Source organism: Dactylosporangium sp. NPDC051087 (assembly GCF_055586325.1).
This window is the reverse complement of record NZ_JBVJIJ010000015.1, coordinates 227,733-283,031: the sequence shown is the minus strand read 5'-3', so window position 1 is coordinate 283,031 and position 55,299 is coordinate 227,733. Positions and strand designations below refer to the sequence as shown.

Genomic DNA, 55,299 nt, shown 5'->3' with positions numbered 1-55,299 from the left:
GACACCTTCAAGGACGACCGGATCTGCGGCCACCCGGAGATCGAGACGGCCCTCGTGGAGCTGTTCCGGGTCACCGGCGAGCAGCGTTACCTCGACCAGGCCGCCCGGTTCGTGGCCCGGCGGGGGCAGCGCAGCCTCCCCGAGCACGAGTTCGGGTGGCGGTACTTCCAGGACGCCGTGCCCGTGCGGGACGCCGAGGTCTTCCACGGGCACGCGGTCCGGGCGCTGTACCTCGCCGCGGGCGCCGCCGACGTCGCCGTCGAGACCGGGGACGACGCGCTGCTCGCCGCGGTCGTCCGGCAGTTCGACCGGACCCTCGCGCGCCGCACGTACATCACCGGCGGCATGGGGTCGAGGCACCTCGACGAGTCGTTCGGCGACGACTTCGTGCTGCCGCCGGACCGCGCCTACTCCGAGACGTGTGCCGGCGTCGCCACCGTCATGCTCGCGCACCGGCTGCTGCTGGCCACCGGCGACCCGCGCTACGGCGACATCGTCGACCGGGTCCTGCACAACGTGATCGCCACGGCGGTCGCCGACGACGGGCGGGCGTTCTTCTACGCCAACACCCTGCACCAGCGGACCCTCACCGAGGCGGTGCCGCCGGACCGCGAGCAGCTGCGCTTCGGCGGCGGGCCCAGGGCGCCGTGGTTCGAGGTGTCCTGCTGCCTCAACAACGTCGCCCGGCTCGTGGCGTCCCTGGGCACCTACCTGGTGACCGAGGACGACGGGGGCGTGCAGGTGCACCACTACGCGCCGATGACCGTCGACGGGGACGGGACGCCGCTCACCGTCGAGACCGACTACCCCGAAGGCGGCAGCGTCACCGTCACCACCGACCGGCCGGTCACCGTGCGGGTGCCGGCCTGGGCGGACGGCGTGACGCCGACCCGCGACGGCGACCAGGTCCGCCTGGACCTGCCGGTGAAGCCCCGCTGGACGTTCCCCGACCCGCGCGTCGACGCCGTCCGCGGCTGCGCCGCCGTCGAGGTCGGCCCGGTCGTCATGTGCGCCGAGTCCGTCGACCAGGAGGACGGCGTCACCCTCGACGACGTCCAGGTCGACACGTCCGTCGCCCCCGAGGCCACCGCCGTCAAGGGCCGGCTGCGCAGGCCCGTCGAGCGCGACTGGCCGTACCGCGGCGGCATCGAACAACCCGAAAGCGCCGACCCGATCGTGGTCACCCTCGTCCCCTACCACCGATGGGCCCGGCGTGGCCCGTCCACGATGCGGATCTGGCTCCCCACCGCCACCTCATAGCCACCCCACCCGAAGAAGGAGGTGACGCGATGCCACACCCCCGCTGGAAGTTCAGGCTGGCAATCGCGTTGACGACCGCCCTGACCGGCTCCGTCGGTGCCGCGATCCTGACCGCCCATCCGGCCGTCGCGGCCCAGACCATCGGCTACCCCACGTTCGGTGGGCCGGCCGTGCCCGCGCCGCCGGTCGCGATGAGCACCGGCAACACGATGCAGGCCATCTTCGACGCGGAGAGCGGCGGCACCGACTACTGGATGGACCGGCTCCTCGCCCGGCCCGGAAACGACCCCGCCGGCACCTGGCTGATGACCCGCGGCCGGGGCGTGTTCATGAAGACGCACACCCCGTCCACCCTCGGTTTCGGCGGCGACGTCGCGTACTGGGAGAGCATCAACGGCCAGGGCGCGTTCACCGTCACGGCCGGCACCGGCACCTGGAGCGAGCAGGTCTCGCAGCGGTGGCAGGCGCCGAGCCACTGGAAGAGCGTGCACACCAACGGATCCCTGCGGATCAACCAGACGAAGTTCATCACCCAGAACAACGTCGCGGTCGACAACCTCGCCATCACCAACACCGGCACCGCCTCGCAGACGATCGCGCTCCGGGTGACCTCGCCGTACGCCACCTCCGGCAGCGGCAACGAGCTCACCGGCCAGGTCGGGGTGAAGAACGCGCTCACCACGCTCTACCCGCGGCTGTCCGCCGACGGGTTCACCGCGACCAGCGGCGGGCTCAACCGGTCGGTGACGATCGCGGCCGGCGCCACCGTCACGACGAAGGTGCTGCTCGGTTTCGTCGCCAACGAGATCCCCGACTCGCTGACGGAGTACAACGCCTACAAGGGCTACAGCGCGGCGACCGCGTTCTCCACCCACGTGCGGGAGTACAACCGCTGGTGGGCCGTCAACGTGCCGTACCTTGACGTGCCGGAGCCGGCCATCAAGAAGAACATCTACTACCGCTGGTGGCTGATGCGCTTCAACTATCTCGACGTTGACATCCCCGGGCAGGACTTCCAGTTCCCCGTGTCGGTCGAGGGCGCGCTGGGCTACAACAACGCGATCGCGCTGACCCAGCCGATGCACATCGACGACCTCAAGTACCTGCGCAACGCCGCCTACTCCTACGGCCCGTGGCTGTCGGTCGGGCAGACGTCCAAGGGCGGCAGGTTCATGGACAACCCCGGCGACCCGGAGAACTGGTCCAACAGCTACACGCAGTACATCGCCGAGGCCGCCTGGCGCAGCTACCAGATCCACGGCGGGCAGCCCGCGATCGCCGGCAACCTCGCGAAGTACGCCGAAGGCGACGTGAAGGGCCAGCTGTCGTACTACGACCACAACAACAACGGCCTCATCGAGTACGACTGGGGCGCGCTCACCGGCAACGACGCCGACGCCGTCTCCTTCCACTGGCGGTCGGGCAACATGGACCGGGCCGAGTCCGCGTACGTCTACAGTGGAGCGCTCGCCGCGGTCCAGGCGTACACGGCGATCGGCAACACCACGAAGGCCGCGGAGATGCAGGCGATCGCCGACCGCATCCGCAACGCGATCGTGTCGACGCTGTGGGACTCGACCAACAAGCTCATCGAGCACCGGCACGTCTCCACCAACGCCCTCGTGCCGTGGAAGGAGATCAACAACTACTACCCGTACTCGGTGGGCGCGATGCCGAACACGGACGAGTACAAGCAGGCGCTGCGACTGTTCGCCGACCCCGCCGAATACCCGGTCTTCCCGTTCTTCACCGCCAACCAGAAGGACAAGGCGGCCGCCGCGGCGGCGGGCCAGCCGGGCAGCAACAACTTCTCCACCATCAACTCCACGGTGCAGTTCCGGCTGTACTCCTCGGTGCTGCGCAACTACCCGAACCAGTGGATGTCCACCGACGACTACAAGAAGCTGCTGTACTGGAACGCCTGGGCGCAGTACATCGGCGGCAACACGCAGTGGCCGGACGCCAACGAGTTCTGGGCCGACTGGAACGCCTCGACCAAGAACATCGACTACCGGTCGTGGATTCACCACAACATCCTCGGCAGCAGCAACTGGACCGTCATCGAGGACGTGATGGGCCTGCGGCCGCGCAACGACAACCAGGTCGAGCTGAGCCCGCTGAACATCGGCTGGCCCAACTTCGCGGCCAACAACCTGCGCTACCGCAACGCCGACCTCAGCGTCGTATGGGACGACCCGGCCGACGGCGTCGTCAAGTACAGCGGCATCCCGCAGGGCTACTCCATCTTCGTCAACGGCACCCGCGTGGCGACGGTGGACAAGCTGGTCCGCCTGGTCTGGAACCCCAGCACCGGCGCGGTCACCTTCCCGGCCGGCGGCGGCGCGACCGTCAACTTCAGCGCGGCGTATTCGGGCCTGCAGTCACCGTCGCAGGTGAGCCAGAGCAGCGCGCAGCTGGTCGACATGTTCAACAAGGCCGGCGTCGACCTGACCTCGACCCTGCCGAACTACGCCCAGGGCGTGGCCACCTCCGCGTCCTACACGGCGAGCGGCACGGCCGGCGCGAACGCGGTCGACGGGTTCCCCATCAACGAACCGCTGTGGGGCACCTACGGCTCGCCGAACGCCACCGACTGGCTGGAGCTCAACCTCGGACAGGCACGCTCCGTCGACGAGGTGCGGCTGTGGTTCCGCAACGACCGGGCCACCAACCGGTACCGGCAGCCCAGCTCCTACCAGATCCAGTACTACAACGGCAGCGCCTGGGTGAACGTGGCGAACGCGGTGAAGACGCCGGGCACGCCACGGGCGAACTACAACGTCGTCAACTTCACCGGGGTCAACACCACCAGGCTGCGGGTGCAGGTCACCCACGCGTCGGGCTTCAAGACCGGCCTGACCGAGGTGAAGGTCTACAACCGGGGCGGCACGGTGCCACCACCGACCGGCGGCAACCTCGCCACGAGCGCCACGCCGACCGCGTCGTACACCTCGGCCTGGGAGAGCGTCGCCGCGCTCAACGACGGGATCGACCCGCCGAGCTCCAACGACACCGTCAACCCGCGCTGGGGCACCTGGCCCAACACCGGGGAACAGTGGGGCCTGCTGACCTGGGGCTCCGCCCAGACGATCAACTCCGCGGACGTCTACTTCTTCGACGACAACGGCGGGGTGCGGCTGCCCGCCTCGTGGAAGCTGCAGTACTGGAACGGCACCGCCTACGTGGACGTCGCCGGCGCCTCGGGCTACCCGCTCGGGATCAACCAGTACAACCACGTGACGTTCACGGCGGTGAGCACCACGCGGCTGCGGGTGCTGCTGCAGAGCGGCACGGCGTCGGTCGGCCTCCTCGAAGTCAAAGCATTCGGTCCGTAGGTCATGCACTCCGTTCGAAGGCCCCCGGCGATGCGGGACGTTGCCCACCTCGCCGGGGTGTCCCACCAGACCGTGTCCCGGGTGGTCAACGACCACCCGAGCGTCCGGTCGGAGACCCGCGCCAGGGTCCTCGCCGCGATGCGGGCGCTGGACTACCAGCCCAACGTCGCGGCCAGGACCCTGGCCACCAACCGGTCCCAGACCGTCGGCCTGGTCACCTTCGACACCACGCTGTTCGGGCCGTCGTTCATGGTCCACGCCATCGAACGCGCGGCCCGGGAAGCGGGCTACTTCGTCAGCATCGCCAGCGCCCGGGAGCTCAATGTGCCCTCCGTGTCCGAAGCGATCCGCCGGCTGCGCGAACAGGCGGTCGAGGGGATCATCACCCTCGCCCCGGTCGCCGCGGCCTGGACGGCGCTCGGCCGCTCCCTGCTCGACGTACCGGCGCACGTGCCGATCGTCGGCATGGGCATCGACGTCGCCGCGATGCCTGAGGTGCCGATGGTCGCCGTCGACAACGCGGCGGGTGCCGGGCTCGCCACCCGGCACCTGATCGCGCTCGGCCACCGCTTCGTCCACCACGTGGCCGGCCCGCCCGAATGGCCGGAGGCCCGCGAGCGGCTGACCGGCTGGCAGGCGGCGCTGGAGGACGCCGGGCTGCCGGTGCCGACCCCGCTGCCGGGCGACTGGAGCGCCCGGTCCGGCTACGCGGCCGGCCGGGCGCTCGCCGCCGACCCGTCGGTGACCGCGGTGTTCTGCGGCAACGACCAGATGGCGATCGGCGTCCTGCGCGCCATGCACGAGGCCGGCCGCGCCGTCCCCGGCGAGGTCAGCGTCGTCGGGTTCGACGACATGCCGGAGGCGCCCTACCTGCAGCCCCCGCTCACCACCGTCCGGCAGGACTTCGCCGAGCTCGGCCGGCGCAGCATGCACCTGCTCGTCACCCAGATCGCGGCGGGCGTGCGGCAGACCGGTCAGCACCGGTCCGCTCCCGACCTCGTCGTGCGCGACAGCACTTCCGCTCTTGCAATTTGATAGCGCTCACAAACAATGTGTCCAGGAGGAAGACCTTGAAGCGTTTACTGTGCGGCACCGTCGCCGCCACCCTGCTGCTGGCGCTCGCCGCCTGCGGCTCCGAGGAGTCGCCGGCGGCGACGGGTGAGGCCGCCGACAGCGGTGCCAAGCTCACCCTGTGGACCCGGGCCGCCACCGAGTCCGTGTCCAAGGCCTACGCCGCCGCGTACAACGCCACCCACAAGAACCAGGTCGAGGTCACCGCATACCCGAACGAGGAGTACCCGGCGAAGCTCGCCTCGGCCGCCGGCGCCAAGGCACTGCCGGACCTGTTCGCCTCGGACGTGGTGTTCGCGCCGCAGTACGCGTCCCAGGGGCTGTGGCAGGACATCACGGACAAGTTCAACGCCCTGCCGGTCAAGGACAAGGTCGCCCCCGCGCACGTGCGCAACGGCACCTGGAAGGGCAAGAACTACGCGGTCCCGCACACCATCGACATGTCCGTCATGCTGTACAACAAGGACCTGTTCACCAAGGCCGGCCTCGACCCGGAGAAGCCGCCGACGTCGCTGACCGAGTTCGCCGCGGCCGCCCGCGCCGTCGACAAGCTCGGCGGGGACATCAACGGCACCTACTTCGGCGGCAACTGCGGCGGCTGCAACGTCTTCACCCTGTGGCCGTCGGTGTGGGCCGCGGGCGGCGACGTGATGAACGCCGAGGGCACCGCCTCGACCATCGACTCCAAGGAGATGGCGGACGTCTTCGCCCTCTACCGCAAGCTCTACGACGAGGGCGTCGCCGCGCCCGCGTCCAAGGACGAGGCCGGCCCGACCTGGCTCGGCGCGCTGCAGAGCGGCAAGATCGGCATCGCCCCGGCGCCGTCGGCGTGGCTCGGCATCATCGAGGAGAAGGCGACCTTCAAGGTCGGCATCGCACCGATCAGCGGCATCAACGGGGGAGAGTCGACGTTCGTCGGCGGCGACTCGATCGGCATCGGCGCCACCAGCAAGAACGCCGCGCAGGCCTGGGACTTCCTGGCCTGGACCCTCGGCGACGAGGCGCAGGTCGAGGTCGTGGCGAAGGGCAAGGGCGTGCCGACCCGCACCGACCTGGCCTCGAACAAGTACTCCTCGGCCGACCCGCGGATCGTCACCATCAACAACCTGATGGGCAAGGGCAAGACGCCGTACGCGAAGAACTTCAACGCCACGTACAACGACCCGCAGAGCCCGTGGAACACCGCGTACCGCGGCGCGCTGTTCGGCGACGCGCAGAAGTCCCTCGGCGACGGCGCCACCGCGCTCACCGCGTCCCTGAAGAAGTAGCCGAAGAAGTAACTTTCACCGGGCCCGCCCTCGCGAGGGGGCGGGCACCCCGTCCCGGAGAAGATGATGACGTTGCTGGCGCCAGCGCGACCGACGGTCCTGCCGTCGGCGCCGCCGCGAAGGAAACGCAACAAGCAGTGGATCGGCGCCCTGTATGCCGCGCCGACCGCGTTCGTGGTGGGCATGTTCTTCGTCGTGCCGCTCGGGCTGGTCGTGTGGATGTCCCTGCACCACTGGCCGCTGCTCGGCGCGCCGACGATCAACGCGCCCGAGAACTACGCCGGCCTCGCCGACGACGAGCTGCTGCGCTCCGCCGTCTGGTTCACCCTGAAGTACACGGTCGTCGTCACCGTGCTGCTGTTCGTGCTGTCGTTCGGCTTGGCGCTCATGGTGCAGCACCGCGGGCGCGGGGTCGGGCTGCTGCGCACCGCGTTCTTCCTGCCCGCCGCGGTCGGCTTCGCCAGCGCGTCGCTGCTGTTCCTCGGCCTGCTCAGCGACGAGATCGGCCCGGTCAACGACCTGCTCATGGGCGACACCTACGTGTCCTGGACCAGCGGCAGCCCGGACACCGCCCTCGGCTCGGCGGTCGTGCTGGTGCTGTGGCGCTTCGCCGGGTTCAACATGCTCATCCTGCTCACCGGCCTGCAGGCGATCCCCCTGGACGTCTACGAGGCGGCCCGGCTGGACGGCGCGACCCGCTGGCAGATCTTCCGGCGGATCACCGTACCGCTGATGCGGCCGACCATCGCGCTGGTGCTGACCCTCATGATCACCGGCTCGCTGCTGGCCTTCGACCAGTTCTGGATCCTCACCCGCGGCGGCCCCGACAACAGCACCACGTCGCTGGTGATGGTCATCTACCGGGAGGCGTTCATCGAGCTGGACCTCGGCTCGGCCGCGGCGATCTCGGTGGTCCTGCTCGGCGTGCTCATCGTGTTCAACGCCATCCAGCTCGGCGTGCTGCGCCGCCGATCGCAGTAGGAGCCGTCCTGATGTCGCGCAAGATCAGTGCCGCCGCGCTCGCCGTCCTGTTCCTCTTCCCGCTGCTGTGGAGCGCCTGGGCGTCGGTGCGCACCCCCACCGGCTTCGGGCTGGAGAACTACCGCCGGCTGTTCACGTCCGACAACGGCATCCGCGTCGAGCACGTCGTCAACAGCCTCACCGTGTGCGCGCTCACCGTCGGCGGCACGCTGCTGGTGGCGACCCTCGGCGGCTACGCCTTCGGCCGCTTCACCTTCCCCGGCAAGAACGCGTTGTTCCTGCTCACCCTCGCGATCCTGATGGTGCCGTACGCGACGATCCTCATCGCCCTGTACGTGCTGCTGGAGTGGATAGGCCTGCAGGACTCCCTGATCGGGCTGAGCCTGGTGCTCATCATGTTCCAGCTGCCGTTCTCGATCTTCATGATGCGCAACGCGTTCGAGGCGATCCCGAAGGAGCTGGAGGAGTCCGCGCTCATCGACGGGTGCACCAGCTTCGGCGCGCTCACCCGCGTCATGCTCCACGCGGTGCGGCCCGGCCTGATCACCGTCGGGCTGTTCGCGTTCCTCACCTCGTGGAGCGAGTTCTTCGCCCCGCTCATCCTGCTCAACTCCACGAACAAGTTCACCGTCATGCTCGCCGTGGTCAACATGCGCACCGCCTCGTTCGGCGCCATCGACTACGCCGCGCTGGAGGCCGGCGTCACGTTCATGGCGGTGCCCTGCCTGCTGCTGTTCCTCGTCCTGCAACGCAGCTACGTCCGGGGCTTCATGTCCGGCGCGCTGCGCGGATAACGCACGGCTTCACATCAGCGGACCGTCCACCAGGGACGGTCCGCCGACACCCCATACCCTCGGGAGGAATCGATGTCCTCACCACCGGTGAGCCGCCGCAGCGTGCTGCGGACCACCGCCGTCGCCGGCGCCGCCACCGCCGTCGCACCACTGCTGCTGTCCGGTGAAGCCGCCGCGGCGAGACCCGACACCGGCGTCTCCGCCTACGCGTTCCCGCTCACCGCGGTGCAGCTGCTCAGCAGCCCGTTCACCGCCGCCGCCGGGCGCATCCACTCCTACCTGCTGTTCCTGGACAACGACCGGCTGCTGCACACGTTCCGCCTCAACGTGGGCCTCTCCTCGTCCGCCACCCCTTGCGGCGGCTGGGAGTCACCGACCACCGAGCTGCGCGGGCACTCCACCGGGCACATCCTGTCCGCCCTCGCCCAGGCGTACGCCAGCACCGGCAACACCGCGTTCAAGACCAAGGGCGACCAGCTCGTCACCGTCCTCGCCCAGTGCCAGTCCCGCGCCGCGACCGCCGGCTACAACACCGGCTACCTCAGCGCGTTCCCGGAAAGTTTCATCGACCGGGTCGAGGCGCGGCAGTCCGTCTGGGCGCCCTACTACACGCTGCACAAGCTCTTCGCCGGGCTGCTGGACATGCACCTGCTGGCCGGCAACGCCCAGGCGCTGACCGTCCTCACCGGCATGGCGGCGTGGGTCAAGTTCCGCAACGACCGGCTGACCCAGACCCAACGGCAGAACATGCTGGACACCGAGTTCGGCGGCATGAACGAGGTCCTCACCAACCTCTACCAGCTGACCGGCAACGCCGCGCACCTCGCCGCGGCCCAGCAGTTCGACCACGCCGAGATCTTCGACCCCCTCGCCGCCGGCACCGACGCCCTGAACAACTACCACGCCAACACCCAGATCCCGAAGGTCATCGGCGCGATCCGGGAGTACCACGCGACCGGGACCGTTCGCTACCGCACGATCGCGGTCAACTTCTGGGACATCGTGACCCGCCGGCACAGCTACGCGATCGGCGGAAACTCCAACGGCGAATACTTCAAGGCGCCCGACCGCATCGCCAGCGAGCTGTCCGACACGACCGCCGAGTGCTGCAACACCCACAACATGCTCAAGCTCACCCGGCAGCTGTTCTTCACCGACCCGTCCAGGGTGGACTACCTCGACTACTACGAGAAGGCCCTCTACAACCACATCCTGGCCTCGCAGGACCCGAACTCCGCGCACGGCTTCCAGTGCTACTACGTGCCGCTGCGCGCCGGGGGCATCAAGACCTACAGCAACGACTACAACAGCTTCGTCTGCTGCCACGGCACCGGGATGGAGAGCAACACCAAGTACGGCGACAGCATCTACTTCCACGACGGTACGAGCACGCTGTACGTCAGCCTGTTCATCCCGTCGGTACTGACGTGGTCGGCGCGGGGCGTCACGGTCCGCCAGGAGACCGGCTTCCCGGAGACGCCGTCGACCCGGCTGACGGTGACCGGCTCCGGCACGTTCACCATGAAGGTCCGCATCCCCTCGTGGGCGAACGGTGCGACGGTCCGCGTCAACGGGACGGCGCAGCCCGCGCCGGCGCCCGGCACGTTCGCCACGATCAGCCGCACCTGGGCGTCCGGCGACGTCGTCGAGGTGAGCCTGCCGATGGCGCTGACCCGTGAGGCCACGAACGACAACAGCAGCGTCCAGGCGGTGAAGGTCGGCCCGATCGTCCTCGGCGGGCTGTTCGGCACCAGCAACCTCTCGGCGCTGCCGGTGCTCAACCCCGCCACGCTGACCGCGACGGCGACCCCGTTGCAGTACACCGCCGGCGGGGTCACCCTCCAGCCGTTCTACAAGGTGCACGGCCAGCGCTACAGCGTGTACTGGTCGGTCAACACCAACCCGCCGCTGCCGCAGTTCGTCGCGCACTACCAGTTCGACGGCAACGGCAACGACGCCACCGGCGGCGGGCGCACCGCCACGGTCGTCAACGCCGGCTACGTGACGGGCCGCACCGGCAGTGCCGTGAGCCTCAACGGCACCAACGGGTACGTGGCGCTGCCGTCGGGCATCCTGGCCGGCGCCACGAACTTCTCCGTCGCCCTGTGGGTGCGGGTCGACGCGCTCGCCAACTGGGCCCGCGTCTTCGACTTCGGCAGCGGTACCGGCGTCAACATGTTCCTGGTCGCCCGCTCCGGCTCCGGCACGGCCCGCTTCGCCATCACCGCCACGGGTGCCGGCGGCGAGCAGCGCATCGACGCGCCCGCCGCGCTGCCGGCCGGGGCCTGGACGCACGTCGCGGTCACCCGCAACGGGAACCTCGGCGTGCTCTACGTCAACGGTGCCGAGGTCGCCCGCAACACCGGGATGACGCTCAGCCCCGCCGACCTCGGCTCCACCACGCAGAACTGGGTCGGGCGGTCGCAGTACGCCGACCCGTACCTCACCGGCGCCGTCGACAGCCTCCGTATCTACAGCCGTGCGCTGACCGACGCCGAGGTGTCCGGCTTCGCCTCTTCCGGCACGTGACCTAGGAGTGTCCATGTTGTACAGACCTCTCGTGCTCGCCGTGTTCGCGGCGGTGACCGTGTCCGTCCTCCCCGGTGCCGCCTCGGCGGCGCCGGTCACCTTCACCAGCACCGTCGTCAGCCAGCCCGCCGGCCAGTGCGCGAACGTGCCGAACGGCGCGCCGACCAACGTCCTGCAGCTGGTACTGGCCGGCTGCAACGGCGCCACGAGCCAGAACTTCACGTTCGTCCCGGTGGCGAACACGACCGGCACCTACACCATCAGCACGCTGACCTCCGGCTCGTGCGTCGACGTGACCGGGCGGTCCACCGCCGACAACGCGACGATCATCCAGTACACCTGCAACGGCCAGACCAACCAGCAGTTCCGGCTGCAGGCGGTCACCGTCTCCGGCGCCACCAACACGTTCAACCTCGTCGCCGTCGAGTCCGGCAAGTGCGTCACCCCGGCGTCCGCCGGTCTCGTGCAGCTGACCTGCTCGACCGACGCCTCGCGGGTGTGGCGGCTGCCGTCGTACAACGGCGGCACGAGCACGACGCGGACGTTCGCCAACCCGCTCGACCCGCAGGGCCCCGACCCGTGGCTCACCTACTACAGCGGCTACTACTACCTGGCGTCCACGACGTGGAACCGCACCATCACGATGCGCAAGAGCCGGACCCTCGGCGGTCTGGCCACCGCGCCCGAGACGGTCATCTTCAACCTGACCCGGCCCAACGGCGCGGGCACCATGTGGGCGCCGGAGTTCCACCTGCTCAACGGCCCGAACGGGCAGCGGTGGTACTTCTACTACACGGCCGGCGCCGAACCGTACAACCTGGGCACCCAGCGCATCCACGTGCTGGAGAGCGCCGGGCTCGACCCGATGGGCCCCTACACGTTCAAGGCCGACCTGCTCGACCCGACCCAGGACAACACGTGGGAGCTCGACCCGAGCATCCTGCAGCTCAACGGCCAGCTGTACCTGCTCGGCACGTTCTACAACGGCTCGCAGCCGATGTTCATCCGGCCGCTGAGCAACCCGTGGACGGCCAGCGGCACCCGCCGCATCCTGTCCACGCCCACCTACAGCTGGGAGACGGTCGGCGGCGCCGTCAACGAGGGCGCCGAGGTCCTCACCCGCAACGGCAAGACGTTCATCATCTACTCGGCCAGCCACTGCTCGACCCCGGACTACAAGCTCGGCATGCTCACCTACAACGGCGGCGACCCGCTGAGCTCCTCGTCGTGGGTGAAGTCCCCGAACCCGGTGTTCCAGCGCTCCAGCGCCAACTCGGTCTACGCCCCCGGCCACAACGGCTTCTTCAAGTCGCCCGACGGCACCGAGGACTGGATCGTCTATCACGCCAACAGCTCCGCCGGCGGCGGCTGCGACATGAACCGCAGCACCCGCGCCCAGAAGTTCACCTGGAACGCCGACGGCACCCCCAACTTCGGCGTCCCGGTCGCCCTCGGCGCGCAGATCGCCGTCCCGTCGGGCGAACCCGCGTCCTGACGTCCCCGCCCCGGCGCCCGACCCTCGGGCGCCGGGGCCTTCCGTCAGACCGGCAGGGCCTTGTTCCCGAGCCCTTTGATGGAGGCCCGGACGTGCTTGCCCGGGTAGAACAGCGCGAAGCAGCGCCGGTGCCGGTCGCCGGAGTTCCAGCGGTCCTGGTCCATGACGTCCCAGACGACCCCGATGTCGCCGCGGTCCTCGAACCGGTCGGCGGTGATGCCCATGTGCTCGGCGATGCGCGCGTTGCACCGGTCGACCGACCAGTCCTCCAGCACGTCGTCGGCGGGGAGGGTACCGCCGGCGGCGAGCTGGACGGTGCCGGCGAACTCTGCCTCGTGCGGCCTCGCACAGTCGATCTGCGTCAGCGCGTAGACCCGGTCCCACCAGCCGTCGGTGGCCTTGGTGCCGTTGACGGCGAGGCAGCGGATCGCCTGCGGCGCCTTCCCGGCCAGCGAACCCTTCAGCGACCCGGACGTCAGGGACATCACGCCCATCGCGTTGCTCGACGCGAAGACCGTGCAGACGTAGACCCGGCGGCCTTCCCGCCATTGGTCGCGGTTCGGCACCTGCACGTCGATGCCGAGCATCCCGGTGTGCCAGTCGCCGCCCACGTAGTCGCTGACCGCCGTGCCGCACGCGGCGTACGCGTCCTGGAACGCCTCGCTGCCCGCCGCCGACGGCTCGGCCGCCTGCGCGGCACCACCGGCTACGGTGCCGACCAGCACCACCTCGAGCGCGTGCCCGCGCTCGCACTCGATCGGGGTGGCCTGCGCGAATCCCGGATCGAACGGCGTCCTCGTCGGGCTGTCCAGGCACATCCCGACGGCCGGCACGGCCGACCCGGGTGTCGCCGTGCCCGGCGCGGCCAGCGGTTGTCACCCGTCGAAGAGGTCACCGTCGGTGCCGGGGGCGTTCCGGCCACACCCGGACATCCCGAGCACCGCGACGGCGAGGACGGCGGCGACCACCGCCCCGGCACGCGTCATCATCGTCTGTCTCCCCGTGTACCCCACCGAGCAGTGGGAGATCATGACTGTGTTCGCCCTGCCCCACGTTGTCAACACCCGTTCGGCCGGTGCCGCGCCCGCCACGCTCAGGGCGCGTTGTCGCGGTCGCGGTGCGTGGTTGCGGTCACGGTGCGTCGTCGCGGTCTTCGCGGCGGGGGAGCGGGACCGGGCTGATGTCGTAGCCGAGGTCGACGATGGCCCGGAGCAGGTAGGCGCCGATGCGGCGGAGAATGTCCACGCCAGACAGCGTGACGGTGGTCGATGCAGTGCCGGTACGGCCGTGGCTGGCGGGGTTCTCCAGCGGGACTGTAGCGAAGCTGGAGTGAAACTGTGCGGAAGATCCACCCGGCTCGATCACGCTGGGCGACATCGCTGATGTCGACGACAGGACCTTCCGATATGAGACAGCTCCGCACCACGGCGGCCGCCGCCACCGCACTCGTACTGTTAGCCGTCGTCGGGTGCGGGTCGGCACCCGCGGCCGGGGAAGGGACGAAGGACGAGGGGACGCCCGTCAGCGGCGGGACGTTCAACTATGCGATCGACTCCGAGCCCAGCTGCCTCGACCCGCACGTGAGCCTGGCCGACGCGACCGCGTTCATCACCCGCGGGGTCGTGGACTCGCTCGTCGTGCAGGACGCCGACGGCAGCTTCAAGCCGTGGCTCGCCAAGTCGTGGAAGGTGTCCGACGACCTGAGGACGTACACGTTCGACCTGCGCACGGACGTGACGTTCCACGACGGGACGAAGTTCGACGCGGCCGCGGTGAAGGCGAACTTCGACCGGATCGTGGCCAAGGAGACCAAGTCGCAGTACGCCAGCACGCTGATCGGGCCGTACACCGGCACCACCGTCGTCGACGAGCACACGGCCGAGGTGCGGTTCAGCGCGCCGTTCCAGCCGTTCCTGCAGGCGGCCAGCACCGCGTACCTCGGGATCCAGTCACCGAAGGCGTTCACCGACTACGCGGGGCGTTGTGCGAGCACGTCGTCGGGTCCGGCCCGTTCGTGTTCGCCGGCCACACCCGGCAGCAGAACGTGACGCTGACCCGCAACCCCGGCTACACGTCGGCGCCGCCGAACGCGAAGCACGCCGGGCCCGCGCACCTGGAGAAGGTCGTCATCCGGTTCCTGTCGGAGAGCGCGACCCGGCTCGGCACGCTCACCAGCGGCGAGGTGCAGGGGATCAGCGCCGTGCCGGTGCCCAACGTCGCCGCCGTCCAGGCGAACCCGGGCCTGCAACTGATCCGCACCGACGCGCAGGGCGCGGTCTACACCTTGTTCCCGAACACGTCGCGGGCGCCGTTCGACGACGAGAAGGTGCGGCTGGCGTTCCAGCGGGCGCTGGACGTCGACACGCTCGTCAAGAGCGTCTACTTCGGACAGTACAAGCGGGCGTGGAGCTTCCTGTCGCCGAACACGAAGTACTACGAGCCGTCACTGGAGCAGAAGACGAAGTACGACGAGGCCGCCGCGAACACGCTCCTCGACGAGGCCGGCTGGACCGCCCGCGACGCCGACGGCTACCGGACGAAGAACGGCAAGCGGCTCGCCGTGGTCTGGCCGTACACCCAGCAGCAGGCCGCCGTGCAGCAGCGGGGCACGTTCGCCCAGGCGGTGCAGGCGGCGCAGAAGAAGGTCGGGATCGAGGTCGTGCGGACCAGCGTGCAGACCGCGGAACTGTTCGGGCTCGTCGCGAAGGCGCAGTACGACATCTTCGACGAGAGCTGGACCCGCGCCGACCCTGACCTGCTGCGCGTCTTCTACGCCTCCACCAGCAAGCCGCTCACCGGGCAGAACATCTCGTGGGTCAACAACGCCGAGGTCGACGGGTGGGTCAACGGCGCCGCCGCGACCGCCGACGACGCCAAGCGCAAGGACGCCTACAGCAGGACCCAGGCGTGGGTGCAGGAGCACGCCGTCGCGTTCCCCGTCTACGTGCCCGCATACCTCCTCGCGGCGTCGACGAAGGTGCACGGGCTGCGCTCGGACCCGGCGTCGTTCCCGCTGCTCTACGATGCCTGGCTGAGCAAATGACGCAGGTGCGGTGGCTGCTGCGCCGGCTCGCCGGCGGGGCCGGCGTGCTCGTCGGCGCCGCCACCGTCACCTTCCTCGCGATGGAGCTCATCCCCGGTGACCCGGCGCGCGCCCTGGTGGGCAGCGCGCCGGCCACGCCGCAGACGATGGACCTGATCCGCCACGAGATGGGCCTCGACCTGCCGCTGCCGGTGCGGTACGCGCACTACCTGGGCCGGCTCGCCACCGGGGATCTCGGCCGGTCGTACCAGCTGCAGCAGCCGGTCAGCACGATCATCGGGGAGCAGGTGTGGCCGACGGTGCAGCTGGCGCTGGCCGCGACGGTCCTCGCGTTCGCCGGGGCGGTGCTCGTCGCCACCCTCACCGCCGGCCGGTGGCGGGCCGCCCGCGGGATCGCGCAGGCGGTCGAGCTGGTCGCGGTGTCCACGCCGGGCTTCTGGCTCGGGCTGCTGCTGTCGGTGTTCGCGTTCCGGCTGCGGCTCGTGCCCGTCGGGGTCGACCAGGGCCCGGCGGCGCTAATCCTGCCCGCCGTGACCCTGGCGGTGCCCGTCGGCGCGATCCTCACCCAGGTGCTGCGCGACGGGATGGAGGGCGCGCTGCGGCAGCCGTTCGTGGTGTCGGTACGAGCCAGGGGCGTCACCGAGTTCCGGTTGCGGGCCCGGCACGTGCTGCGGCACGGGCTGAGCCCGGCGGTCACGCTGTCCGGCTGGCTCGTCGGGCACCTGCTCGGCGGCGCGGTTCTCGTCGAGACCGTCTTCGCCCGGCCCGGCCTCGGCCGGGTCACCCTCGCGGCGATCAGCAGCCGCGAATTTCCCGTCGTCATCGCCATGGTGCTGTTCGTCGCGGCGGTGTTCGTCGCGGTCAGCACGGCGGTCGACGGCCTGTACCGCGTCATCGACCCACGCCTGCGGGGAGCGAATCCGTGACCATCGTGGACACGACGAGACGGGTCCCGAGGGTGCCGGCCGCGGGGGTCGCCGCCGCCGGGATCGTCCTGGCCCTGCTGCTCCTCGCCGTCCTCGCCCCCGGCCTGCTCACCCGCACCGGACCGGACGAGGTCGACGCGGTCATCGCCCTGCGCGCCCCCGACGGCACCCACTGGTTCGGCACCGACCAGCTCGGCCGTGACGTGTTCACCCGCATCGTGCACGGCGCCCGGATCTCGCTCGTCACCGGCGTCGCCGCGACGCTCCTCGCCGTCGTCGCGGGCACCGTGCTCGGCCTGCTGTCCGCGCTCGGCGGGCGGATCGTCGACGAGGTCCTCATGCGCGCCGTCGACGTGCTCCTCGCCCTGCCGGGAATTCTGCTGGCCCTGCTGGTCATCGCGGTGCTCGGGCCCGGGCCGGTCAGCGAGCTCGTCGCGATCGCGTTCGCGGCCGTCCCCGGCTACGCCAGGATGATCCGCGGGCAGGCGCTGTCGGTGCGCCGGGCCGACTACGTCACCAGCGCCGTCGCCATCGGCGTCCGCCCCGCCGGTCTCGTCTGGCGGCACGTGCTGCCCAACTCGCTCGGCCCGGTGCTGGTCCTCGCGACGCTCGGCACCGGCAGCGCCATCATCATCGGCTCGTCGCTGAGCTTCCTCGGCCTCGGCCCGCGCCAGCCGACCCCCGAGTGGGGCGCGATGCTCGCCGACGGCCGCGACTTCCTGTCCACCGCCTGGTGGGTCGGCGTCTTTCCGGGCCTGGCCATCACGGTCACCGTGGTCGCCGTCACCGTGCTCGGCCGCCGCTGGCAACGACGATTCGAGGGCGTGCGATGACACTGCTGCGCGTGGACGACCTCCACGTCACGTTCCACAGTGGACGGGGCCGGGTCGAGGCCGTCCGCGGCGTCTCGTTCGACGTCGGGGCGGGGGAGTGTCTCGCGGTCGTCGGGGAGTCCGGGTCCGGCAAGAGCGTCACCGCCCGCACCCTCGTCGGTCTCACCGGGGCGGGCAGCCGGGTCGAGGCCGGCCGCCTGGAGTTCGCCGGGCGCGACCTGCGCAGCCTCGGCCCCCGGGGCTGGCGGGCGGTCCGCGGCCGGCAGATCGGCCTCGTGCTGCAGGACGCGCTCGTCTCGCTCGACCCGCTGCGCACCGTCGGCGCCGAGATCGCCGAAGCCCTGGGCGATCACCCCGACCCCCGCGCCAGGGTCCTGGAACTGCTCGCGGAGGTCGGGGTGCCCGAGCCCGAGCAGCGGGCGCGCCAGCATCCGCACGAGCTGTCCGGCGGGCTGCGGCAGCGCGCCCTCATCGCCTCGGCGATCGCGGCCGGGCCGGCGCTGCTGATCGCCGACGAGCCGACCACCGCCCTCGACGTCACCGTCCAGGCGCAGATTCTCGCGCTGCTCGCCCAGCGCAAGGCGGCCGGCACGGCGCTGCTGCTGATCAGCCACGACCTGGCCGTCGTCGCCGGGCTCGCGGACCGCACGGCGGTGATGCGTGACGGGGTCGTCGTCGAGGCCGGTCCGACCGCGCAGGTCCTCGGCGACCCGCAGCACCCGTACACCCGCCGGCTGCTCGCCGCGGTCCCCGGCGCGCACCCCCGGGGCACCCGGCTGTCAGGAGGTCAGGCCCCTCAGGTCACGGTCGCGGCGCCGGTACCGCCGAGGCCGGTGCTCGAAGCGCGCGGCCTCACGAAACGGTTCGGCTCCCGCGTGGCGGTGCGGGACGTGTCGCTGACCTTGCACACCGGCGAGATTCTCGGCCTGGTCGGCGAGTCCGGGTCGGGCAAGAGCACGGTCGCCCGGGTCGCGCTCGGGCTGCTCGCCCCGGACGGCGGCGACGTGCTCCTGGAGGGCCGGCCGTGGAGCGCCCTGCGGGAGCGTGACCGCCGGCCGCTACGGCGCAGGATCGGCGTCGTCTTCCAGGATCCGCTGAGCTCCTTCGACCCTCGGCACCCGGTGGAACGCATCGTCGCCGAGCCGCTCGGTGTCATCGGCCACCCGCGCCGGGACCGGCGCCGCCGCGTGCTGCGGCTCCTGGACCAGGTCGGGCTCGGTGCCGCGGTGCTCGACCGGCGGCCGATCGAGCTGTCCGGCGGCCAGCGGCAGCGGGTCGCGATCGCCCGCGCGCTGGCGCCCGGCCCGGCGCTGCTGGTCTGCGACGAGCCCGTGTCTGCCCTCGACGTGTCGATCCAGGCGCAGGTCCTGGATCTGCTGACCGATCTGCGGGCGGAGCTCGGCGTGGCGATGCTGTTCATCTCGCACGATCTCGGGGTGGTGCATCATCTCTGCGACCGGGTCGCCGTCATGCGCGACGGCGTCGTCGTGGAGCACGGGCCGGTCGGGCCGGTGTTCGCCGCGCCCGCCCACCCCTACACCAAGGAGCTGCTCGCCGCCGTCCCGCGGCTGGACGCCGTCACACCCGGCACGGCTCGCTGAGCACCCGGCGGGTGCGGCCCAGGTCCAGGTCGATGGAGAACCGGGACGGCACGTGCACCGGCGGCGCGTCGAGGGCCGGGTCGAAGGAGAGCACGGCCTGGTGCAGGCGGCGCAGCGCCGGCGACGGCTCCAGGCCCAGCTCGTCGGACAGGACCGTCCGCAGGCGGGTGAAGACCTCCAGTGCGTGCACCTGCCGGCCGGAGCGGTAGAGCGCCAGCATCAGGTGCGCGTGCAGGTTCTCGTGGACCGGGTGCCGCTCGACCGGCGCGCTGAGCTCGCCGATGAGCTCCTGGTGCCGGCCGAGCCGCAGGTCGACCTCGATGCGGCGCTCGATGGTGGACAGCCGGCTCTCCTCGAGGCTGGCCAGCCACGTGCGCAGCACCGGCCCGGGCTGCACGTCGACGAGCGCCGGGCCGCGCCACACGGCGAGGGCGTCGCGTAACGCCGCCGCGGCGGCCGGGTCGTCGCCGTCGCTGAGTGCCTGGCGGCTCTGGCGGAGCCGGTCCTCGAACGCGTCAACGTCCAGCTCGCCCTGCCGGGACACGAACAGGTAGCCGCGGTCGCGGGTGACGAGCCGCCCGGCGCAGCCGGTGCCGTTCCTGGGCTCGCTGTCGTGGCCGAGGCGCAGCGCGCGGCGCAGCTGCATGATGTACGTGTGCAGCGTCGACACAGCGCTCGCGGGTGGGTTGTATTCCCACAGCTCCTCGATGCACTGGCTCACCGGCACCACCTGGTTGGCGTTGAGCAGCAGCAGCGCGAGCAGCTGACGTTGTTTCGGTGCGGTCGGCACCTGGATCGCCCCGTCAGCGCACAACAGCAGCGGGCCGAGCACTCCCAGCTTCACGATGTCGCCTATCGGATTAATAGGATTTTGGTCCGAATTCGCCGCTTGCTTCTTTGCAGGATTAGGCGCGGTCGTTGGTTGGGCGTTACCGCTTGTATTGAAGCCTATCGCAGGCAAATACTACGGTCAAGGTAGGAAATTAGACGCTATTGACGGCCTTTGGCACGTGCTTGAGCAGGGGAAACGAGGTAGGCGCGGAGAAAAAGATCGGTCGCGTCCGCGCAGATCTCGTCGATTTCCCAAGGGGACAGCTGGAGCGTGCCATATTTGGATCGCTGCTGTCCCTCATAGGTGAGCTGGGACACGAAATGCGCCGCCGCGCGGTCCGGCCGGTCGGCGCTCAGCACGCCCTGGGCGGTCAGCACGGCGACCCGCTGGATCAGCCAGCCGAGCAGCTTCGGGCCCGACTGCGGCTCGTCCGCGCCGCAGGAGCGGTGCAGCTGCGGGTGGTGCGACACCTCGGCGATGATGAGCCGGCGCAGCGCCGACACCTCGGGGTCGAGGGTCGCGGCGAGGAACTGCCGGCCGAGCCGCACCAGGTCCTCCGCCAGTGCGGCCGGGTCGGTCAGCAGCGACTCGTCGAGCTCGGTGTCCCGGTCGGCGCCGGTGCGTGCCTCGTCGACCACCGCGACGAACAGCCGCTCCTTGTCGCCGAAGTGGTTGTAGATGGTCTGCTTCGACACGCCCGCCTCGGCCGCGATCGTGTCGAGATTGGCGCGCTCATAGCCGGCGGTGATGAAGATCCGGGTCGCCGCCCGCATGATGGCGGTGCGCTTGCCGGGCAGCCCTCTCGGCGCGCTTTCGGGCAGTGTGGCCTGCGCCGCCGTCGTCGTGCCAGCCACGCGCATCACCCTCCCCGTCCCGCCGATCATACTAGACGGTACAGTCCAGATCGCTACCAGTCCAGACCGCCGTGCACGTCCACGACGCTGCCGTTGACATAGCCGGCCGCCGCCCCGGCCAGGAACACCGCGACCGCGGCGACCTCCTCGCCGCTGCCCGGCCGGCCCGAGGCGAGCCGGGGACCGTATTTCGCCCACACCGCCGCGTTGCCGATGAGCTGCTCGCCCATGCCCTCGGCGATGATCCCGGGCGACAGGCAGTTGACCGTGATCCCGTGCGGCGCCAGTTCCACCGCCGCCGTGCGGGTCAGCGCCTCGACGGCCGCCTTCGACGCGCTGTAGGCCGCCGCGCCCGGCGTCGCCCGCGTCGCAAGGGCCGAGGACAGCGTCAGGATCCGCCCGCCACCGGCCCGTCGCAGCGCCGGGACCGCGGCCTGCACGGTGTGGAACGTGCCCGCCACGTTCGTGGTGAGCACGTCCGCGAACGCGTCCGGCGCCAGCCCGGCGACCGGCCCGGGCCGGCTCACCCCGGCGTTGGCGACGACCACGTCGACGCGGCCCAGCCGGGCCTCGACGCGGTCGAACAGCTCCCGCACCGAGTGCGGGTCGGTCACGTCCACCTTCTCGTCCGGCGGCTCCGCGGACCGCGCCGCGACCACCACCGTCGCGCCGTGCGCGGCGAACGCCGCCGCGATCGTCCTGCCGATGCCCCGGGTCCCCCCGGTCACCACGGCCACCCGTCCTGACAGACTCATACCGCCACGCCACCTCCGCCTCGCCGCGGCGCCGGCCCGGGCAGGCCGCCTGTGATCCGCTCGTTGCCGACAGCCTCCGCACGGGTGCTACACAACACCTGGAGCCCCCCTCCAGCCCGTTCGTGGGCGCGGCTCCATCGAGCACTGTCAGCGTCGAGACATGGCAGATGCGAGGCGAGACCGGCGCCGGGTGGCGATCACCGGCATCGGGGTGGTCGCTCCCGGCGGGGTCGGCACGAAGGCGTTCTGGGCGCTGCTCACCAGCGGGCGGACCGCGACCCGGACCATCACCGCGTTCGACGCGAGCGCGTTCCGCTCCAGGGTCGCCGCGGAGTGCGACTTCGACCCGGCGGCCGCCGGGCTGACCCAGCAGGAGATCCGGCGGATGGACCGGGCGGCGCAGTTCGCCGTCGTCGCGGCCCGCGAGGCGCTCGCCGACAGCGGCCTCGACTTCGGGTCCGAAGCGCAGGCCCGCGACCCGGGCCGGATCGCGACCGTCATCGGCAGCGCCGTCGGCGCGACCACCAGCCTGGAGCGCGAATACGCGGTCGTCAGCGACGCCGGCCGGCACTGGCACGTCGACCCGCGCTACGCGGTGCCGCACCTCTACGACTACCTGGTGCCGAGCTCCCTCGCGGCCGAGGTCGCCTGGGCCGCCGGCGCGGAAGGGCCCGCCGCGGTCGTGTCGACCGGGTGCACGTCCGGCCTCGACGCCCTCGGGCACGCCGCCGACCTGATCCGCGAGGGCTCCGCGGACGTCGTCGTGGCCGGCGCCACCGACGCGCCGATCTCACCGATCACGGTCGCCTGCTTCGACGCGATCAAGGCCACCACCGCCCGCAACGACGACCCCGAGCACGCCTCGCGGCCGTTCGACCGCAGCCGTGACGGCTTCGTCCTCGGCGAGGGCTCGGCGGTGTTCGTCCTGGAGGAGCTCACCGCCGCACGGGCCCGTGGCGCCCGGGTCTACGCCGAGATCGCGGGGTTCGCCGGGCGCGCCAACGCGTTCCACATGACCGGGCTGCGCCCCGACGGGGTGGAGATGGCCGAGGCGATCCGGGTCGCGCTCGACGAGGCCCGCCTCGACCCGACCGCCGTGGACTACATCAACGCCCACGGCTCCGGCACGAAGCAGAACGACCGGCACGAGACCGCAGCGGCGAAGCTGAGCCTCGGCGCGCACGCGTACCGGACCCCGGTCAGCTCGATCAAGTCGATGGTCGGGCACTCGCTCGGCGCGATCGGCTCCATCGAGATCGCCGCGAGCGCCCTCGCGATCGAGCACGGCGTCATCCCGCCGACGGCGAACCTGCACGAACCCGACCCCGAATGCGACCTGGACTACGTGCCGCTGCACGCCCGGGAACAGCGCACCGACACCGTCCTGTCCGTCGGCAGCGGCTTCGGCGGCTTCCAGAGCGCCATGGTGCTGGTGCGGCCATGACCGCCGTCATCACGGGCATCGGTGTCGTCGCGCCCAACGGCTTCGGGACCGGGGAGTACTGGCAGGCCACCCTCGAGGGTCGCGGCGGCATCGGCCGGATCACCCGGTTCGACCCCGAACGGTATCCGGCCCGCCTGGCCGGGGAGGTCCGCGGGTTCGAGCCGCGCCGGCACCTGCCCAGCCGGCTGCTGCCGCAGACCGACCACATGACCCGTCTCGCGCTCGTCGCCGCAGACCTCGCCCTCACCGACGCCGGCCTCGACCCGGCGGCCCTGCCCGCGTACAGCGCCGGGGTCGTCACCGCCAGCGCCTCCGGCGGCTTCGAGTTCGGCCAGCGGGAGCTGGAGAAGCTGTGGAGCCTCGGCGGCGAGCACGTCAGCGCCTACCAGTCCTTCGCCTGGTTCTACGCGGTGAACACCGGGCAGATCTCGATCCGGCACGGCCTGCGCGGCCCGAGCGGCGTCCTCGTCACTGAACAGGCCGGCGGCCTCGACGCCCTCGCCCAGGCCCGCCGGCACATCCGCAAAGGCATCCCGGTCGTGCTGTCCGGCGGCGTCGACAGCGCCCTGTGCCCGTGGGGCTGGATCGCGCAGGTCGCCAACGGGCGGGTCGCCACCGGCGAGGACCCCGCGACCGCGTACCGGCCGTTCCACCGCGACGCCGCCGGCTACGTTCCCGGCGAGGGCGGCGCGATCCTCGTCGTCGAGGACCCGGCGGCGGCGGCCGCCCGCGGTGCCGTGCCGGTCGCGGTCGTCGCCGGGTACGCCGCGACGTTCGACCCGCCGCAGGGCACCGACCGGCCCGGCACGCTGCGCAGGGCGATCGAGATCGCGCTGGCGGACGCCGGTACCGGCGCCGCCGACATCGACGTGGTCTTCGCCGACGCGGCAGGGGTGCCTGCCCTGGACCGCGCCGAGGCCGACGCGCTCACCGCCGTGTTCGGCGCGCGCGGGGTGCCGGTGACCGCGCCGAAGACGATGACCGGCCGGCTCGCGTCCGGCGGCGCCGCGCTCGACGTCGCCACCGCGGCCCTGGCGCTGCGCGACGGCGTGGTCCCGCCGACCGTCAACGTCGGCGTCCCCGCGCACGACCTGGACCTGGTCACCGAGGCCCGGCCGGCCCGGCTGCGCACGGCCCTGGTCCTCGCCCGCGGCTACGGCGGCTTCAACGCGGCCGTCGTCCTGCACCACCCGACAGCAGCAGCACACAGACAAGGAGCAGCAGTATGAGCGGCAACGACCTGACCGTCGACGGGGTCCGTGAGCTTCTGCGCGAGGTCGCCGGCGAGGACGAGACCGGCAGCCTCGACGGCGACATCGGCGCGGTGCCGTTCGAGGACCTCGGCTACGACTCCCTCGCGCTGCTGGAGCTCGCCGGCCGGGTCGAGCGCGACTACCGGGTCCGGCTCGCCGACGACACCGTCGTGCAGGCCCGCACCCCCGACGAGTTCGTCGGGCTGGTCAACCGGGCCAGGGTCGGTGCCCGGTGAGTTTCACCCTCTGCGCCGGCTGCCGGATCCCTTTGTACGGGCCGAGACTGGCCCGCAACCTGGGCGTGTGCCCCGAGTGCGGGCACCACCACCGGCTGACCGCCCACGAACGCGTCGCCCAGCTCCTCGACCCGGGCAGCGCGCGGCCGCTCGACACGACCGCCGTGGACGCCGACCCGCTGGAGTTCGACGCCTACGGCGCGAAGGTCGAGCGGGCCCGCGCCACGACCGGGCTCGCCGAGGCCGTCGTCTGCGTGCGCGGCAGCATCGGCGGCGTCGCCGTCGTCGCGGCCGTCATGGACTTCCGGTTCCTCGGCGGCAGCCTCGGCTCCGCCGTCGGTGAGCTCGTCACCCGCGCCGCGGAGACCGCGCTCGCGCAACGCTGCCCGCTGCTGCTCGTCCCCGCGTCCGGCGGGGCACGGATGCAGGAGGGCGCCGTCGCGCTCATGCAGATGGCGAAGACCAGCCAGGCGATCGGTCAGCTCGACGAGGCCGGCATCCTCACCGTCGCGCTCATCACCGACCCCACGTACGGCGGCGTCGCGGCCTCCTACGCCTCCCTGTGCGACGTGACGATCGCCGAACCCGGCGCCCGGCTCGGGTTCGCCGGGCCGCGGGTCATCGAGCAGACCATCGGCCGGCGGCTGCCCGCCGGCTTCCAGACCGCCGAGTTCCTCCTCGAACACGGCCTCGTCGACGCGGTCCGGCCCCGGGCGGTGCTGCGGGACACGCTGGCGCGGATCGTCGCCGTCGGCAGCCGCCGCGAGGCGGCCCCGCACCCGGTGCCCGCCGAGGACGTCGTCATCCGTGACCCGGACGGCCTGGAGGACCGTGACGCGTGGGAGACGGTGCGGCTCGCCCGCGACATCGGCCGGCCCAGCACCGCCGACCACCTCGAACGCGTCTTCACCGACGTCGAGCGGCTGCACGGCGACCGGATCTCCGGCGAGTGCCCGGCCGTCATCGGCGCCCTCGCCCGGCTCGACGGCATCCCCGTCGTCGTCATCGGCCACCAGAAGGGACACACCGCCAAGGAGCTCGCCCGCAGCCGGTACGGGATGCCGACACCCGCCGGATACCGCAAGGCGGCCCGGCTGATGCGCCTCGCCGCGAAGCTCGGCCTGCCGGTGATCACGCTCGTCGACACCCCCGGCGCGTACCCGGGACCCGAGGCCGAGGAGCAGGGGCAGGCGGTCGCCATCGCCGAGAACCTGCGGCTCATGGCCGGCCTGCCTGTGCCCGTCGTCGCCGTCGTCACCGGCGAGGGCGGCAGCGGCGGGGCCCTGGCTTTGGCCCTCGCGAACCGGGTCCTCGTCCTGGCCAACGGCGTCTACTCCGTCATCAGCCCCGAGGGGTGCGCGGCGATCCTGTGGAACGACCCGGCGCAGGCGCCGCGGGCCGCCCGGTCGCTGCGGCTGCGCCCCGCCGACCTGCTGCGCCTCGGCGTCGTCGACGGGGTCGTGCCCGAGCCGCCCGGCGGCGCGGCGACCGACCACGCCGAGGCGGCCCGGCTGCTGCGCGCCGCGCTCGTCACCGAGCTGCGCGCCCTGCTCCCGCTCAACGCGCCACGGCTCATCGTCGGCCGGCACGCCCGCTTCCGCCGCTTCGGCGCCCCCGTCGACCAGGTGGCGGCATGACCACCGTCGCGGAGCCGGACGCGGCCGGGGTCCTCGACGCCGTCCGCCGCACAGTGCTGCTGCTCGCCACCGAGGCGGGCGCCCGGCCGGACCTGGTCCGGGTGACCGCCGGCGACGTGACCGTCGAGGTCTCCTTCGCCGCGGGCGGGGCGACGGCGGTGCGGGCGCCGGTCGTACCGGCACCGCCGCCGACGCACCGGGAGACGCTGACGTCCCCGGCGGTCGGGGTGTTCTACCGGGCACCGGAGCCCGGCACGGCGCCGTTCGTCGCGGTCGGTGACGTGGTCTCGGTGGGGCAGCAGATCGGCATCGTCGAGGCGATGAAGCTGATGATCCCGATCCACGCCGAACGGGCCGGCCGCATCGCCGAGGCCCTCGCCGGCGACGGCGCGCCCGTCGAGTACGGCGAGCCGCTCTTCGCCCTCGACGGCGGGTGACGGCGGTGTTCGGGACCGTCCTGATCGCCAACCGCGGCGAGATCGCGCTGCGGGTCGCCCACACCTGCCGGGAGCTCGGCATCCGCGTCGCCGCCGTGCACTCCACAGTGGACCGGGAGTCGGCGGTGGTGCGCTACGCCGACGAGACCGTCCAGATCGGACCGCCACCGGCGAAGCGGAGCTACCTCGACTACGCCGCCGTGCTCGCCGCCGCCGAACGGGTCGGCGCCGACGCGATCCACCCCGGCTACGGCTTCCTGTCCGAGGATCCGGAGTTCGCGGAGGCGTGCGCGGCGGCCGGGTTCGTGTTCATCGGCCCGCCGCCGAAGGTGATCGCCGCGCTCGGCGACAAGACCGCTGCCCGCGCGCTGATGGCCGACGCCGGGCTGCCGCTCCTGCCGGGCAGCCGCGAGCCGGTCACCACCGCCGCGCGGGCCAGGTCGATCGCCGACGGCGTCGGCTACCCGGTCATCGTGAAGGCCGCGGCCGGCGGTGGCGGGCGCGGCATGCGGGTCGTGGACCGCGCCGCCGACCTCGCCGACACCTACCTGCGCACCCGCGCCGAGGCGCAGGCGCTGTTCGGCGACGACCGGGTCTACGTCGAGCGGTACCTGCCACGCGGCCGGCACGTCGAGATCCAGGTCCTCGCCGACGCCCACGGCGCCGCGGTGCACCTCGGCGAGCGCGACTGCTCCGTGCAGCGCCGGCACCAGAAGCTCATCGAGGAGACCCCGGCACCCGGCGTACCGCGCGACGTCGTCGCCCGCATGGGGGAGGCCAGCGTCCGCGGCGCCCTGGCCGCCGGGTACGTCGGCGCCGGCACCTTCGAGTACCTGCTCGACGACGCCGGCGGCTTCTTCTTCCTGGAGGTGAACTGCCGCATCCAGGTCGAGCACCCGGTCACCGAGGCGGTCACCGGCCTCGACCTGGTCGCCGAGCAGCTGCGGATCGCCGCGGGCGAGCCGCTCGGCTACACCCAGGCCGACGTCACCGCACGCGGTGTGGCGATCGAGTGCCGGGTCAACGCCGAGGACCCGGCCCGCGACTTCGCACCCGCGCCCGGCCGCCTGGAGGAGTTCGTGGCGCCCGGCGGCCCGTTCGTGCGGGTCGACACGCACGCCTACCCGGGCTACAGCGTCCCGTCGGCGTACGACCCGCTGCTGGCGAAGCTCGTCGTGTGGGCGCCGGACCGGGCCACCGCCATCGCCCGCAGCCGCCGCGCCCTTGCCGACTTCCGGGTCGCCGGGCCGGGCGTGCACACCACCGCCGGCTTCCTGCGCGACGTCCTCGCCGACGCGTCGTTCCGCGCCGGCACCCACGACACCGGGCTCGTCGCCCGGCTGCAAGCCCTGAAGGAGGAGCAATGACCGAGACCCCCCGGCACGCGCTGGTCACCGGGGCCACCAGCGGGATCGGCCTGGCCGTCGCCCGCACGCTCGCCGGCGCCGGCCTGGCCGTCTACCTGTGCGCCAGGGACGCCGACGCCGTCGCCCTGACCGTGAAGGAGCTGCGCGACGAGGGCCTGGACGTCGACGGGCAGGCCGCCGACGTCCGCGACACCGGCCAGATCCGCACCCTCGTCGCCGGCGCCGTGCGACGCTTCGGCCCGGTCGGCGTGCTCGTCAACAACGCCGGCCGCAGCGGCGGCGGGGTCACCTCGACCATCGGCGACGAGCTGTGGGACGACGTCATAGCCACCAACCTCACCGCCGTGTTCCACGTGACCCGGGAGGTGCTCACCGCCGGCGGCCTCGACGGGCGCCCCGGCGGGCGGATCATCAACATCGCCTCCACCGGCGGCAAGCAGGGTGTGGTGCTCGGCGCGCCGTACTCCGCGTCCAAGCACGGCGTCATCGGCTTCACCAAGGCCCTCGGGCTGGAGCTGGCCCGCACCGGCGTCACCGTCAACGCGGTCTGCCCCGGCTACGTCGAGACCCCGATGGCGCAACGGGTCCGGGCCGGCTACGCCGCCGCGTGGCAGACCACCGACGACGACGTGCTCGACAGGTTCCAGGCGAAGATCCCGCTCGGCCGGTACTCCACGCCCGAGGAGGTCGCCGCCCTCGTCGGCTACCTCGTCACGCCCGCCGCCGCCCCCATCACCGCCCAGGCACTGAATGTCTGCGGCGGGCTCGGCAACTACTAGGATTCGAGGACTGACGATGGCTTCGCAGGAAGCGGTACACGAGATCACCGTCGCCGCGCCGCCCGACCGGGTCTACGCGCTGCTCGCCGACGCCGCCGGGTGGCCGGCGCTCTTCCCGCCGACCGTGCACGCCGTGGTCTCCGCCGTCGCGCCGCACCGTGAGCGGCTGCAGCTGTGGGCGACCGCGAACGGCGCGGTGAAGGCGTGGACGTCGCTGCGCACCCTCGACCCCACGACCCACAGGATCACGTTCCGGCAGGAGGTGTCCACACCGCCGGTCGCCGGGATGGGCGGCGAATGGCACGTGCAGGAGACCGGTGGCGGGCACAGCAGGGTGCGGCTCACCCACACGTACAGCGCGATCGGCGACGACCCGGCGGGGCTGGCCTGGATCGAGGAGGCGATCGAACGCAACAGCGGCGCCGAGCTCGCCGCGCTGCGCGCCGGGGCCGAACGCACCGACCCGGACCTCGACCTCACCTTCGAGGATTCGGTGGAGTTCGCCGGTACCGCCGCCGACGCGCACGCCTTCATCTGGGCCGCGCGGGAGTGGCCGGCGCGGCTGCCGCACGTGGTCGGCGTCGAGCTGGCCGAGGAGCCGGCCGGGGTGCAGCGGCTCAGGATGGAGACGCTCGCCAAGGACGGCTCCAGCCACACCACCGAGTCGATCCGGGTCGGCCTGCCGGACCTGAGCGTCGTGTACAAGCAGACCCAGCCGCCCGCGCTGCTGAGCGTCCACACGGGACGGTGGACGTTCGAGGAACGCGACGGGGTGGTGAAGGCGACGTCCCAGCACCGGGTCGTGCTGCGCCCCGACGCGGTCGAGCGGGTCCTCGGCGCCGGCAGGACGATAGCCGACGCGCGGACCTTCGTGCGCGAGGCGCTCGGCGCCAACAGCCTCGCGACCCTGCGCCACGTCGGTGGGGTGGTCGCGTGACGACCGCCGTCGACACCGGGCTCTACCAGCGGGTACAGCAGTTCTACGCGGTGCAGATGCGGCTGCTCGACGAGGGCCGCGCCGAGGAGTGGGCGGACACGTTCACCGAGGACGGCGAGTTCGGCCAGGACCGCCGGCCCGAGCCGCGCCGGGGCCGGGCCGAGATCGGCGGCCGCCTGCGCAAGGCCGCGGACGCGCTCGCCGCCCGCGGCGTGCTCCGCCGGCACTGGCTCGGCATGCTCGCCGTCGACCCGCGACCCGATGGCACGGTGGCGACCCGGTACTACGCGCTGGTCATCGAGACCCCCGCGGGCGGACCGTCGGCGCTGCACCTGAGCACCGCCGCCGACGACGTCCTGGTCCCGTCCGGCGACACGTTCCTGGTCCGCCGCCGCTACGTCGTGCACGACGGCTGGACCCCGTGACACCGGAGCCGTTCTACGTGCGGCAGCTGCACCTGCTGGACGCCGGTGAGGTGGACGCGTGGGCGGCCACCTTCACCGGCGACGCGGTCTTCACCCAGGTCGCCCCGACCGGCCGCACGTTCGCCGGCGGGGCGCCCGCGCAGCGCCGCGGCCGGGCGGCGATCGCCGACGCGCTGCGGGCCGCGGTGGCCAAGCGCGCCGGGTCCGCCGTCGTCCGCCGGTACTGGCTGGGCATGCTCACCGCCGACCCGCTGCCGGACGGCTCGCTGCGGACCCGGTTCGCCGCCTTCAACGTGGAGACCCCGCCCGGCGGGCGCCCGGTCGTCCACAACAGCACCACCGGCGAGGACCTGCTGGTCCCGGCCCCGGCCGGCGGCTGGCTCGTCGCCACCCGCCGCATCACCCACGACGCCGCCCGGTGATCAGACGGGGAGCGCCTTCTTGCCGAGGCCCTTGATCGAGGCGCGGACCTTCTTGCCCGGGTCGAGCAGGGCGACGCAGCGCTGGGTGCGGTCGCCGAGGTCCCACGCCTCCTTGTCGAAGCCGTCCCAGCCGATCCCGATGTCATCTCGGGAGCTCAGCTGGGACTCGGTGAGGCCGAGGTACTTCGCCGCCATGGGCCAGCAGCGTTCGCTCGTCCACTTCCTCAGCTGCTCATCGTCGGGGAGGTCGCCGCTGACGCCCACGCCGACCTGGACGGTGCCGACGAACTCGGCCTCGTGCGGCTGTGCGCAGTCGATCGCGGTCATCGCGTTGACGTTGCTCCACCAGCCGTCGGAGCCCTTGTCGCCGTTGACGTCGAGGCAGCGGGCGGCCTTCGGCGCGGCGCCGGTCAGGGAGTCCTTGAGCGACCCGGTGGTCATCGAGATCCGGCCGTAGAGGTCGCTGAGCGCGTTGACCGAGCAGAGGAACGAGCGCAGGCCGCCCTCCCACGCCGCCCGTCCGGGCATCTGCACGTTGATGCCGAGCAGGCCGGTGTGCCAGTCGGCGCCGGCGTACGCGTCGACGGCGGCGCCGCACGTCTTGTACGCCGCCCGCAGCGCCTCGCGGCCCGCCTCGGTGTCCATCTGCGGCGGCACGGGCCGCTGGGCGGCGCTGCCCTCGACGGTGCCGACCAGGACCACCTCGTACGTGTGCTCGCGGTCGCACGGGATCGTGCCGCCGCGCACCGTCAGCGGGTTGAACGTCGTCGTCGCCGCGGTGCCGTCCAGGCACGCACCGGCGACCGGCAGGTCGAACTTCGGCGCGGCGAGGGGCTGCCAGTCGTCGGCGAGGTCGCCGTCGGTGCCGGTGGGGCGCAGGGCGCAGCCGGACACGGCGAGCAGCAGCCCGGCGAGCACGGCGGCGATCGCCGCCCGGGCGGTCGTCGTCATACCGGCAGTCCTTTCGTGCCGAGGCCGCGCATCGACGCGCGGACCTGTTTGCCGGGGCGGACCAGGGCGAAGCAGCGCAGGTGCCGGTCGCCGGCGGCCCATTGGAACGCGTCCATGAGGTCCCAGGACATGGCGATGTCGTCGCGCCGGTCGAGTTCGGCCTCGGTGACGCCGACGAACTTGGCCACGATCGTCCAGCAGCGGTCGCCGGCCCACTTGTCCAGCAGTGCCGTGGTGGGCAGCGTGCCGCCGGCGCCGGTGCCGATCTGCATGGTCCCGGCGAACTCGCCCTCGTGCGGGGTGGCGCAGTCGGCCGGTCGAAGCGCGTCGAGCCGGTCCCACCAGCCGTCCGCCCCCGCGGCGCCGGTGAGCTTGAAGCAGCGCATGGCGTGCGGGGCGGCGCCGGCGAGCGCTCCCTTGAGGGTGCCGGTGGTGTACTGGGTCTCACCGTAGGCGTCGCTCAGCGAGAGCACCGAGCAGATGTAGGAGCGCAGCCCGCCCTGCCACGTCCGGCTGTTGGGCTGCCGCACGTCGATGGTGAGCATGCCGGTGTGCCACTCGGCGCCGACATATTCGGTGACCGCCTTGCCGCAGGCCGTGTACGCCGCCTGGAACGCCTCGCTGCCGGGGGCCGGCGGCTGGGACGCCTGTGCGGCGACACCCTCGACGGTGCCGATCAGCACGACCTCGAGGGTGTGGGACCGGTCGCAGTCGATCGGTGTGGCCACGGTGTATTCCGGGTCGAACGGCCCCTTGGGCGTGGCGGTCAGGCACGCGCCGACGGCGGGCAGTTCGACCTTCGGCGGTGCGAGGGCCTGCCAGTCGTCGAGCAGGTCGGCGTCGGTGCCGGACGGGCGCAGGGCGCAGCCGGACACGGCGAGCAGCAGCCCGGCGAGCACGGCGGCGGTCGGCGTGCGGGCAGGCGTCTTCATGCGTTCGTGTCTCCCCCGTGAGACCCACCAGATGGTGGAGGACCTGACTGTCGGCGTCAGGCGCCCACGATGTCAACGGCCGTCCGGGCGGATCCCGCTGGCTAAGCGGCGCAGGGGAGTGGACCGCCGTTCCACGCGACCATGTCGGCGAAGACCGGGGCGGACGGCAGGTAGGTGCCGGGCGGTGCGCCGGTCCGTTCGGCGTAGGCGCGGTGCAGGTTGGCGACGAGGCGCTCCGGCTCGCCCCACCCGGCGAAGTCGCCGAGGTCGGTGTCCAGCGCCGTCTGCAGGGGGGTCAGCCCGGCGGCGAGGCCACGGCCGGCGAGGTCGTCGAGCCAGTGCAGGTAGGCGGTTGCGGCGTGCAGCGCCTCCGGGCCGGCGACCGGGCCGTGCCCGCCGACGACCACCGCCGGGTCCAGCGCGGCGAGGGCGGCGATCGCGTGCAGGCTGCCGTGGACGGAGCCCATCAGGACGAACGGCGTGTGTCCCGGCATGACCACGTCGCCGGTGAACAGGACCCGTTGCTCGGGCAGCCACGCCACGACGTCGCCGGTGGTGTGTGCCGGGCCGGGATGCCACAGCCGCACCTCGGTCCGTCCGATGTGGAGGGTGAGCCGGTCGGTGAACGTGAGCCCCGGCAGCACGAGGGGCTGTGCGCCCCAGTCGACGGCCGGCCAGACCTGGCGCAGCGCGGTGCCCCGGGCGGCCATGTCGTGGCGGGTGGCGGTGTGGGCGACGACCGTGGCGGGCGGGGCGAAGACGGCGTTGCCGAGGGTGTGGTCGCCGTGGTGGTGGGTGTTGACGACGACGCCGGGTGGCGCCGGGGCGAGCCGCCGGACCGCGTCGCGCAGGGCCAGGGCCCGGGACTCGGTGGCGGCGGTGTCGACGAGCAGCGCGGCGCCGCCGTCGTGGACGACCCCGGCGTTGTTGACGCACCAGCCGCCGTCCGCCTGCACGTACGCGTGAACACCGTCCGCGACCTCATGGAGGCTCACGAGGGTCCGGTGCCGACGGACACGACCTCGCAGACGTGCGGGTCGCCGGTGGAGACGGTGGAGACGCGCAGCGCGGTGCGGAAGGCCTCCTGCGACGTGGCGGTGCGGAAGGCGGCGAGGTCGCGCCACTCGGCGATGTTGACGTAGACGCCGGGGTCGGTGGTGGAGCGCACGAGCTGGTAGCGGACCAGGCCCGGCTGGGCGCGGAAGAACGTGGCGACGTCGGCGTAGATCCGTTCGAGGTCCTCGGCCGGGCCGGTGAGCCGCAACGTGTTGACGAACACGACGGTGGTCATGTCCCGAGGTTGGACCGCCCGGGTACAGCACGGCCCCAGCCGTCCTGGAGCCACGCTGTACCCGTACTTGCCCTACTAGACTCGTAGGTCTAACGTAATAGACTCGCAAGTCCAAAACCGGAACACAGGGAGTGATCATGGCAAGCACCGAGGCCCCAACGGGGGAGACCGGGCGCCGGGGACCCGACTGGGCCGTGCTGTCGCTGCTCTGCCTCGGGCAGGTGATGGTGGTGCTGGACGTCTCGATCGTCAACGTCGCGCTGCCCGCCATCCGGGCCGACCTCGGCTTCACCGACTCCGGCCTGCAATGGGTCGTCAACGCCTACACGCTGACCTTCGCCGGCTTCCTGCTGCTCGGCGGCCGCGCCGCCGACCTCTTCGGCCGGCGCCGCATGTTCATCACCGGCCTGGTGCTCTTCACCGCCGCCAGCCTCGTCGGCGGCCTCGCCCAGGACGAGCTCACCCTCATCGTCGCCCGCGGCGCCCAGGGCCTCGGCGGCGCGATCCTCTCCCCGGCCACCCTCACCCTGCTCACCACCACCTTCGTCGAGGCGCCGAAGCGGGCCAGGGCGATGGCCGCCTGGAGCGCGGTCTCCGGCGGCGGCGCCGCCATCGGCTCCCTTCTCGGCGGCGTGCTCACCGACCTCATCAACTGGCGCTGGATCCTCTTCGTCAACGTCCCGATCGGCCTGGCCGCGATCGTCGCCGCGCTGCGCGTGCTGCCCCTGGGCCGCCCCGAGCCGGCCGCCGGCCCGCGCCGTCTCGACCTGCTCGGCTCGCTGCTGGTCACGGCCGGTCTCGTCGCCGTCGTGTACGGCACCGTCAACAGCCAGGGCCACGGCTGGGTGGACCCGGTCACCTACGGCCCGCTCGGCGCCGGCGTGGTGCTGCTCGCATGGTTCGTCCTGCACGAGGCGAAGGTCGCCGAGGCGCCCGTCGTGCCGCTGCGCCTGTTCGCCTCACGCGGCATCACCGTGGCCAACCTCGTCATGTTCTGGCTCGGCTGCGCCGTCATCGCGCACTTCTTCTTCCTGTCGCTGTACATGCAGAACGTCCTCGCCTACGACGCCCTCGCCGCGGGGCTCGCCTTCCTGCCGGGCGCGATCGCGATGACCGCCGGCGCCTACGCCGGCCCGGTCCTGCTCAAGCGCGTCGGCGTCCGCCCGCTGCTGATCGGCGGCCCGCTGCTGTCCGGCGCCGGCCTCGCCTGGCTGTCGGTGATCCCGGTCCGCGGCTCCTACGCCGCCGACCTGCTGGTGCCGATGATCCTGGTGACCCTCGGCGCCGGCATCGCGATGACGCCCCTCGCGATCACCGCCACGTCGGGCATCCCACGGCACGAGGCGGGCCTCGCCTCCGGCGTCATCAACACCACCCGTCAGGTCGGCGGCTCCCTCGGCCTCGCGGTCCTCGCCACGATCGGCGCCACCCGCGCGCAGCACCTCCTCGACGCGGGCACCGCACAGGCCGGCGCGGTCGTCTCCGGCTACCGCCTCGCGTTTCTGGTCGGGGCGGCGTTCGCGGTGGTCGGCGCGCTCACGTCGATCGCGGCCCCCGGCCCGGCCCCGGCACCCGCCGCGGCCCCGGAGGCGACCCCGGCGCCCGCCGCCACCACCGCCGAACCGGCCAAGTCGGCGTCCTGATTCGGCAACGCACCGCGACGCCCGGCGTGCACGGTCAGCGGAAGGCGGTGACGTGATCCTCGGCCCACTGGCGGAAGCCGCGCGGTGCCCTGCCCGTCACGTCCCGGACCGTGGGCAGGACCCGCGCCCGGAAGGGACCGGCCGCGGCGCGCGCGGACAGCACCGCGTCGACCACCGCCGCGGGCACCCGCCGCGCCATCGCGGCCCGCGCCTCGTCCAGGCCCAGCTCCTCGAAGCGCACCGGCCTGCCGAGCACCTCGGCGAGGACCGCGGCCTGCTCGGCGGGGCTGATCGCGGCGGGGCCGCTCAGCGGCAGCACCGCGCCGTCGTGGCCACCGGCGAGCGCCGCGACCACCACCGCGGCGATGTCGCGCGGGTCCACGATGGACGCCCGCAGGTCGCCGAAGGGCGCCCGCACCACCGCGGCGTCCCGTACCGAAGCGGCCCACTCCAACGCGTTGGACATGAAGCCGCCCGGTCGCACGATCGTCCACGGTGGACCGGCGTCCCGCACCGCGCGTTCCCCGTCGGCGTGCCAGCGGCCCAGGACGCCGTCGGGATCCTCCTCCGCGGCGAGCGACGACAGCGCGACGAGCCGTGCCACGCCGGCCTTCGCCGCCGCCCGCGCGAGGTTCGCGTCGTGCTCGGCCTTCCGCGGCCCGACGGACAGCAAAAACACCCGGTCCACACCGTCCAGTGCGGACGGCAGGCCACCGGGGTCGCCGAGGTCACCGGCGACGAGCTCGACACCGCCCGGCAGCAGCGCCGCCGCCCGTGCCGGGTCACGGGTCAGCGCGCGCACCGGCTCGCCCGCGTCGAGCAGCTGCCGCAGGACCGCACGTCCGACGGTGCCGGTGGCACCGGTCAACAGGATCGTCATACGTCCGTGTGTAGCCGCCGCCGCTCCAGCCCCACTGGAGTGGAGTCGGGCTCCACGGCCGCTCCAGCGGCCGCTTCTAGCGTCGGGCAGCAGCGTCCGACGACACCTGGGAGCACACCGTGGAGCTGACCCCCGCCCGCATCCTCGACATCGCGTCGGGTGCCCGCCGCGCCCGGCTGCTGTTCGCCGCCGCCGACGTCGGCGTCTTCGGCGCCCTCGCCGAGGCACCGGCCACCACCGAGGAGCTCCGTGCGCGGCTCGGGCTGCACCCCGTCGGCGCCGGCGACCTCCTCGCCGGTCTGGAAGCGCTCGAGCTCGTCGAACGCCGGGACGGCCGCTACCACAACAGTCCCGTCGCCGGGCGTTACCTGATTCCCGGCCGACCCGAGTTCCTCGGCGGGTTCCTGGACTTCCTCGACCACACCCTGCACCCCGCCTGGGACGGGCTCGCCGGCAGTCTCCGTTCCGGCGAACCCGCAAACGTCCAGGCCGGTGACGGCGACCCGTATGCGCCCGTGCACGCCGACCCCGCGTCGCGGACCGCGTTCTTCGACGCGATGGACGTGCTGAACGCGCCGATCGGGGCGGCCCTCGCCGACCTGGACTGGACCGGCTTCGAGCACGTCGTCGACGTCGGCGGGGCCCGCGGCAACATCGCCGCGCACCTGGTGAAGGCGCACCCGCACCTGCGGGTGACCGTGTTCGACCTGCCGGACGTGCGACCGGCGTTCGAGGAGCACGTCGGCGGGCTCGGGCTCGCCGACCGGGTCACGTTCACCGGCGGGGACTTCTTCACCGACCCGCTGCCGGCCGCCGACGCCGTGCTCTTCGGCCACGTCCTGCACAACTGGCCGGTGGAGCGCCGCCGGTTCCTGGCGCAGGCCGCGTTCCGTGCGGTCCGGCCGGGCGGTGCCGCGCTCGTCTACGACCCGATGCTCGACCCCGACCGGCCGCAGCTGCCCAACGTCCTCGCCAGTCTCAACATGCTCGTCTGGTCCGCCGGCGGCGCCGAGTACACGTTCGCCGACGCCGCGACCTGGTTCACCGACGCGGGGTTCGGCTCCGTCGCGCACACGCCGCTGGTCGCCACGACGAGCCTGCTCACGGCGCGGAAGGAGTGACCGGTGGCCGTCCGCGTCGTCCGTGACCCCGACGTCACCCGCAAGGCGCTCACCGGGTGGCTCGCCGGCCGGTTCGGCGCACCCGATCTGCGGCTCGGGCCGCTGACCGTGCCGCCGTCCACCGGATTCTCCGCCGAGAACGTCGTCGTCGACGCCGGCTGGACCGGTCCCGGTGGCCCGGTCCGGCGGCGGCTCGTCGTGCGGATCGCGCCCACCACGTATCAGCTGCAGCCCCGGCCGCGGTTCTGGCAGCAGTACCACATCCAGCGCATCCTCGGCGAGCGCACCGACGTGCCGGTCGCGCCGGCGCACGGTTTCGAGCACGACCCGGGCCTGCTGGGGGCGCCGTTCTGCGTGCTCGGCCACGTTGCCGGGGAGGTGCCCGCGGACCTGCCCTCGTACCATCGCCAAGGCTGGCTGCACGACGCGCCCGCACCGATGCGGACGGCGGTGTGGCAGCACGCCGTCGACGTCCTCGCCCGCGTCCACGCCGTCGAACCCGTCTTCGACCTGGGGCCGTCCGACGCGGCGTCCCAGGTGGAGGAGCTCGCCGGCGACCTCGACTTCTACGGCTGCGCGACGGATCCGCACGTACGAGCCGGGATCGGGGTGCTGCGGGCGACCGTACCGGCGCAGACCGGACCGCCGGTCCTGCTGTGGGGCGACGCCCGGCTCGGCAACATCGTCTTCAACGGCTCGGCGGTCGCCGCCGTCCTCGACTGGGAGATGGCCGGGCACGGCGCGCCGGAGGCCGACCTGGCCTGGTTCCTGCACCTGGACCGGCACCTCAGCGAGGGCATCGGCGCCGACCGCCTGCCTGGACTGCCGGACCATGCCGCGACCGTCGCCCGCTGGGCCCGCCGGACCGGCCGGGTGCCGCACGGGCTGGACTTCCACCAGGTGTTCGCCGCCGTCAGGTTCGCGGCCGTCACCGCCAGGGTCACCGCCCTGCTGACCGGGCACCGCCTGGTCCCCGCCGACTTTCCTCTGCACCGCAACGCGACGCGCCTGCTCGCGACCACACTCAAGGAGGTCGGCACATGAAACTGTCCATCCTGGACCAGTCCCCGATCGGGACGGGCCAGTCCCCGGCGCAGGCCCTGCGCAACACGGTCGAGCTCGCCGAGCTCGCCGACCAGCTCGGCTACACCCGCTACTGGGTCGCCGAGCACCACGCGATGCACTCCCACGGCGGCAGCGCGCCCGAGGTGCTCGTCGCCGCGATCGCCGCCCGCACGTCCCGGATCCGGGTCGGATCCGGCGGGGTGCTGCTGAGCCACTACAGTCCCTTCAAGGTCGCCGAGGTCTTCCGCACGCTCGAGGCCCTGTACCCGGGCCGCATCGACCTCGGCATCGGCCGGTCCGCCGGGTCCAGCCCGATCGAGTCCTACGCGCTGCGCGGGACCCGCGGCACCGCACCGGTCGCCGACGACTTCGACGACAAGCTCATCGAACTGCTCGCGTTCCTCGACAACGGGTTCCCGCCCGGGCACCCGTTCCACGACATCGTCGTCACCCCGACCGGCGCCGGCCGGCCCGACGTGTGGCTGCTCGGGTCGAGCCCGCGCAGCGGCGCCGTCGCCGCCCAGCTCGGCCTGCCCTACGCCTACGCCCACTTCATCAACCCCGCACCGACCCGCGCCGTCTTCGCCGACCACCGGGCCCGCACCGGCGGCGCCGGCACCGCGATCCTCGGCATCGGCGTGTACTGCGCCGCCACCGAGGCCGAGGCCGAGCGCGTCTACGCCACCCAGCGGGCGTTCCGCCGCCGCCTCACCCGCAACGACGTCCGCCCGGTGCCGAGCCCCGAGCAGTCGCTGCTGGAGCTCGCCGACGGCGACGACCCGCTCGGCGCCGAACGCTTCGAGTTCCCGCGCTACGTCTACGGCACCCCGTCCCGGGTCCGCGACCAGATCCTGGCCATCACCGAGGCGACCGGTGCCGAGGAGGTCATCGCGCTCGCCACCATCTACGACCACGCCGACCGGCTGCGCTCCTACGAGCTGCTGGCGGAGGCGTTCGCGCTGCAACCCGTCGCCGCTGTGTGAAAGGACTCCGATGCGCTTCGGTATCAACCTGTTCCCGACCGTCGGCCCCGACGACAAGGACGCGGCCTCCTACTTCGACGACGCGCTCGCGCTCGTCGAGCTCGCGGAGTCGCTCGACTACCACCATGTGAAGACGGTCGAGCACTACTTCTTCGCGTACGGCGGCTACAGCCCCGACCCGGTCACGTTCCTGGCCGCCGCGGCCGCCCGCACCACCCGGATCCGGCTGATCACCGGCGCGGTCATCCCGGCGTTCACCCACCCGGTGAAGCTCGCCGGGAAGCTCGCCATGCTCGACAACATCTCCCACGGCCGGCTCGACGTCGGTTTCGGCCGCGCGTTCCTGCCCGACGAGTTCGCCGCGTTCGGCATCCCCCTCGACGAGAGCCGCCCGCGGTTCGACGAGGGCGTCCTGGCCGTCCGGCGGCTGTGGACGGAGACCGGCGTCGTGTTCGAGGGCACGTTCCACAGTTTCGGCCCGGTGACGCTGCTGCCCCTGCCGTTCCAGCGTCCCCACCCGCCGATCCTCGTGGCGACCGCGATCACCCCGTCGTCCGCCGAGTCCGCTGGGCGCAACGGGTACGGGCTGCTGCTCGTACCGTCGATCAACAAGCGGGAGAAGGTGCAGGAGATGATCGCCGGCTACCGGGCCGCCCGCGACGCCGCGGGCCTCGACCCGGCCGGCGGCGACATCCACCTCAGCTACAACTGCTACCTCTCCGAGGACCCTTCGGAAGCGTACGACAACGGCCGCCGCTACTCCGAATGGACGAACGCCCGCCTGCTGGAGGCGGTGTCGGCGTGGTCCGCGACCCGCAGCTCGGGATACGAGGGCTACGAGGACATCGTGCGGAAGGTGTCGTCGGCCGACTTCGACAGCTCGCTGCGCGACAACAAGGCGCTCGTCGGCACCCCGGCCGAGGTCGTCGACCGGCTCGCCACGATCCGCGACTGGTTCGGCGACGTCACGATCAGCCTGCAGGTCGTCTCGGGCAACATGCCGCTGGCCGAGTCGGAGCGTACTGTCCGGCTCTTCGGCGAGCAGGTCCTGCCGAAGTTCAACTGACCGCGCCGCAGGCCGTCATCGCGCTCATGACGGCCTGCGGCAGGGCCGGGTTGGCGGCGGCGGCCTCGGCGACGTCGTCGTCGGGGCCGTGGAGCAGGGTGAGCAGCGTCGCGGGGTCCAGGGCAGGGTGCCGGGCGGCTATCGGGCGGGCCCGGTCGTCGGTCAGGCAAGCGGTCAGCGCCGGTGCGGTCGCGCTCGGGTGGCCGGCGATCCCGCGCAGGGCGAGCTTCGCCGACGGCCGCAGCGTGGCGATGCGGAGCAGGAGACCGGCGGGGCAGGCGGGGTTGCGGGCCAGCGTGCCGGCGACCCGGGTGCCGTGCGCGGCGAGCATCGCGTGCATGCGCGCCTCGGTGACCCGGGGGTTGGGTGCGATCGCCTTCAGTACCTTGGCGTCGGCGTCACCGGCGAGTGCGTCGACGAGGTCGCCGATCAGGCCGGGGTGGTGGGCGGCGAGCATCCGGACGGCCGGGTCCGTGGAACGGGCGAGTGCCTGCAGCTCGTCCGGGGTGGCGGCGGCGATCCGCGGCAGCAGCGCAGGCCCGGTCCTGACCGTCCCGGCGAGAGCGGTGAGGACGTCGAGCGGGACGGCCGGGTTGTGCAGCAGGAGCCGTTGCACGTCGTGGGTCCGGTCGGTGGACATGCGCCGCAGCAGTGCCCCGTCGACGGCAGGGTTGGCGGCGACCGCGTGCCGGACTGCGGGCACGTCGTCGGTCGCCAGCCGGGCGTACGCGTCCTGCGACAGGTCCGGCCGGGCGGCGACCGCGCAGCGGACCCAGGGCCCCGGATGACCGGCGAGAGCGAGCACGACCGTCGCGGGCGTCGCGGGGTTCTCGGCCGCCGCGCCCTGGATGTCGTGGACGGCGGCCTGGTGGTCGCCGCCGTCGCAGGTCCACCAGAACGGGGCGTCTCCGTCGCAGCCGGGGCAGGCCAGCGCCGCCGGCTGTCCGCCGTCGAGCGCCAGGCGGGCCAGCACGTCGGCGGAGGTGGCCTCGTTCGCGGCGAGGGCCCGGCGGACCCGGGTGTGCGGGTGCCGGGCCAGCCGGTCGGCGAGCGGCCCGGTCATCCGCGGGGACAGGGCCGCCTCCGCCGCGACCTCGGCGTCCGGGTCGTCCGCGAGCAGCGCCACCACCTCGGCGGGGGTGTGGGAGGCGGACGCGAGCCGCTCACGGATCCGTCGATCGGGTGACGCGGCGAGCGCGTGCGCCCACTGCGGCGGCGCCCCGGTGGCGTCGAACAGGGCCACCGCCACGTCCTCGTCGCGCCCGTCGGCCAGGTCCGCCCGCAGCTGTCCACTGTGGACAAGTTGCACAGCGGCGCCGGTGCTGCGCGCCGCGAGGGCGAGGACCTGGCCCGGCGACAGGTCGGCCCGCTCGGCGAGGCGGTCGCACATCTCGTCGTCGCCGGTGGCGATGAGCGCGTCGAGCAGGTGCGCCGGCAGGGCCGGGTTGACCGCCAGCCCTGCCAGCCGGGGCGACCAGCGCAGCCGCCCCTTCGTACCCTCATGCCGCATCCGCCCAGTGTCCCGTGCGCACCGGCGGGACGCGAGGCAATAGTCAGGCGTTCAGGAAGTCGCTGACCGCGGCCGTGAACGCGGCCGGCTCGTCGACCCACGGGTAGTGGCCGGCACCGGAGATGGTGAGATGCCCGGCGTGGGGGAGACCGGCGGCGGCGACGTCGCCGATGCGGACGCCGGTCAGGGCGTCCCGGTCGCCGGTCAGCACCAGCACCGGCGCGGGCAGGGTGGCGAGGTCGTCGAGCCAGCCGTTGTCCGTCCCGGCCCAGAATCCTGACCACGCCTCCAGCGCGAACTGCGCGCGCTGCGTCGCGGCGTGTGCCCGCTGGCGTTCGTCCCAGCGGCCGTACGCGGCCGGCGTGTAGCGGTCCAGGACGTCGAAGACCGTCGACGGCGCGGCGTCCGGCGCAAGGCTCAGCAGCTCGCCCGCGGCGGCGCCGACCTCCGCGTACCAGGGCGCGTCCGTCCGGGTGCCGAGGATGTCGCCCACGTCGTCGCCGCCCTTGCCGTACAGCTGCGGGCTCGGCGAGACGAGGACCAGGCGGGCGATCCGGGCCGGGTGCGCGGCGGCGTAGGCGCTCGCGACGACCGACCCCGCGGAGTGGCCGAGCAGGTCGAGGGTTTCGAGTCCCAGGTGGGTCCGGAGCGCCTCGACGTCGCGGGCGAGGACCGGGTACGCGTAGGTGGCCGGGTCGGCGGGTCGGGCGGACGCGCCGGTGCCGCGGGCGTCGTAGCGGATGAGGGTCCGGGACGCGGACAGGCCGCCGAGGTCCTCGAGGTACCCGGCGGCTCGTGGCCCGCCGGGCACCAGGACCAGCGGTGGCCCGTCGCCGATCGACTCGTAGTGCAGGACCGTGCCGTCGAAGCTGGTGAAGGTTGCCATGCCTGCGACCGTACGAACGGGCGGTCCACCCTCGCTGGGGTCCCGCTACAGGGTGAGGACCGCCTTGCCGTTGACCTGCCGGTCGCGCAGCGCCCGCCACGCCGGCAGCGGGTCCGTCCACGGCGCGGTGAGCGCGACCTGCGGGTCGAGCCGGCCTTGCGCCACGAGACCGGCGAGCGTGGCGAGGTCCCGGCCCACCGGCTGCCGCCGCGTCTCCTGGAACAGGTACAGGGAGCGCAGCGACACCCCCGGCCGCAGCCGCCCCCAGTCCAGCGGCAGCCGCAGCGGCTCGCGGGTCGTGTTGCCGAAGCTGACCACGACGCCGTCTGCGGCGACCGCCCGGAACGCCAGCTCCAATGTGGACCCGCCGACGCTGTCGAGGAGGACGTCGACGGGTTCGGCGGGGTCGTCGCCGTACTGGCCGACCACCGAGGCGCCGAGCTTCTCCAGGCCGTCGCCGCGGCCCGCCCCGCCGACCTGCGCGAGGACCCGCGCGCCGGCGGCCGCGGCGAGCTGCACCGCGACCCGGCCGACACCGCCGCCGGCGCCGGTCACCAGGACCGTGCGGCCGAGCAGCCAGCCGGCGTACCGCAGCGCGTACAGGGCGGTGAGACCCGCGACCGGCAGTGCCGCGCCGGCCGTGTCGGGGACCGTGTCCGGCAGGACCGCGAGGTGGCCGGTCGGGACCGCGACCCGTTCCGCGAACCCGTCCCGGCCCGCGAGCCCGAGGACCCGCGTGCCTGCGGGCGGGCCGGAGCCGTCGGCGGCGGCCCGCTCGACGACCCCGGCGACGTCCCAGCCGAGCCGCGACCCGGCCGGCGCGGTCGCGGCGACGGTCAGCTCGCCGCGGTTGAGCCCGGCGGCGGTGACGGCGACGAGCGCCTCGCCGGACGCCGGATCGGGCTCGCCGACCTCGGCCGGGGCGAGGGCCGGGTCGCCCCCGCCCGTGGTGACGAGCGCCCGCACCGGGTCAGCCCGCGGCCGCTGCGGACGCGCCGTCGGCCTGGACGTCGCGGTTCGCGAACGCGTCGACGTCGAACCCTCCGGGCGTCGACAGCGGCAGCACCTCCAGGCGCAGGTGCGAGGAGAGCGGGTTGCCGTAGAGGACGTCGGTGAGCTCCTCGTGCGAGGCGACGTCGTAGATGTTCAGGCCGCCGGACTGCCCCACGACGATCCAGCTGTGCTTGATGATGCCCTTGTCGATCAGTCCCTGGATGTACCCGAAACCCTCCGGCAGCCGGTGCCGGAACTCGTCCGAGCTGATCCCGATCGGGTTCTGGTGCGTGAAGACGGCGAACAGTGCCATGCTGGCCTCCGCGAGCGTTGCCCCGCACCGCTTGCGGGGTCACGGACCAGCCTGTTCGCCGGTGATGCAGTGAGGCTGGAGCACTCCTGGAGCACGCGCCGCCCGCTGCCGGTAGGGTCCGGTGGATGGGATACGAGACCTGGTTCACGGGGCGGATCACGGTCACGCCACCGCTCAACCCGGCCGAGATCGGCTACCTGACGAAGTTCTCGCTCACCCGCCGGATCCACCGGTCGAAGGGCCCCTACTTCGTCGGCGCCGGCGGATACTGCGGCCAGGACGACGAGCCCGACGTCATCGACTACGCGAGCCCGCCGCCGGGCCAGCCCAACGCCTGGTGCAAGTGGGTGCCCACCGCCGCCGGCGACGGCATCGAGTTCGACGAGAACCAGGAGAAGTTCTACGACTCGGAGCGCTGGATGCTGTACCTCGTCGACACGTTCCTCCGTCCCGGCGCCACCCTCCAGGCGGAGCTGCGGGCCCCGGTCGACGGCCGCGTCTACGCCGCCGAGCTCGCCGGGTTCACCTTCGACCACGACGTCGACGGTGTCCTGCACGCCCAGGGCGACTACGAGGAGGACGTGTGGCGGCTCATCGTCCGTCACAACACCGTGCTCTTCCAGGACGGCACCTTCCACGAGAAGGGCCCGGTCACCTGGGACACGCCCGAGGTCCCCTGCACCCTCGCCGCCGGCCGCACCACCCGCTGACCGGTCACGGCAGCTGGGGGTACACCACCCGGACATCGGCGGCGAGGGCGGCCTTGGCACCGGTGGCGGCGTCGTCGACGAGCACCTCCAGGTCGCCGCGGGCGATCCCGTCGGCGACGGCCGCCGCCACGAACGCGGGCGTCAGCTTCGGCACGTCCCAGCGGGTCATCATGTCGGTGTCGGCGGCGCCGAGGTGGACGGCGGTGACCTGGGTGCCCTGCTTGGCGAGCTCGAGCCGGACGCCGTTGGTGAGGCTCCACTGCGCCGCCTTGGCCGCGCTGTACGACGTGGCGTCCAGGAACGTGATCCACGACAGCACGCTCAGCAGGTTGACGATGGCGCCGCCGCCGTTGCCGGCGAGGACCGGGGCGAACGCGCGGATCATCCGCAGCGTGCCGTAGAAGTGGGTGTCCATCTCCAGCCGGATGTCGTCGAGGTCGCCGGCGACGAGGTTGGAGAACGTCGCCACGCCCGCGTTGTTGACCAGCAGCGTCACGTCACCGGCGGCGGCCGCCGCGGCCTCGATCGAGGCGGGGTCGGTCACGTCGAGCGGCAGGACCGTCGCGCCGGGCAGGTCGACGGTGCGCGGGTCCCGGGCGGTCGCATACACGGCCGCACCCCGGGCCAGCAGCTCCCGGGCGATGTGCAGCCCGAGCCCACGGCTGGCCCCGGTGACGAGCGCGACGGATCCGTCGATGTCCACATTACCTCCTGAGGTCGTCCGGTCACCGTATGGCACCGCCGACCTGTGCTACCTCAGCCGTGCGGACCGCCTCACGCACCCATGTGTCCGGCCTTCGAACACCGCGCCGCGGGGGGACGGGACGGCCGCCCCCGCTCTGTACGGTGAGGCTGTCCGAACCACGTTCCGCCTTTTCCGCGAGGAGCACCCGCATGGCACGGATCGATCCGGTCGAGATCATCGCGAAGGTGAGCGAGGAGAACGGCCGGCAGCGGGCGTTCGAAGTGTGGCAGCACAAGGCGACGAAGGCCGGCTGGCCGGTGACCGTCGTGTCCTCGGCGCTCGACCAGCCCGGCACCGAGTGCGGCGTGGTGGAGGTCGAGGGCCTGCGGTACACCATCCGCCACGACCGGCGGGTCCGGCAGCGGATCGCCGGCGCGTGGCAGTTCACGCACGCCGCCTGGGCGGAGCCGCTGCTGGAGTGACGCGCGTCCATGACGCGGCTCTCAGTGCGGGCACAGGCGGGCCGGACGATGATGCAGGTATGACGGCGGTGTTGGAACGTCCGGCCGCGCTGCTCGTGGCCGTGTCCCGGCCGTGGTTCTGGCCGGTGTCCTGGGTGCCCGCCTACCTCGGCACCGTGCTGGCGGGCCACCGGTGGCTGCCCGCGCCGGCCGACACGACGCGCGCGCTGGTGGCGTTGCTCGTGCTCGGGCCGCTCATCTGGGGCGCGGTCCTCGCCCAGAACGACCTGCGCAGCGACCGCGACAACCCGCGCAAGGCGACGGCGCCGCTGGTCACCGGGGCGGTCTCGGCCAGGCGGCTGCGGCTCTGGTACCGGTGGCTGGCGCTCGCCTGCGTCGCGGCCGCCCTGTACGTGGGACCCCTGTTCGTCCTCGGTGTCGCCGGGGTGCTGCTGCTCGGCTGGGCGTACAGCGTGCCGCCGCTGCGGCTGAAGACCCGGCCCGGCTGGGACGTCGCGGTCAACGCGCTCGTGGTCGGGGCCGTGTCACCGGCGGCGGGCTGGGCGATCACCCGGCCGCCGTGGGAGTTCCCGTGGCAGTTCGGGCTCATCGGCCTGCTGTTCGCCGCGGCCTTGTACGTGCCGACCACCGTCACCGACCTCGCCGCCGACACTGGCGCCGGCGACACGACGTTTGCCGTGCGGTTCGGTCCGCGGTTCGCGCACCGGCTCGGCGTCGCCCTGTGGGGGTCGGCGCTGGCGATCTCCGTGGTGTGCGCCTGGTGCGACGTGCTGGTGCCGCGCTCCACGCTCGTACCGCAGCTGCTGATGACGCCGGTCCTGCTGGCGGCGTACGCCGTCCTGACCCGCCGCCCCACGATCACCAGGATGGCCGTGCTGTCGGTCGTGTTCGGGATCCCGACCGTCGGGTTCGCGCTCGCGTACATCGGCTGACTTGACCTCGCCCCAAGGGCAGACCGCAGACTCGGCGGCATGGACGGGGGACATCTGCGGGCGAAGGAGTTCGGCGCGGCCGGCAGGCTGTCGCCGAAGGCGCTGCGCCTGTATGCGGAGCAGGGGCTGCTCGTGCCGGCGCGGGTCGACCCGGCGACCGGCTACCGCTACTACACGCCGGACCAGCTGCCCCGCGCCCGGCTGATCGGCCGGCTCCGGCGGCTCGGCCTGCCGCTCGCCCGGATCCGGTTCCTCGCCGACCTCAGCCCACAGGACCGGGCGCTGCAGCTGCGCGGCTGGCTGCGCACCCAGCGGGAGCTGCTCGACGAGCGGGCCGCCGTGGTGGAGGAGCTCGACCGGGGCCGCGACGCCCTCGGCATCGCCGGCCTGGTCCGGCTCCGCGACGTGCCGGCCACCAAGGTCGCCTGCCGCAGCGGGCACGTCAGCGTCGCGGAGCTGCCGCACCTGATCCGCACCGCCGAACGCGACATCCGCGCGCACCTGCGCCACTGCGGTCTGGCGGACGGCGGCGTGCTGCGGGTCCACTTCCGGGAGCTCGTCGCGCCGGACACCGAAGGGCTGGTCGACGTGACCGTGGCCTACGACGGCACCGCCGAACCCGCCGCCGACGTGTCCCTCCGGCTGATCCCCGCGCACACCGAGGCGTTCCTGCCCGTCCCGGCGCCGCTGGAGGACTTCCCGCTCATCATCCGCGTGTACGACGCGGTCGCCGCGTGGACGGACGCCGCCGGCGGGCTGAGCATCACCGGCCACGGGTACGAGATCTACCCGGGCACCGGGGAGGCGCGTTTCGACGTCGCGTTCCCGGTCTCGCGGTCATAGGAAGGGCGTCCGATGCGGCATCTGGCCTACGTGGGCAACGGCCCGTACTGCTACGCCAACTCCTTCGCCATGCTCATGGGCGAGGCGGCGCCCCCGACCGCGGTCATCGAGGTGGCCACCTGCGGCCCGTTCGGCATGCAGCTCGTCGGCGGCACGGAGGTGTACTTCGACGCGTACGGCTGGAACCCCGGCCTCGGGTTCGGCGGCGCGCTCGCCGCGCTCGGCTGGACGTCGGCCGTCGACAGCGGCGGCACCCCGCGGGAGGCGCTCGCAAGGCTGACCGCGGCCGCGCACGACGGGCCGGTGTGGGTCGGGCCCGTCGAGATGGGGCTGCTGCGGCACCAACCCGAGATGACCGGGCCGATCGGCGCCGATCATTTCGTCGTGGTCCTCGACGTCGACGACGAGCGGGTCCTGATGCACGATCCGCACGGGTACCCCTACGCGGAGATGCCGGTCGGCGAGTTCATGACGGCATGGCGGGCGGAGACGGTCAGCTACGGCGACCCGTACACGATGCGAACCGGTTTCAGGCGGATCGCCGACGTCACCGACGCGGACGCGATCCGCGCCGTCGTCCCGGCCGCCGTGGAGTGGCTGGACGGGCGCGCCGGCCTGGACATGCCGGCGGGCAGCCTCGGCAACGCGGACGCCGCGCTGCGCGTCGCCGACCTCGTCGAGGCCGGCGACGGGCCCCGGGACCACCTGATCCACTTCGCGATCCGGGTCGGCGCGCGGCGGCTCAGCGACACCGCCGACTGCCTGCTCCTGGCCGGCTACCCGGACGCCGCGGCCATCGCCGCCACGCAGGCGCGGCTCGTCGGCGCGCTGCAGCGGCCGATGGTCACCGGCGACCTCGCCACGGCCGCAGCGCGCCTGCGGGCGCTCGCCCCGACGTACGGGCTGCTCCGCGACGCGCTGTACCGTGACGCGTGAGCGAATTCCACGCGCCGCTGCGCGTCCAGCTCGAGGCGTTCATCGACGAGCACCGGGCGGCGCTCGACGCATCCCTCGACGGGGTGACCGAGGAGCAGGCCCGGCGCTCGCTGGTGCCGTCCCGCACGACGCTGCTCGGCCTCGTCAAGCACGCGACGTTCGTGGAGAAGGTCTGGTTCGACGAGGCCGTGACGGGGCGGTCCCGTGCTTCGATCGGCATTCCGGACACGCCGGACGAGTCCTTCGCCCTGTCGGCCACGGACACGATCGAGTCGGTGCGGTCGGCGTTCCGCCAGGCGTGCGCGGCGTCCCGGCAGGCGGTCGCGCCGCTGGACCTGGACGACCTGCTGCCCGGCAACCGGCGGGGGCCGCTGCCGCTGCGCTGGGTCTACCTGCACCTGCTGCGGGAGCTGGCGCAGCACTGCGGCCACGCCGACATCCTGCGCGAGCAGCTGCTGTCGGGCGCCTAGCGTCGTTTCGCGTCTGCCTTGTCGCGTCTGCCTTGTCGCGTCTACCTTTTCGCGTCTGCTTTTCGCGTCTGCTTTTCGCGTCTACCTTCCGCGGCGCGGTGCGGCCTTCCGCGCGGCGGCCTTCTTCGGCGCGGGTTTCTTCTTCGCGGCGGCCGCCTTCTTGGCGGGGGCGGTCTTCTTGACCGGGGCCGGTGCTGCCGCGGCCTCCTCGCGGGCGGCCTGCAGGCGGCGCTCCTCGCGCTTGTTCTCGGCGTGGGTCTCGCGCTCGCGCACCAGCCACTCCGGCGGGTCCGCGGCCAGGGCGGCGATCTGCGCGCTCGTGAGCGGGTCGGTGATGCCTCCGCGCGCCAGCCCGCTGTTGGACACCCGCAGCCGCGCCGCGACCACGTTGCGCGGGTGCGGGCCGTCGCGACGCAGGTCCGCCAGCCACTGCGGCGGGTTCTGCTGCATCTCGTCGAGCTCCTCGCGGGACACCATCCCGTCCTGGAACTCCTGCGGAGTCGCGGGCAGATACACGTCAAGCTTCAGCGCCGCCGTGGAGGGCTTCATCACCTGGGACTTCTTCGGCTTGCTCACTGCGTCAGGGTAGCTGCGGCCGGGTTCTGTCATACGTGGCGGGTAGCCTGTGGTGGTCCGGTCGAGGTGGGGGAGGTGTCATGTCAGCGACGTTTCGCCTGCTCGTCGTGCCGGGGGTGACCGTGGACAAGTGGACCCGGGCCTGGTCCGCCCGCGTGCCTGACGTGGACCTGCTGGTGGAGCCCGCCCCGGCCGCCAAGGCCCCCGGGCTGCTGACGGCCGGCGCCGACGCGGGCCTGGTCCGGCTGCCGGTGGACGCGGCCGAGTTCCACGCGATCCCGCTCTACACGGAGGCGACCGTGGTGGTCGTGCCGAAGGATCACCTGCTGTCCGCCGGTGAGGAGCTGACCGTCGCCGACCTCGCCGACGAGACCCTGCTGACCCCGCTCGACGACGTCCTGACCTGGCCTTCCTGGCCCGGCGCCGTCCTGCCCGAGCGGCCGGAGACGACGGCCGCGGCGGTGGAGTGGGTCGCGGCGTCGGCGGGTGTGCTGGTCGTGCCGCAGTCGCTCGCCCGGGCGCATCACCGCAAGGACCTCACCTATCGGTTCGTGACCGACGCGCCGGCGTCGTCGATCGGGCTCGCCTGGGTCCGTGACCGGCACACCGACCTGGTCGAGGAGATGATCGGCATCGTCCGCGGCCGGACGGCCAACAGCACCCGCGGGCGCTCCACCTCGCAGCCGGCGAGCCAGTCCGGCAGGGAATCCGGCAGGGGCCCCGGCAGGGACTCCGCCCGGGACCCGGCCGGGAGCGCCGCGCGGACCTCGTCCGGGCAGCCCGGGCAGCCCAGGCGGGACGCGGCTCGGGACCCGGCGAAACAGCAGACCGGGCAGTCGGCCAGGCAGCCGTCGAAACAGGCAGGTGGCCAGGCAAGGCAGGCAGGTGGCCAGGCGAAGCAGGCAGGTGGCCAGGCGAGACAGCAGGCGGCCCGGCAGCAGAAGGGTGGCGCGCCGGCGAAGGGGCAGCCACGACGGCGGGGACGCTGACCAGGATGATGGACGCCGCGGGGGTGCACGTGGTCCTGGATGCGCTGGAGGCGGCCGGCTGTCCGTGCTGGATCTCCGGCGGCTGGGGCGTCGACGCTCTGGTGGGCCGGCAGACCCGCCCGCACCGGGACCTTGACCTCGCGATCGACGCCCGCCGGGAGGCGGCGGCGCTGCGGGCCCTCGAGGCGCTCGGTTATCAGGTGGAGACCGACTGGCGGCCCGTCCGCGTCGAGCTCGCCAAGCCGGGCGCCGGCCACGTCGACCTGCACCCCGTCGTGTTCGCCGCCGGCGACGGGCGGCAGGAAGGGCTCGACGGCGGCGACGGGCGGCAGGAAGGGCTCGACGGCGGCGACGGGCGGCAGGAAGGGCTCGACGGCGGCGGCGGGCGGCAGGAAGGGCTCGACGGCGGCGGCGGGCGGCAGGAAGGGCTCGACGGCGGCTGGTTCGACTATCCGGCCATCGACCTGACCACCGGGACGATCGCCGGCCGGACCGTGCCGTGCATCTCGGCCCGCCTGCAGCGGGAGTTCCACCAGGGATACGAGCCTCGCGACGTCGACATCCTCGACCTGAGGCACCTCACCGACCTGCGGTAGCGGGCGGCGCTCCGTCCGGGAGTGTGCGCCTCCTCGCCGGCCGCGCTGGGCGACGGCGTCCGCGGGCAGGGTCGCCGCGTGTGCGGCGACGGCGTCGACGACCTGCTGCCTGGAGGTGGTGCCGACGGGGTTGAGGCCGAGTGACTTCAACGAGTTGCAGCGATTGCAGGACGGCGGCGATGGTGACGGTGGCCTCGAACGAGTCGGTGCTGGGTCCCTTGTCGGCGATGACGTTGTCCGGGCGCAGGCGGGGCCGGCCGGAGCCGGGCCGGGCGACGCTGACCGTGTTCATGACGTCGGTGACCTGGGTGCGGTCATTGACGTTGCGGCCGGTGAGCAGGAACCCGAGGGCCCGGCCCGCAGCGTCCGCGGTGGCCTGCGCGCCCGGCCCGGATCCGATCGAACGTGCCGTCCAGGGTCCGCCGCCGGAACCGCGTGCACACCGGCCGGCGGTTCCACCAGCGGTGCGCGTCGCGGGAGGGTGATGCCCTCGAACTGCGCCGCTGTGTCGGGCTGCGCAAGCGTCCGCGTTTTCCGCCGGGGTGTGCGCCGCCGGCGTCTGCGGCGGCTCGCCGGCTGCGGGCAGCGCGTGACGTCGCGCCAAGGGGGCGAGCGGCCTCCCTGGCGCGGCTCGCCGAGTTGGGCTGGCGGGCGGTGTTGCGCGCGGCGCGGGACGCGCGGCGGGCGGCGCGGGGCGGCGGCGTTGCGCGGGCGGCGTGGGGTGGCGGCGTTGCGCGGGCGGCGTGGGGTGGGCGGCGTGGGGTGGGCGGCGGTGTCGATCTGCGGGGTGGTGGTGGGCTGCGGTAGCGTGCGGCTGTGATGCGGCTGCATGTGGGGTGCGCGATGTGGACGCACAAGGCATGGCCGGGGCATCAGCTGCCGCCAGGGGAGCGGCTTCGGGCGTATGCGGGACATTGCAACGCCGTCGAGGGCAACACGACGTTCTACGCCACGCCGGCCAGGGACACGGTCGTGTCGTGGGCGCAGCAGACCGGGCCGGAGTTCCGGTTCGTGGTGAAGCTGCCGAAGCGGGTGACGCACGAGCGGCGGCTCACCGACGTGGGCGCCGACGTCCGGGCGTTCCTCGACGCGGTCGAGCCGCTCGGTCCGCGCAACCACGCCGTGTGGGTGCAGCTGCCGGCGTCGTTCGGGCCTGCGGACGTGCCGGTGCTGGCGGCGTTCCTGCGCAGGATGCCGGCGTCGCTGCACTGTGCCGTCGAGGTCCGGCACCCGGAGTTCTTCACCGACCGCGGTGCCGCGCACGCGCTGGAGACGGCGCTCGCCGCGACGGACACGGAATGGGTCCCGTTCGACACGACCGCGTTCTTCGCGGCCCCGCCGACCAGCGACGCCGAGCGGGACGCGTGGGCGAAGAAGCCGCGGGTGCCGCTGCGCACCGCCGCGCTCACGCAGCGTCCGATCGTGCGGTACCTCGGGCGCGACGACCCCGGGCGGACCGTCGAGGGCTGGCAGGGCTGGCTGGACGTCGTCACCGGCTGGCTGCGTGAGGGCCGGTCGCCCACGGTGTTCGTGCACACGCCGGACAACGCCGGCGCGCCGGGTCTCGCCAGGCAGTTCCATGACGCGGTGCGGGCGAGGCTGCCGCAGCTGGCTGCCCTGCCCGACCCGGAGCCGGTCGAGCCGTTGACGCTGTTCTGAGTGCGCTGCCCCGCACGCGGGGTGCGTGCGGGGCAGCGTGCGGATCAGCGCAGCGACCAGACCTGGTTGGACTGGGTGCCGCCGCCGCCGAAGCAGTCCCAGATCTGCAGGCCGGTGCCGTTGGCGGTACCACGTCCGGACGCGTCCAGGCACTTGCCGGAGGCGGGGTTGACGATGGTGCCGTTACCGTTGACGACCCACTGCTGGGCGGAGTTGTTCAGGCACGTCCACAGCCACACCTGGGCGCCGTTGGCGGTGCTGGCGCCGCGGACGTCGAGGCACTTGCCCGACTGCGGGTTGACGAACGTGTTGCCGCTGCGGGTCCACTTCTGGGCGCCGCTGTTGTTGCAGTCCCACAGCTGCACCTTGGTGCCGTCGGCGGTGCCCTGCGCGTTGACGTCGACGCACCGGCCGGAGCCCTGCCCGACGATGGTCTGCCCGCCGCCGGTGTTGCCGCCGGTGGTGCTGTAGCTGAAGTTGGTGACGGCCATGCCGGCACCGCCCTGCCACGGCTCGAACCCGGCCTGCACGCTCGTCATGTACCACGAGTTCTGCGCGTACCCGCGGGCCAGCATGTCGTTGTAGAAGTCGCGGACCGCGAAGCTGATCGAGCCGGTGCCGGCGGTGCGCACGTAGGACACGACGTTCCAGCCGATGTTGCCGAACCACACGTCCCACGTGCCGCCGGCGAGGTTCACGGTGGCGACCCGCCCGCCGACCGGCTGAGGCGCGCCGGCGTGGTTGAGCCACACCATCAGCTCCGCGCCCGTGTTCTGGCCGTCGGTCCGCGGCGTCGGGTCGAACCAGACGTCGTACGCGGCGTCCCACTGGCCACCGGCGTACGTCATCGACACGCTGGTCGTCACGTTCTGGAACGTCGCGTCGGACACCCGCATCGGCATGCCGCTGCCGGACGTGCACAGCGTGTAGTGGCAGCCGGCGAAGATCGACGGGTACGAGCCCGGGGCGCCGTTGGTCGGCTTGTTGTGGTCGGACCGGGTCAGCTGGAAGCCGTTCGCGGTCACGTTGATGCACTGGGTGGTGTCGTCACCCCAGTTGTTGTTCTGGACGTAGTACTTGCCGCCCTGGATGGCGGTCGAGCCGTACTTCTCGCAGATCACCGTGTCGGCGTGCGCACTGGTCGTGTGCACGAGGCCGATCGCGGTGCCGGCAAGGCCGATCACGGCGGCGGCGAGCATGGCGCGGACGCGTGGCAACATGTGCTCCTCGCTGGGTTTGGCGGAACCCTGGTTCAGGACGCACGCACCGTAGATCAGCGATGACCGACGGTTCCACTTTTCGCGAACAATCGGCATCGATGTCCCGGGTCATCCACCTTTCGAAAGCGCCTCGGTCCGCCGGTGCGGCGGCCGTGCGTCAGCGGCTGAGCGCGGCGGGCGAGAGCAGCAGGGGGACGGTCTCCGGGTGCCAGATGTCGGAGTGCGCGCCGGGCAGCTTCGGGCCGCGGTCGAAGCGCTACGCGGCGTCGATGTCGGTGACCTTCCCGCGGTTGGGCGCTTCGGCGGGGGCGGCCCGAAGGCGGTGACGGCGTACGGCGAGGCAGCGGGTGGCGGATTTGCCCGTCGAACGTCATCGCTGTCTGGTTTCGAAATGCTGCGCGCGGTGACGTCCATGTCCCGCGAGCGTCAGCCGTGACGGTCCTGTGAACGACACGTTTCGAAACGGCTTCGGGATCATCGGCACGGGTCCATACGGTGTCGGCATGTTGCGACGACTCCTCGCCGTCCTGGCGCTGCTCGCGCCGCTGCTGGTGCTGACAGCACCGGCGCCGGCCGGCGCCTCGACCTTCGCGCCCGCCGGTGGGCGGCTGATGTTCGCCGGCCAGTCCACGAAAGTGTCGTGGGACGACTACACGTCATTCGCCGCCGCGCCCAGCGGCGGTTCCGTCTACTACGAGGTCAAGTCCGGCACCTGGGTCAACACCGGGCACCGCGACTACGCCACCTTCCTCGCCCAGCAGGGCAAGATGATCCAGGTCGGCGTGTCCTGGAAGGACAACCCGCCCGGCTTCAACGGCGGCGACGAGAACACGAAGGCGGCCCGCTCCCGTGCGGTCACCGCCGAGCTCGCCGCCGGTGGTTACGCGGCGCAGTTCAACCAGCTCATCGCGTTCATCAACCAGTACCCGAACGCGAAGTTCTTCCTGCGCCTGGACTACGAGGTGTCCAGCTTCTACCACTGCACCGACGCCTCGTGCAGCTCCTACAAGAACGCGTTCGCCCGCATCCGGTCGCTCATCGAAGGCCAGAAGC

At 72.8% G+C, this 55,299-nt stretch carries 54 protein-coding genes (2 of these 54 running past the window's edge); 38 read left to right on the top strand and 16 right to left on the bottom strand.

The features are described from left to right. The 8 genes from ACZ6TV_RS28660 to ACZ6TV_RS28625 all read left to right on the top strand — a co-directional run. A protein-coding gene (locus ACZ6TV_RS28660; protein ID WP_465300383.1) for a glycoside hydrolase family 127 protein crosses the window boundary here: on the top strand, positions 1–1,260 show its 3' portion. 501 nt of this gene lie to the left of the window's left edge; 1,260 of the gene's 1,761 nt are visible here — the last part of the coding sequence; its start codon lies beyond the left edge, outside the window; its stop codon occupies positions 1,258–1,260. Positions 1,261–1,289: 29 nt separating this feature from the next. Continuing rightward, complete coding sequence (locus tag ACZ6TV_RS28655) at positions 1,290–4,595, top strand: galactose-binding domain-containing protein (protein WP_465300382.1); 3,306 nt, start codon at positions 1,290–1,292, stop codon at positions 4,593–4,595. 30 nt (positions 4,596–4,625) lie between these two features. After that, entirely contained in the window at positions 4,626–5,630 is a 1,005-nt protein-coding gene (locus ACZ6TV_RS28650) for a LacI family DNA-binding transcriptional regulator (RefSeq protein WP_465300381.1), read from the top strand. 35 nt (positions 5,631–5,665) lie between these two features. Then, positions 5,666–6,934, top strand: coding sequence for an ABC transporter substrate-binding protein (locus tag ACZ6TV_RS28645; RefSeq protein WP_465300380.1), 1,269 nt, complete (start codon positions 5,666–5,668; stop codon positions 6,932–6,934). A gap of 66 nt (positions 6,935–7,000) precedes the next feature. Next, complete coding sequence (locus ACZ6TV_RS28640; RefSeq protein WP_465300379.1) at positions 7,001–7,915, top strand: carbohydrate ABC transporter permease; 915 nt, start codon at positions 7,001–7,003, stop codon at positions 7,913–7,915. Between the two features lie 11 nt (positions 7,916–7,926). Continuing rightward, positions 7,927–8,709, top strand: a complete 783-nt coding sequence (locus ACZ6TV_RS28635; protein ID WP_465300378.1) for a carbohydrate ABC transporter permease — start codon at positions 7,927–7,929, stop codon at positions 8,707–8,709. Positions 8,710–8,781: 72 nt separating this feature from the next. After that, positions 8,782–11,238, top strand: a complete 2,457-nt coding sequence (locus tag ACZ6TV_RS28630) for a glycoside hydrolase family 127 protein (RefSeq protein WP_465300377.1) — start codon at positions 8,782–8,784, stop codon at positions 11,236–11,238. A 13-nt stretch (positions 11,239–11,251) separates the two neighbouring features. Then, positions 11,252–12,733: a family 43 glycosylhydrolase gene (locus tag ACZ6TV_RS28625; protein ID WP_465300376.1), complete on the top strand. Its 1,482-nt coding sequence runs from the start codon at positions 11,252–11,254 to the stop codon at positions 12,731–12,733. Between the two features lie 44 nt (positions 12,734–12,777). Here ACZ6TV_RS28625 and ACZ6TV_RS28620 read toward each other — a convergent pair whose 3' ends face one another. Further along, positions 12,778–13,566: a septum formation family protein gene (locus tag ACZ6TV_RS28620; protein WP_465300375.1), complete on the bottom strand. Its 789-nt coding sequence runs from the start codon at positions 13,564–13,566 to the stop codon at positions 12,778–12,780. A gap of 573 nt (positions 13,567–14,139) precedes the next feature. Here ACZ6TV_RS28620 and ACZ6TV_RS28615 point away from each other — a divergent pair. From ACZ6TV_RS28615 to ACZ6TV_RS28595, 5 genes are read left to right on the top strand one after another with little or no spacing between them, the layout of a single operon-like run. Next, entirely contained in the window at positions 14,140–14,781 is a 642-nt protein-coding gene (locus ACZ6TV_RS28615; RefSeq protein WP_465300374.1) for an ABC transporter substrate-binding protein, read from the top strand. Further along, positions 14,715–15,776, top strand: coding sequence for an ABC transporter substrate-binding protein (locus ACZ6TV_RS28610; RefSeq protein ID WP_465300373.1), 1,062 nt, complete (start codon positions 14,715–14,717; stop codon positions 15,774–15,776). Before ACZ6TV_RS28615 ends, ACZ6TV_RS28610 begins: the two co-directional genes overlap by 67 nt. After that, positions 15,773–16,702: an ABC transporter permease gene (locus ACZ6TV_RS28605; protein ID WP_465300372.1), complete on the top strand. Its 930-nt coding sequence runs from the start codon at positions 15,773–15,775 to the stop codon at positions 16,700–16,702. Before ACZ6TV_RS28610 ends, ACZ6TV_RS28605 begins: the two co-directional genes overlap by 4 nt. Beyond that, positions 16,699–17,535, top strand: a complete 837-nt coding sequence (locus ACZ6TV_RS28600; protein WP_465300371.1) for an ABC transporter permease — start codon at positions 16,699–16,701, stop codon at positions 17,533–17,535. The genes ACZ6TV_RS28605 and ACZ6TV_RS28600 overlap by 4 nt, the downstream gene beginning before the upstream one ends. A gap of 11 nt (positions 17,536–17,546) precedes the next feature. Next, a complete protein-coding gene (locus ACZ6TV_RS28595) occupies positions 17,547–19,136 on the top strand; it encodes a dipeptide ABC transporter ATP-binding protein (RefSeq protein ID WP_465300370.1) in 1,590 nt (529 codons plus the stop codon). On the opposite strand, the gene ACZ6TV_RS28590 is transcribed toward ACZ6TV_RS28595, so the two are convergent. The 3 genes from ACZ6TV_RS28590 to ACZ6TV_RS28580 form a co-directional block, all read right to left on the bottom strand. Beyond that, entirely contained in the window at positions 19,114–19,980 is an 867-nt protein-coding gene (locus ACZ6TV_RS28590) for an AfsR/SARP family transcriptional regulator (protein WP_465300369.1), read from the bottom strand. The two genes, ACZ6TV_RS28595 and ACZ6TV_RS28590, sit on opposite strands and share 23 nt — an antisense overlap. Positions 19,981–20,126: 146 nt before the next feature. Further along, complete coding sequence (locus tag ACZ6TV_RS28585) at positions 20,127–20,822, bottom strand: TetR/AcrR family transcriptional regulator (RefSeq protein WP_465300368.1); 696 nt, start codon at positions 20,820–20,822, stop codon at positions 20,127–20,129. 53 nt (positions 20,823–20,875) lie between these two features. Next, positions 20,876–21,577, bottom strand: coding sequence for an SDR family NAD(P)-dependent oxidoreductase (locus ACZ6TV_RS28580; protein WP_465300367.1), 702 nt, complete (start codon positions 21,575–21,577; stop codon positions 20,876–20,878). Between the two features lie 160 nt (positions 21,578–21,737). Between ACZ6TV_RS28580 and ACZ6TV_RS28575 the strand changes: the two genes are divergently transcribed. Genes ACZ6TV_RS28575 through ACZ6TV_RS28530 form a run of 10 tightly spaced genes read left to right on the top strand, consistent with a single transcriptional unit; the run spans position 21,738 to position 30,514 of the window. Next, complete coding sequence (locus ACZ6TV_RS28575) at positions 21,738–23,021, top strand: beta-ketoacyl-[acyl-carrier-protein] synthase family protein (RefSeq protein WP_465300366.1); 1,284 nt, start codon at positions 21,738–21,740, stop codon at positions 23,019–23,021. Continuing rightward, positions 23,018–24,250: a ketosynthase chain-length factor gene (locus ACZ6TV_RS28570; protein WP_465300365.1), complete on the top strand. Its 1,233-nt coding sequence runs from the start codon at positions 23,018–23,020 to the stop codon at positions 24,248–24,250. Before ACZ6TV_RS28575 ends, ACZ6TV_RS28570 begins: the two co-directional genes overlap by 4 nt. Further along, a complete protein-coding gene (locus tag ACZ6TV_RS28565; protein WP_465300364.1) occupies positions 24,247–24,510 on the top strand; it encodes an acyl carrier protein in 264 nt (87 codons plus the stop codon). The genes ACZ6TV_RS28570 and ACZ6TV_RS28565 overlap by 4 nt, the downstream gene beginning before the upstream one ends. Further along, complete coding sequence (accA, locus tag ACZ6TV_RS28560; protein ID WP_465300363.1) at positions 24,507–26,147, top strand: carboxyltransferase subunit alpha; 1,641 nt, start codon at positions 24,507–24,509, stop codon at positions 26,145–26,147. The genes ACZ6TV_RS28565 and accA overlap by 4 nt, the downstream gene beginning before the upstream one ends. Then, entirely contained in the window at positions 26,144–26,584 is a 441-nt protein-coding gene (locus tag ACZ6TV_RS28555) for an acetyl-CoA carboxylase biotin carboxyl carrier protein (protein WP_465300362.1), read from the top strand. The genes accA and ACZ6TV_RS28555 overlap by 4 nt, the downstream gene beginning before the upstream one ends. 5 nt (positions 26,585–26,589) lie before the next feature. Further along, entirely contained in the window at positions 26,590–27,951 is a 1,362-nt protein-coding gene (locus ACZ6TV_RS28550) for an acetyl-CoA carboxylase biotin carboxylase subunit (RefSeq protein ID WP_465300361.1), read from the top strand. Next, the gene (locus tag ACZ6TV_RS28545; protein ID WP_465300360.1) at positions 27,948–28,730 is read left to right on the top strand and encodes an SDR family NAD(P)-dependent oxidoreductase; all 783 of its coding nucleotides are present in this window, start codon (positions 27,948–27,950) and stop codon (positions 28,728–28,730) included. The genes ACZ6TV_RS28550 and ACZ6TV_RS28545 overlap by 4 nt, the downstream gene beginning before the upstream one ends. Before the next feature lie 16 nt (positions 28,731–28,746). Beyond that, complete coding sequence (locus ACZ6TV_RS28540; protein WP_465300359.1) at positions 28,747–29,667, top strand: aromatase/cyclase; 921 nt, start codon at positions 28,747–28,749, stop codon at positions 29,665–29,667. Next, positions 29,664–30,092, top strand: a complete 429-nt coding sequence (locus ACZ6TV_RS28535; protein WP_465300358.1) for a nuclear transport factor 2 family protein — start codon at positions 29,664–29,666, stop codon at positions 30,090–30,092. Before ACZ6TV_RS28540 ends, ACZ6TV_RS28535 begins: the two co-directional genes overlap by 4 nt. Next, a complete protein-coding gene (locus tag ACZ6TV_RS28530) occupies positions 30,089–30,514 on the top strand; it encodes a nuclear transport factor 2 family protein (RefSeq protein WP_465300357.1) in 426 nt (141 codons plus the stop codon). Before ACZ6TV_RS28535 ends, ACZ6TV_RS28530 begins: the two co-directional genes overlap by 4 nt. Here the strand turns inward: ACZ6TV_RS28530 and ACZ6TV_RS28525 are convergent, their stop codons facing one another. The 4 genes from ACZ6TV_RS28525 to ACZ6TV_RS28510 form a co-directional block, all read right to left on the bottom strand. Further along, the gene (locus ACZ6TV_RS28525; protein WP_465300356.1) at positions 30,515–31,465 is read right to left on the bottom strand and encodes a septum formation family protein; all 951 of its coding nucleotides are present in this window, start codon (positions 31,463–31,465) and stop codon (positions 30,515–30,517) included. Beyond that, complete coding sequence (locus tag ACZ6TV_RS28520; RefSeq protein ID WP_465300355.1) at positions 31,462–32,397, bottom strand: septum formation family protein; 936 nt, start codon at positions 32,395–32,397, stop codon at positions 31,462–31,464. The genes ACZ6TV_RS28525 and ACZ6TV_RS28520 overlap by 4 nt, the downstream gene beginning before the upstream one ends. A gap of 101 nt (positions 32,398–32,498) precedes the next feature. Then, entirely contained in the window at positions 32,499–33,392 is an 894-nt protein-coding gene (locus tag ACZ6TV_RS28515) for an MBL fold metallo-hydrolase (protein ID WP_465300354.1), read from the bottom strand. Further along, complete coding sequence (locus ACZ6TV_RS28510) at positions 33,389–33,688, bottom strand: antibiotic biosynthesis monooxygenase family protein (protein WP_465300353.1); 300 nt, start codon at positions 33,686–33,688, stop codon at positions 33,389–33,391. Before ACZ6TV_RS28510 ends, ACZ6TV_RS28515 begins: the two co-directional genes overlap by 4 nt. Before the next feature lie 137 nt (positions 33,689–33,825). Here ACZ6TV_RS28510 and ACZ6TV_RS28505 point away from each other — a divergent pair, with 137 nt between their 5' ends. Next, positions 33,826–35,331 (top strand): MFS transporter, encoded by a 1,506-nt coding sequence (locus ACZ6TV_RS28505; RefSeq protein ID WP_465300352.1) that lies wholly within the window; start codon positions 33,826–33,828, stop codon positions 35,329–35,331. Positions 35,332–35,365: 34 nt separating this feature from the next. Here ACZ6TV_RS28505 and ACZ6TV_RS28500 read toward each other — a convergent pair whose 3' ends face one another. Then, a complete protein-coding gene (locus ACZ6TV_RS28500; protein ID WP_465300351.1) occupies positions 35,366–36,211 on the bottom strand; it encodes an NAD(P)H-binding protein in 846 nt (281 codons plus the stop codon). 119 nt (positions 36,212–36,330) lie between these two features. Between ACZ6TV_RS28500 and ACZ6TV_RS28495 the strand changes: the two genes are divergently transcribed. From ACZ6TV_RS28495 to ACZ6TV_RS28480, 4 genes are read left to right on the top strand one after another with little or no spacing between them, the layout of a single operon-like run. Then, the gene (locus tag ACZ6TV_RS28495) at positions 36,331–37,332 is read left to right on the top strand and encodes a methyltransferase (protein ID WP_465300350.1); all 1,002 of its coding nucleotides are present in this window, start codon (positions 36,331–36,333) and stop codon (positions 37,330–37,332) included. 3 nt (positions 37,333–37,335) lie between these two features. Next, the gene (locus ACZ6TV_RS28490; RefSeq protein WP_465300349.1) at positions 37,336–38,376 is read left to right on the top strand and encodes a phosphotransferase family protein; all 1,041 of its coding nucleotides are present in this window, start codon (positions 37,336–37,338) and stop codon (positions 38,374–38,376) included. After that, positions 38,373–39,380, top strand: a complete 1,008-nt coding sequence (locus ACZ6TV_RS28485) for an LLM class flavin-dependent oxidoreductase (RefSeq protein ID WP_465300348.1) — start codon at positions 38,373–38,375, stop codon at positions 39,378–39,380. Before ACZ6TV_RS28490 ends, ACZ6TV_RS28485 begins: the two co-directional genes overlap by 4 nt. Before the next feature lie 10 nt (positions 39,381–39,390). Further along, positions 39,391–40,446, top strand: coding sequence for an LLM class flavin-dependent oxidoreductase (locus ACZ6TV_RS28480; RefSeq protein WP_465300347.1), 1,056 nt, complete (start codon positions 39,391–39,393; stop codon positions 40,444–40,446). Here the strand turns inward: ACZ6TV_RS28480 and ACZ6TV_RS28475 are convergent. From ACZ6TV_RS28475 to ACZ6TV_RS28460, 4 genes are read right to left on the bottom strand one after another with little or no spacing between them, the layout of a single operon-like run. Then, a complete protein-coding gene (locus ACZ6TV_RS28475) occupies positions 40,439–41,956 on the bottom strand; it encodes a hypothetical protein (RefSeq protein WP_465300346.1) in 1,518 nt (505 codons plus the stop codon). The two genes, ACZ6TV_RS28480 and ACZ6TV_RS28475, sit on opposite strands and share 8 nt — an antisense overlap. A 43-nt stretch (positions 41,957–41,999) precedes the next feature. Further along, positions 42,000–42,842 (bottom strand): alpha/beta fold hydrolase, encoded by an 843-nt coding sequence (locus ACZ6TV_RS28470; protein ID WP_465300345.1) that lies wholly within the window; start codon positions 42,840–42,842, stop codon positions 42,000–42,002. 45 nt (positions 42,843–42,887) lie between these two features. Next, positions 42,888–43,808, bottom strand: coding sequence for a zinc-binding dehydrogenase (locus ACZ6TV_RS28465; RefSeq protein ID WP_465300344.1), 921 nt, complete (start codon positions 43,806–43,808; stop codon positions 42,888–42,890). A 4-nt stretch (positions 43,809–43,812) separates the two neighbouring features. After that, the gene (locus ACZ6TV_RS28460; protein WP_465300343.1) at positions 43,813–44,148 is read right to left on the bottom strand and encodes a muconolactone Delta-isomerase family protein; all 336 of its coding nucleotides are present in this window, start codon (positions 44,146–44,148) and stop codon (positions 43,813–43,815) included. 125 nt (positions 44,149–44,273) lie between these two features. On the opposite strand from ACZ6TV_RS28460, the gene ACZ6TV_RS28455 reads away from it, so the two are divergent. Then, positions 44,274–44,858, top strand: a complete 585-nt coding sequence (locus tag ACZ6TV_RS28455) for a hypothetical protein (RefSeq protein WP_465300342.1) — start codon at positions 44,274–44,276, stop codon at positions 44,856–44,858. A gap of 4 nt (positions 44,859–44,862) precedes the next feature. Here the strand turns inward: ACZ6TV_RS28455 and ACZ6TV_RS28450 are convergent, their stop codons facing one another. Continuing rightward, entirely contained in the window at positions 44,863–45,561 is a 699-nt protein-coding gene (locus tag ACZ6TV_RS28450) for an SDR family oxidoreductase (RefSeq protein WP_465300341.1), read from the bottom strand. A gap of 191 nt (positions 45,562–45,752) precedes the next feature. Between ACZ6TV_RS28450 and ACZ6TV_RS28445 the strand changes: the two genes are divergently transcribed. The 5 genes from ACZ6TV_RS28445 to ACZ6TV_RS28425 are packed head-to-tail and all read left to right on the top strand — an operon-like array spanning position 45,753 to position 49,206. Next, on the top strand, positions 45,753–46,025 hold the full coding sequence (locus ACZ6TV_RS28445) for a hypothetical protein (protein ID WP_465300340.1): 273 nt from the start codon (positions 45,753–45,755) through the stop codon (positions 46,023–46,025). Positions 46,026–46,084: 59 nt separating this feature from the next. Further along, the gene (locus ACZ6TV_RS28440) at positions 46,085–46,957 is read left to right on the top strand and encodes a UbiA prenyltransferase family protein (protein ID WP_465300339.1); all 873 of its coding nucleotides are present in this window, start codon (positions 46,085–46,087) and stop codon (positions 46,955–46,957) included. Between the two features lie 39 nt (positions 46,958–46,996). Next, positions 46,997–47,800, top strand: coding sequence for a MerR family transcriptional regulator (locus ACZ6TV_RS28435; RefSeq protein ID WP_465300338.1), 804 nt, complete (start codon positions 46,997–46,999; stop codon positions 47,798–47,800). A gap of 12 nt (positions 47,801–47,812) precedes the next feature. After that, a complete protein-coding gene (locus ACZ6TV_RS28430; protein WP_465300337.1) occupies positions 47,813–48,736 on the top strand; it encodes a hypothetical protein in 924 nt (307 codons plus the stop codon). Then, entirely contained in the window at positions 48,733–49,206 is a 474-nt protein-coding gene (locus tag ACZ6TV_RS28425) for a DinB family protein (protein ID WP_465300336.1), read from the top strand. Before ACZ6TV_RS28430 ends, ACZ6TV_RS28425 begins: the two co-directional genes overlap by 4 nt. A gap of 81 nt (positions 49,207–49,287) precedes the next feature. On the opposite strand, the gene ACZ6TV_RS28420 is transcribed toward ACZ6TV_RS28425, so the two are convergent. After that, positions 49,288–49,782 (bottom strand): DUF5997 family protein, encoded by a 495-nt coding sequence (locus ACZ6TV_RS28420; RefSeq protein WP_465300335.1) that lies wholly within the window; start codon positions 49,780–49,782, stop codon positions 49,288–49,290. Positions 49,783–49,862: 80 nt separating this feature from the next. Here ACZ6TV_RS28420 and ACZ6TV_RS28415 point away from each other — a divergent pair, with 80 nt between their 5' ends. The 3 genes from ACZ6TV_RS28415 (at position 49,863) to ACZ6TV_RS28405 (ending at position 53,026) form a co-directional block, all read left to right on the top strand. Further along, positions 49,863–50,771 (top strand): LysR family transcriptional regulator substrate-binding protein, encoded by a 909-nt coding sequence (locus ACZ6TV_RS28415; protein WP_465300334.1) that lies wholly within the window; start codon positions 49,863–49,865, stop codon positions 50,769–50,771. Between the two features lie 5 nt (positions 50,772–50,776). Further along, entirely contained in the window at positions 50,777–51,367 is a 591-nt protein-coding gene (locus ACZ6TV_RS28410; protein WP_465300333.1) for a nucleotidyltransferase domain-containing protein, read from the top strand. Between the two features lie 843 nt (positions 51,368–52,210). Then, positions 52,211–53,026, top strand: coding sequence for a DUF72 domain-containing protein (locus tag ACZ6TV_RS28405; RefSeq protein WP_465300412.1), 816 nt, complete (start codon positions 52,211–52,213; stop codon positions 53,024–53,026). 44 nt (positions 53,027–53,070) lie between these two features. Here ACZ6TV_RS28405 and ACZ6TV_RS28400 read toward each other — a convergent pair whose 3' ends face one another. Then, the gene (locus ACZ6TV_RS28400; protein ID WP_465300332.1) at positions 53,071–54,246 is read right to left on the bottom strand and encodes a GH12 family glycosyl hydrolase domain-containing protein; all 1,176 of its coding nucleotides are present in this window, start codon (positions 54,244–54,246) and stop codon (positions 53,071–53,073) included. Positions 54,247–54,749: 503 nt separating this feature from the next. Here ACZ6TV_RS28400 and ACZ6TV_RS28395 point away from each other — a divergent pair. After that, a protein-coding gene (locus ACZ6TV_RS28395; RefSeq protein ID WP_465300331.1) for a ricin-type beta-trefoil lectin domain protein crosses the window boundary here: on the top strand, positions 54,750–55,299 show its start. The gene runs 1,061 nt beyond the window's last position; 550 of the gene's 1,611 nt are visible here — the first part of the coding sequence; the start codon lies at positions 54,750–54,752; its stop codon lies beyond the right edge, outside the window.

What these genes read in the sequence shown, in the direction of transcription:
- ACZ6TV_RS28655 (WP_465300382.1), top strand. Translation starts at nt 1,290, where the DNA reads ATGCCACACCCCCGCTGGAAGTTCAGGCTGGCAATCGCGTTGACGACC.
- ACZ6TV_RS28650 (WP_465300381.1), top strand. Translation starts at nt 4,626, where the DNA reads ATGCGGGACGTTGCCCACCTCGCCGGGGTGTCCCACCAGACCGTGTCC.
- ACZ6TV_RS28640 (WP_465300379.1), top strand. Translation starts at nt 7,001, where the DNA reads ATGACGTTGCTGGCGCCAGCGCGACCGACGGTCCTGCCGTCGGCGCCG.
- ACZ6TV_RS28635 (WP_465300378.1), top strand. Translation starts at nt 7,927, where the DNA reads ATGTCGCGCAAGATCAGTGCCGCCGCGCTCGCCGTCCTGTTCCTCTTC.
- ACZ6TV_RS28630 (WP_465300377.1), top strand. Translation starts at nt 8,782, where the DNA reads ATGTCCTCACCACCGGTGAGCCGCCGCAGCGTGCTGCGGACCACCGCC.
- ACZ6TV_RS28625 (WP_465300376.1), top strand. Translation starts at nt 11,252, where the DNA reads ATGTTGTACAGACCTCTCGTGCTCGCCGTGTTCGCGGCGGTGACCGTG.
- ACZ6TV_RS28615 (WP_465300374.1), top strand. Translation starts at nt 14,140, where the DNA reads ATGAGACAGCTCCGCACCACGGCGGCCGCCGCCACCGCACTCGTACTG.
- ACZ6TV_RS28605 (WP_465300372.1), top strand. Translation starts at nt 15,773, where the DNA reads ATGACGCAGGTGCGGTGGCTGCTGCGCCGGCTCGCCGGCGGGGCCGGC.
- ACZ6TV_RS28580 (WP_465300367.1), bottom strand. Translation starts at nt 21,577, where the DNA reads ATGAGTCTGTCAGGACGGGTGGCCGTGGTGACCGGGGGGACCCGGGGC.
- ACZ6TV_RS28575 (WP_465300366.1), top strand. Translation starts at nt 21,738, where the DNA reads ATGGCAGATGCGAGGCGAGACCGGCGCCGGGTGGCGATCACCGGCATC.
- ACZ6TV_RS28570 (WP_465300365.1), top strand. Translation starts at nt 23,018, where the DNA reads ATGACCGCCGTCATCACGGGCATCGGTGTCGTCGCGCCCAACGGCTTC.
- ACZ6TV_RS28565 (WP_465300364.1), top strand. Translation starts at nt 24,247, where the DNA reads ATGAGCGGCAACGACCTGACCGTCGACGGGGTCCGTGAGCTTCTGCGC.
- ACZ6TV_RS28555 (WP_465300362.1), top strand. Translation starts at nt 26,144, where the DNA reads ATGACCACCGTCGCGGAGCCGGACGCGGCCGGGGTCCTCGACGCCGTC.
- ACZ6TV_RS28545 (WP_465300360.1), top strand. Translation starts at nt 27,948, where the DNA reads ATGACCGAGACCCCCCGGCACGCGCTGGTCACCGGGGCCACCAGCGGG.
- ACZ6TV_RS28540 (WP_465300359.1), top strand. Translation starts at nt 28,747, where the DNA reads ATGGCTTCGCAGGAAGCGGTACACGAGATCACCGTCGCCGCGCCGCCC.
- ACZ6TV_RS28525 (WP_465300356.1), bottom strand. Translation starts at nt 31,465, where the DNA reads ATGACGACGACCGCCCGGGCGGCGATCGCCGCCGTGCTCGCCGGGCTG.
- ACZ6TV_RS28520 (WP_465300355.1), bottom strand. Translation starts at nt 32,397, where the DNA reads ATGAAGACGCCTGCCCGCACGCCGACCGCCGCCGTGCTCGCCGGGCTG.
- ACZ6TV_RS28510 (WP_465300353.1), bottom strand. Translation starts at nt 33,688, where the DNA reads ATGACCACCGTCGTGTTCGTCAACACGTTGCGGCTCACCGGCCCGGCC.
- ACZ6TV_RS28505 (WP_465300352.1), top strand. Translation starts at nt 33,826, where the DNA reads ATGGCAAGCACCGAGGCCCCAACGGGGGAGACCGGGCGCCGGGGACCC.
- ACZ6TV_RS28500 (WP_465300351.1), bottom strand. Translation starts at nt 36,211, where the DNA reads ATGACGATCCTGTTGACCGGTGCCACCGGCACCGTCGGACGTGCGGTC.
- ACZ6TV_RS28485 (WP_465300348.1), top strand. Translation starts at nt 38,373, where the DNA reads ATGAAACTGTCCATCCTGGACCAGTCCCCGATCGGGACGGGCCAGTCC.
- ACZ6TV_RS28480 (WP_465300347.1), top strand. Translation starts at nt 39,391, where the DNA reads ATGCGCTTCGGTATCAACCTGTTCCCGACCGTCGGCCCCGACGACAAG.
- ACZ6TV_RS28475 (WP_465300346.1), bottom strand. Translation starts at nt 41,956, where the DNA reads ATGCGGCATGAGGGTACGAAGGGGCGGCTGCGCTGGTCGCCCCGGCTG.
- ACZ6TV_RS28470 (WP_465300345.1), bottom strand. Translation starts at nt 42,842, where the DNA reads ATGGCAACCTTCACCAGCTTCGACGGCACGGTCCTGCACTACGAGTCG.
- ACZ6TV_RS28460 (WP_465300343.1), bottom strand. Translation starts at nt 44,148, where the DNA reads ATGGCACTGTTCGCCGTCTTCACGCACCAGAACCCGATCGGGATCAGC.
- ACZ6TV_RS28455 (WP_465300342.1), top strand. Translation starts at nt 44,274, where the DNA reads ATGGGATACGAGACCTGGTTCACGGGGCGGATCACGGTCACGCCACCG.
- ACZ6TV_RS28445 (WP_465300340.1), top strand. Translation starts at nt 45,753, where the DNA reads ATGGCACGGATCGATCCGGTCGAGATCATCGCGAAGGTGAGCGAGGAG.
- ACZ6TV_RS28440 (WP_465300339.1), top strand. Translation starts at nt 46,085, where the DNA reads ATGACGGCGGTGTTGGAACGTCCGGCCGCGCTGCTCGTGGCCGTGTCC.
- ACZ6TV_RS28435 (WP_465300338.1), top strand. Translation starts at nt 46,997, where the DNA reads ATGGACGGGGGACATCTGCGGGCGAAGGAGTTCGGCGCGGCCGGCAGG.
- ACZ6TV_RS28430 (WP_465300337.1), top strand. Translation starts at nt 47,813, where the DNA reads ATGCGGCATCTGGCCTACGTGGGCAACGGCCCGTACTGCTACGCCAAC.
- ACZ6TV_RS28415 (WP_465300334.1), top strand. Translation starts at nt 49,863, where the DNA reads ATGTCAGCGACGTTTCGCCTGCTCGTCGTGCCGGGGGTGACCGTGGAC.
- ACZ6TV_RS28410 (WP_465300333.1), top strand. Translation starts at nt 50,777, where the DNA reads ATGATGGACGCCGCGGGGGTGCACGTGGTCCTGGATGCGCTGGAGGCG.
- ACZ6TV_RS28405 (WP_465300412.1), top strand. Translation starts at nt 52,211, where the DNA reads ATGTGGACGCACAAGGCATGGCCGGGGCATCAGCTGCCGCCAGGGGAG.
- ACZ6TV_RS28400 (WP_465300332.1), bottom strand. Translation starts at nt 54,246, where the DNA reads ATGTTGCCACGCGTCCGCGCCATGCTCGCCGCCGCCGTGATCGGCCTT.